At 67.3% G+C, this 57671-nt stretch carries 44 protein-coding genes and 1 pseudogene (1 of these 45 running past the window's edge); 12 read left to right on the top strand and 33 right to left on the bottom strand.

Features of this window, described 5'->3' with window-relative positions:
* Both ACZ5ZX_RS23745 and ACZ5ZX_RS23740 read left to right on the top strand, forming a co-directional pair.
* The gene (locus tag ACZ5ZX_RS23745; RefSeq protein WP_465504178.1) for an IS5 family transposase occupies window positions 1-184 on the top strand (it extends 646 nt beyond the left edge of the window). Within the gene, window positions 1-184 belong to an annotated coding region that runs on past the window's edge; the region does not span the whole gene.
* A 268-nt stretch (window positions 185-452) separates the two neighbouring features.
* The gene (locus ACZ5ZX_RS23740) at window positions 453-2174 is read left to right on the top strand and encodes an AIPR family protein (RefSeq protein ID WP_465504177.1); all 1722 of its coding nucleotides are present in this window, start codon (window positions 453-455) and stop codon (window positions 2172-2174) included.
* A 32-nt stretch (window positions 2175-2206) separates the two neighbouring features.
* On the opposite strand, the gene ACZ5ZX_RS23735 is transcribed toward ACZ5ZX_RS23740, so the two are convergent.
* Window positions 2207-2782 (bottom strand): hypothetical protein, encoded by a 576-nt coding sequence (locus ACZ5ZX_RS23735; protein WP_465504176.1) that lies wholly within the window; start codon window positions 2780-2782, stop codon window positions 2207-2209.
* A gap of 371 nt (window positions 2783-3153) precedes the next feature.
* Here ACZ5ZX_RS23735 and ACZ5ZX_RS23730 point away from each other — a divergent pair, with 371 nt between their 5' ends.
* Both ACZ5ZX_RS23730 and ACZ5ZX_RS23725 read left to right on the top strand, forming a co-directional pair.
* The gene (locus ACZ5ZX_RS23730; protein WP_465504175.1) at window positions 3154-3468 is read left to right on the top strand and encodes a DUF4365 domain-containing protein; all 315 of its coding nucleotides are present in this window, start codon (window positions 3154-3156) and stop codon (window positions 3466-3468) included.
* Window positions 3446-4189 (top strand): hypothetical protein, encoded by a 744-nt coding sequence (locus ACZ5ZX_RS23725; RefSeq protein ID WP_465504174.1) that lies wholly within the window; start codon window positions 3446-3448, stop codon window positions 4187-4189. The genes ACZ5ZX_RS23730 and ACZ5ZX_RS23725 overlap by 23 nt, the downstream gene beginning before the upstream one ends.
* 97 nt (window positions 4190-4286) lie before the next feature.
* On the opposite strand, the gene ACZ5ZX_RS23720 is transcribed toward ACZ5ZX_RS23725, so the two are convergent.
* Entirely contained in the window at window positions 4287-5540 is a 1254-nt protein-coding gene (locus tag ACZ5ZX_RS23720; RefSeq protein WP_465504173.1) for a hypothetical protein, read from the bottom strand.
* 721 nt (window positions 5541-6261) lie between these two features.
* On the opposite strand from ACZ5ZX_RS23720, the gene ACZ5ZX_RS23715 reads away from it, so the two are divergent.
* Window positions 6262-7575, top strand: coding sequence for an MFS transporter (locus tag ACZ5ZX_RS23715; RefSeq protein WP_465504172.1), 1314 nt, complete (start codon window positions 6262-6264; stop codon window positions 7573-7575).
* A 44-nt stretch (window positions 7576-7619) separates the two neighbouring features.
* Here the strand turns inward: ACZ5ZX_RS23715 and ACZ5ZX_RS23710 are convergent, their stop codons facing one another.
* The 13 genes from ACZ5ZX_RS23710 to ACZ5ZX_RS23650 form a co-directional block, all read right to left on the bottom strand.
* Window positions 7620-8417, bottom strand: coding sequence for an SDR family NAD(P)-dependent oxidoreductase (locus tag ACZ5ZX_RS23710; protein WP_465504171.1), 798 nt, complete (start codon window positions 8415-8417; stop codon window positions 7620-7622).
* A 25-nt stretch (window positions 8418-8442) separates the two neighbouring features.
* Window positions 8443-9909, bottom strand: coding sequence for an aldehyde dehydrogenase family protein (locus ACZ5ZX_RS23705; protein ID WP_465504170.1), 1467 nt, complete (start codon window positions 9907-9909; stop codon window positions 8443-8445).
* Window positions 9906-10631, bottom strand: a complete 726-nt coding sequence (locus ACZ5ZX_RS23700) for a hypothetical protein (RefSeq protein WP_465504169.1) — start codon at window positions 10629-10631, stop codon at window positions 9906-9908. Before ACZ5ZX_RS23700 ends, ACZ5ZX_RS23705 begins: the two co-directional genes overlap by 4 nt.
* 39 nt (window positions 10632-10670) lie before the next feature.
* On the bottom strand, window positions 10671-12239 hold the full coding sequence (locus tag ACZ5ZX_RS23695; protein ID WP_465504168.1) for a class I adenylate-forming enzyme family protein: 1569 nt from the start codon (window positions 12237-12239) through the stop codon (window positions 10671-10673).
* A 5-nt stretch (window positions 12240-12244) separates the two neighbouring features.
* On the bottom strand, window positions 12245-12505 hold the full coding sequence (locus tag ACZ5ZX_RS23690) for a hypothetical protein (protein WP_465504167.1): 261 nt from the start codon (window positions 12503-12505) through the stop codon (window positions 12245-12247).
* Between the two features lie 12 nt (window positions 12506-12517).
* Window positions 12518-14434, bottom strand: coding sequence for a hydantoinase B/oxoprolinase family protein (locus tag ACZ5ZX_RS23685; RefSeq protein ID WP_465504166.1), 1917 nt, complete (start codon window positions 14432-14434; stop codon window positions 12518-12520).
* 12 nt (window positions 14435-14446) lie between these two features.
* The gene (locus tag ACZ5ZX_RS23680) at window positions 14447-16513 is read right to left on the bottom strand and encodes a hydantoinase/oxoprolinase family protein (protein WP_465504165.1); all 2067 of its coding nucleotides are present in this window, start codon (window positions 16511-16513) and stop codon (window positions 14447-14449) included.
* A gap of 96 nt (window positions 16514-16609) precedes the next feature.
* Window positions 16610-17665 carry a LuxR C-terminal-related transcriptional regulator gene (locus ACZ5ZX_RS23675; protein ID WP_465504164.1) on the bottom strand — a complete coding sequence of 352 codons (1056 nt, stop codon included), beginning with the start codon at window positions 17663-17665 and terminating at the stop codon, window positions 16610-16612.
* Window positions 17666-17707: 42 nt separating this feature from the next.
* Entirely contained in the window at window positions 17708-18667 is a 960-nt protein-coding gene (locus ACZ5ZX_RS23670; protein ID WP_465504163.1) for an alpha/beta hydrolase, read from the bottom strand.
* The gene (locus ACZ5ZX_RS23665; RefSeq protein WP_465504195.1) at window positions 18664-19332 is read right to left on the bottom strand and encodes a thioesterase domain-containing protein; all 669 of its coding nucleotides are present in this window, start codon (window positions 19330-19332) and stop codon (window positions 18664-18666) included. Before ACZ5ZX_RS23665 ends, ACZ5ZX_RS23670 begins: the two co-directional genes overlap by 4 nt.
* Entirely contained in the window at window positions 19281-24812 is a 5532-nt protein-coding gene (locus ACZ5ZX_RS23660) for an SDR family NAD(P)-dependent oxidoreductase (RefSeq protein ID WP_465504162.1), read from the bottom strand. The genes ACZ5ZX_RS23665 and ACZ5ZX_RS23660 overlap by 52 nt, the downstream gene beginning before the upstream one ends.
* On the bottom strand, window positions 24809-26527 hold the full coding sequence (locus tag ACZ5ZX_RS23655) for a fatty acyl-AMP ligase (protein ID WP_465504161.1): 1719 nt from the start codon (window positions 26525-26527) through the stop codon (window positions 24809-24811). Before ACZ5ZX_RS23655 ends, ACZ5ZX_RS23660 begins: the two co-directional genes overlap by 4 nt.
* Window positions 26524-27696 (bottom strand): MFS transporter, encoded by a 1173-nt coding sequence (locus tag ACZ5ZX_RS23650; RefSeq protein ID WP_465504160.1) that lies wholly within the window; start codon window positions 27694-27696, stop codon window positions 26524-26526. The genes ACZ5ZX_RS23655 and ACZ5ZX_RS23650 overlap by 4 nt, the downstream gene beginning before the upstream one ends.
* 242 nt (window positions 27697-27938) lie before the next feature.
* Between ACZ5ZX_RS23650 and ACZ5ZX_RS23645 the strand changes: the two genes are divergently transcribed.
* Both ACZ5ZX_RS23645 and ACZ5ZX_RS23640 read left to right on the top strand, forming a co-directional pair.
* Window positions 27939-29369, top strand: coding sequence for a beta-propeller fold lactonase family protein (locus tag ACZ5ZX_RS23645; protein WP_465504159.1), 1431 nt, complete (start codon window positions 27939-27941; stop codon window positions 29367-29369).
* A 328-nt stretch (window positions 29370-29697) separates the two neighbouring features.
* Entirely contained in the window at window positions 29698-31203 is a 1506-nt protein-coding gene (locus ACZ5ZX_RS23640; protein WP_465504158.1) for a helix-turn-helix domain-containing protein, read from the top strand.
* Window positions 31204-31800: 597 nt separating this feature from the next.
* Here ACZ5ZX_RS23640 and ACZ5ZX_RS23635 read toward each other — a convergent pair.
* The 3 genes from ACZ5ZX_RS23635 to ACZ5ZX_RS23625 all read right to left on the bottom strand — a co-directional run bounded on the left by ACZ5ZX_RS23635 (window position 31801) and on the right by ACZ5ZX_RS23625 (window position 34216).
* On the bottom strand, window positions 31801-32559 hold the full coding sequence (locus ACZ5ZX_RS23635) for an SDR family NAD(P)-dependent oxidoreductase (RefSeq protein ID WP_465504157.1): 759 nt from the start codon (window positions 32557-32559) through the stop codon (window positions 31801-31803).
* 32 nt (window positions 32560-32591) lie between these two features.
* Window positions 32592-32954, bottom strand: a complete 363-nt coding sequence (locus tag ACZ5ZX_RS23630; RefSeq protein WP_091597035.1) for a nuclear transport factor 2-like protein — start codon at window positions 32952-32954, stop codon at window positions 32592-32594.
* A gap of 86 nt (window positions 32955-33040) precedes the next feature.
* On the bottom strand, window positions 33041-34216 hold the full coding sequence (locus ACZ5ZX_RS23625) for a CaiB/BaiF CoA transferase family protein (RefSeq protein WP_465504156.1): 1176 nt from the start codon (window positions 34214-34216) through the stop codon (window positions 33041-33043).
* 88 nt (window positions 34217-34304) lie between these two features.
* Between ACZ5ZX_RS23625 and ACZ5ZX_RS23620 the strand changes: the two genes are divergently transcribed.
* Both ACZ5ZX_RS23620 and ACZ5ZX_RS23615 read left to right on the top strand, forming a co-directional pair.
* A complete protein-coding gene (locus ACZ5ZX_RS23620; protein ID WP_465504155.1) occupies window positions 34305-35759 on the top strand; it encodes an aldehyde dehydrogenase in 1455 nt (484 codons plus the stop codon).
* A gap of 12 nt (window positions 35760-35771) precedes the next feature.
* On the top strand, window positions 35772-37151 hold the full coding sequence (locus ACZ5ZX_RS23615; protein WP_465504154.1) for an MmgE/PrpD family protein: 1380 nt from the start codon (window positions 35772-35774) through the stop codon (window positions 37149-37151).
* Window positions 37152-37234: 83 nt separating this feature from the next.
* Here the strand turns inward: ACZ5ZX_RS23615 and ACZ5ZX_RS23610 are convergent, their stop codons facing one another.
* From ACZ5ZX_RS23610 to ACZ5ZX_RS23550, 13 genes are all read right to left on the bottom strand, one after another.
* A complete protein-coding gene (locus ACZ5ZX_RS23610; protein ID WP_465504153.1) occupies window positions 37235-38659 on the bottom strand; it encodes an aldehyde dehydrogenase in 1425 nt (474 codons plus the stop codon).
* A 17-nt stretch (window positions 38660-38676) separates the two neighbouring features.
* Complete coding sequence (locus ACZ5ZX_RS23605) at window positions 38677-39726, bottom strand: zinc-dependent alcohol dehydrogenase family protein (RefSeq protein WP_465504152.1); 1050 nt, start codon at window positions 39724-39726, stop codon at window positions 38677-38679.
* Between the two features lie 25 nt (window positions 39727-39751).
* Window positions 39752-41239, bottom strand: coding sequence for a sugar ABC transporter ATP-binding protein (locus tag ACZ5ZX_RS23600; RefSeq protein WP_465504151.1), 1488 nt, complete (start codon window positions 41237-41239; stop codon window positions 39752-39754).
* On the bottom strand, window positions 41236-42276 hold the full coding sequence (locus ACZ5ZX_RS23595; protein WP_465504150.1) for a hypothetical protein: 1041 nt from the start codon (window positions 42274-42276) through the stop codon (window positions 41236-41238). The genes ACZ5ZX_RS23600 and ACZ5ZX_RS23595 overlap by 4 nt, the downstream gene beginning before the upstream one ends.
* Window positions 42273-44453, bottom strand: coding sequence for an ABC transporter permease (locus tag ACZ5ZX_RS23590; RefSeq protein ID WP_465504149.1), 2181 nt, complete (start codon window positions 44451-44453; stop codon window positions 42273-42275). Before ACZ5ZX_RS23590 ends, ACZ5ZX_RS23595 begins: the two co-directional genes overlap by 4 nt.
* Before the next feature lie 12 nt (window positions 44454-44465).
* Window positions 44466-45539: a sugar ABC transporter substrate-binding protein gene (locus ACZ5ZX_RS23585; RefSeq protein ID WP_465504148.1), complete on the bottom strand. Its 1074-nt coding sequence runs from the start codon at window positions 45537-45539 to the stop codon at window positions 44466-44468.
* A gap of 14 nt (window positions 45540-45553) precedes the next feature.
* Window positions 45554-46564, bottom strand: a complete 1011-nt coding sequence (locus tag ACZ5ZX_RS23580) for an ABC transporter permease (protein WP_465504147.1) — start codon at window positions 46562-46564, stop codon at window positions 45554-45556.
* Between the two features lie 17 nt (window positions 46565-46581).
* Window positions 46582-48009, bottom strand: coding sequence for an MmgE/PrpD family protein (locus ACZ5ZX_RS23575; protein ID WP_465504146.1), 1428 nt, complete (start codon window positions 48007-48009; stop codon window positions 46582-46584).
* Window positions 48010-48175: 166 nt separating this feature from the next.
* Entirely contained in the window at window positions 48176-49279 is a 1104-nt protein-coding gene (locus ACZ5ZX_RS23570) for a response regulator transcription factor (RefSeq protein ID WP_465504145.1), read from the bottom strand.
* A gap of 264 nt (window positions 49280-49543) precedes the next feature.
* Window positions 49544-50704: an acyl-CoA dehydrogenase family protein gene (locus tag ACZ5ZX_RS23565; RefSeq protein WP_034307086.1), complete on the bottom strand. Its 1161-nt coding sequence runs from the start codon at window positions 50702-50704 to the stop codon at window positions 49544-49546.
* 10 nt (window positions 50705-50714) lie between these two features.
* Complete coding sequence (locus tag ACZ5ZX_RS23560) at window positions 50715-52625, bottom strand: AMP-binding protein (RefSeq protein WP_465504144.1); 1911 nt, start codon at window positions 52623-52625, stop codon at window positions 50715-50717.
* A gap of 2 nt (window positions 52626-52627) precedes the next feature.
* The gene (locus ACZ5ZX_RS23555; RefSeq protein WP_465504143.1) at window positions 52628-53089 is read right to left on the bottom strand and encodes a MaoC family dehydratase; all 462 of its coding nucleotides are present in this window, start codon (window positions 53087-53089) and stop codon (window positions 52628-52630) included.
* Between the two features lie 37 nt (window positions 53090-53126).
* Complete coding sequence (locus tag ACZ5ZX_RS23550; protein ID WP_465504142.1) at window positions 53127-54020, bottom strand: HpcH/HpaI aldolase/citrate lyase family protein; 894 nt, start codon at window positions 54018-54020, stop codon at window positions 53127-53129.
* 67 nt (window positions 54021-54087) lie between these two features.
* Between ACZ5ZX_RS23550 and ACZ5ZX_RS23545 the strand changes: the two genes are divergently transcribed.
* On the top strand, window positions 54088-54957 hold the full coding sequence (locus ACZ5ZX_RS23545; RefSeq protein ID WP_465504141.1) for an alpha/beta fold hydrolase: 870 nt from the start codon (window positions 54088-54090) through the stop codon (window positions 54955-54957).
* A 38-nt stretch (window positions 54958-54995) separates the two neighbouring features.
* Window positions 54996-55115, top strand: a pseudogene (locus tag ACZ5ZX_RS23540) (hypothetical protein); the annotation flags it as partial.
* Here ACZ5ZX_RS23540 and ACZ5ZX_RS23535 read toward each other — a convergent pair.
* Window positions 55072-56292: a CaiB/BaiF CoA transferase family protein gene (locus ACZ5ZX_RS23535; RefSeq protein WP_465504140.1), complete on the bottom strand. Its 1221-nt coding sequence runs from the start codon at window positions 56290-56292 to the stop codon at window positions 55072-55074. The pseudogene ACZ5ZX_RS23540 and the gene ACZ5ZX_RS23535 sit on opposite strands and share 44 nt — an antisense overlap.
* Window positions 56293-56406: 114 nt before the next feature.
* Here ACZ5ZX_RS23535 and ACZ5ZX_RS23530 point away from each other — a divergent pair, with 114 nt between their 5' ends.
* A complete protein-coding gene (locus tag ACZ5ZX_RS23530; protein WP_076167327.1) occupies window positions 56407-57099 on the top strand; it encodes a GntR family transcriptional regulator in 693 nt (230 codons plus the stop codon).
* A 68-nt stretch (window positions 57100-57167) separates the two neighbouring features.
* On the opposite strand, the gene ACZ5ZX_RS23525 is transcribed toward ACZ5ZX_RS23530, so the two are convergent.
* On the bottom strand, window positions 57168-57428 hold the full coding sequence (locus ACZ5ZX_RS23525) for a hypothetical protein (protein ID WP_465504139.1): 261 nt from the start codon (window positions 57426-57428) through the stop codon (window positions 57168-57170).
* Window positions 57429-57671 lie beyond the last annotated feature (243 nt).

Genomic DNA, 57671 nt, shown 5'->3' with positions numbered 1-57671 from the left:
AGGCATCGAATCCAAGAACAAGCTTGGCAAGCACCGCTGGGTGATCGAACGAACCATGGCCTGGCTTACCGGATGCCGTCGCCTCACCTTGCGCTACGAACGCAAAGCTGAGCACTTTCTCGCCTTCCTCATTCTCGGCGCCAGCCTCACCTGCTACAAGAGACTCCGCAAACTCACCACATGAGACACGCTCTAAGTAGACTGCAATCCGCTATACATACCGGAGCACCTGGCGCAAATAGGCTGATTTTGACAGCAATGTTTCGCATTTCCAAGCCAAGGAGCACGGCATGTTTTCATCACGCAGACATGCTGCCAGCTGCATCTACGTGCCACGACTTGAGAGTCACCGGCACGCCTTAGGTAACGATTTGATACATGCGTAACATTCGCCCTCAAATCTGCGATATCACCCCTGATTTAGTGATCAATGTGACCGATACGGAGACACTGTGGACAGGATTCTCGAAGGGCTTAACGCGCAATTTCGTCGAGAACACGACCTCGACAATCTTAAGCCGGACGAACTCTTCGAAGCATTTTGTACATTTTGCATACTCCGCTCTATTTATGAAGACGAGTTCGACCCAGAGGAATTCCGCACTGGGGGCGGAGGTGATCTTGCGATCGATTCTGCGGCTGTGCTAATAAACGGCGATCTATTGATTGATCACGCTGACATTGAGTCATCATTAGAAAATAGTCGTGTCGCCGACGTGCACTTTATTTTCGTGCAGGCAAAGACGTCGTCCAGCTTCGACGGGCGTGTGATTACAGACCTCGCCGATAACCTGCATACGCTCTTCGAATCCGGGAAGTCTCGTTATCCCATGTCGCAAGAAATTATGAGCTTCAAGAGGTCGGTGGAGCTCATCTATAAGGACATTGGAAAATTAAAGCAGCTTCCTCAGCTGACGATTTATTACACGACGAGCGGGCGTCTGACCGACGATACTTATCTTGAGAGCAAGCGCAAATCTGCAATTTCGCGCCTAGATGAGACAAACTTGTTCCGAAACGTCGCGTTTCAATTACTTGGCGCTCGCGAATTGCGTGACCTGTATCAGCGAGCCACTACAGCAGTTTCCGTCGACTTCTCCATGCAGAAGCGAATCTCGTTGCCAAAGATAGCTGGCGTCGAACAAGCGTTTCTCGGACTCCTCCCTGCGGCTGATCTTGTGAAAGTGCTGACAGATAAAGCGGGCGGCATCCGAAAGTCAGTCTTTTTCGAGAACGTGCGCGACTTTCAAGACTACAACACCGTTAATCAGGAGATTCAAGGCACGCTTCGAGACGCAGAGCGACGGGAACGTTTTGCTGTTCTAAATAACGGAATTACCATCGTGGCGCGTGAGATAAAGACGGCAGGCGACGACGTCAAGATAGCGGATTTTCAAGTCGTTAACGGATGTCAAACTTGCCACGTGCTTTTCGACGAAAAGGAAACACTTGGCAACTCAGTCTGGGTCTCCTTGAAGCTCATTGAATCCAAAGATGAGGATGTTATTTCTGGAATTATTGCCGCAACTAATCGCCAGACGGCTGTGACCGACGAAGATCTTGAAGCGAAGGAGAGATTTCATAAAGAACTTGAGGATCTCTTCAAGTCTTTTGACGAGTCGGAACGACTGTATTACGAGCGTCGATCAGCTCAATATGCACCACAGGTTGGACTAGAAAAGACAAGAATTGTTTCCCGAGGTCAGTTAACTCGCGCGTACTCCTCGGTATTTCTAGGTGAAGCAGCAAGGGCTGGACGATTTTATCGCGTGCTTCGCGAGTCGCGAAAAGACGAGCTATTTACTGAAGGTCAGTCGACAATGGCCTACTATACGAGCGCAGCCGTCTCATATCGCGTCGAATGGATGATTCGCAACAAGAAGATCGACCGCAAATATGGGCCTGCGAAGTATCATCTCATGGGCGCATTCAAAACGCTTATTCTTGGAAATGTTGAACTAGACCGCTCTCCCCGAAAAGCCGACCGGCAGTGCAAGGAGATTCTTGCAGTCGCGTGGGATGCACAAAGATCGACTGAACTGATGAAAACAATTATAGATGCGGTAGAAGAAGCCATTTCAAGTGCCCATACTACCGAGCTGATTCGTGACTTTCTGCGTTCCCAACGCTTCACTACTTCACTCAATCAAGCCCTGGAAGCGCGAGTCAAATAGCTCATTTTGTCAGCACGAATATGCGCTTAGACTTACTGACTTCTCATCTCCGCTTCTCCGTCGATGCAAACTTGAGCATAGTCAGCAATGGACACGACAATCTCGATTGCCACAGCCAAACGCTTTCCCAGTTCGACTACGTCAACGTGTCCATAGTCAGGACGAGCCGGACGCAGAACTCCTTCTGCGTCTCGAACCTCGCTATACCTGAAAGTTTGCCCATTTGGGTCAGTAGCGTCAATTTTTTTGATTACTTCTTCAACCTCCGGAGGAAGTTGTTCCTGGCCGCAATCACGAAGAAGCTCTTGCAGCCAAATGCCAAGCTGGCTAAGGCTGTGCGTGTTCGTGAGCTTTCTAGGTTCAGCTTTTCCTGCATATTGAGACATTCGCTTAACTGCATCTTTTAATGCCAGCTCTAAACCATGCCGGAAGGTGAGTGCAATCGGAACGTAGAGCCCATCGGGCGCCACTCCGCTGAGCACGGCTTGAACAAGTATCTTTCCGGCAGCTTGAAAACCCATCGCCAAAAACATGTCGTCTTCGATACCGTACCCATAGGTCGCATTGTGCGACCAGTTACTTTCGGATGGCCCAAGCAACTCTGACATGACCAGTATTGTCCGCCGACCACCTCAGGAGCACAACCAATTATCCGATACGCCAACCGCGACAGCTACAAAAAGTGCACGAGCGACCACGTTTCGCGACAAGACACTCTTGCGTCGTTCCATATTTCCGACAGGGACCTCAGCCGCTTTCAAGCCAGCAGACCCCCAGCTTCTGCTCGCGCGAAGCGCCATGCCGGACGAGGATCGCAGGGGCCTACTGATCTCGACATGTCGGGCGCCAGGAGAGCGTTCGTCTGCACGCGCGCGACGTTCCCATGTACTTCGAGCCCAGTGTTCGGATGGCCGGTCGCAGTCAGGATCTCCACCCCCAGGCTAATGCGTCTACCGAACGAGCTGGAAGGATGGGGCGCATGATGCGTCGGAAGCCGTCAGCCAGGTCGGCAAGTATCGGTGTGGCTCGGACCAGGCTGGCGGTCGAAGAGGAACTCGGCTGGCTGTTCCGGGAGCAGGTCATGGAAGACTTCGGCATCGACGCCCACCTGGAGGTAGTCGACGACGAGGTCGTCACAGGAAAGCTGGTGGCCCTTCAGATCAAGAGCGGCCTGAGTTTTTTTCCAGGAAAAAGGTCCAGACGGTTGGTGGTTCCGACCAGCGAAAGACCATCTGCGCTACTGGACGAATCACGTACTACCGGTTCTCCTTGTGATGTATCACCCGGAGACTAAGCAATGCCATTGGCAACTTATAGACGGTAGCACGTTAATCGAGACTTCCACCGGCGGTTCTAAGGTGCTGGTGCCGGAACGGCAAGTCTTGAGCAAGAGTGCCCGGGAGAAACTTCGTTCAATCGCCAATAGTCGTAACAATGCGGTAAGAGTGGAGACGTCGCCTAGCTCGAACAGTCCGAGCCCTATGAGGTCGGTTAGTTGGTACGGCCAGCGCATGCCGGAAAAAGTTCGCGCCGCGGTAGTCTCCTCGGCCTACCGTGCAGCCGACCAGGTGGGGTGGGACCAGCTTCCCAACGTCGAGCGATCGAGGCTATATTCTGCATGGGTCGACGATCCGGCCATAGGTGGCATTATGGCTCCATACTTCTCCAAGCAGAGTACTCGAATCTGGCTAAAAGACTCGCTAATGAAGGAGTATACGCGGGCCAAAGAGGGAGAAGGCCCCTATGCTCAATTCGTGAAAAAGCGATACCAGACACCGAATGAGATCGTGTCAGCAGTATTCGGGAATGGATGGTTCGTCGAGTCAGGATCGGTAACCATCAAGCCCTCTCACTGTTCCGCAACAGATGGAATCAATCGACGAGATATTTTTGGGGCGAAGCCAGCAGCTTCGCAAATCTACTTGTTTCAGCGCTCCTTGTGGCAGAGAAAGAACTTCTTAAGCCGACTATTGTTATCCTGCATCGCGAGAATATTTCCATGGAACGTCGACTAACTCTCAGGGAACTTGCCGACAGAGCGCAGATTGAACTAACATTCTTAACACGCGTCGAAATAGCAGTTTAAAGATATCGATCCCGAAGTCGCTCCCTCTAGTGCGGCATGAAGTCTCTGGAAGAATCACCCAAAATGAACACGTTCGTTCGATGCCAGGCAAAGTAGCGATCCGATTTGACACTGTGAGCTACACAGAATCGGTCCTGCAAATGAGAGAGACGGGCCCGAAGGTGGCCTTCAAACAGATCATCCGTTGGTTTTGTCTGCACAAAGCCATGATGATCGACGGTTATCCAGCCTGATTCGTATAGCATGTCACAACCGAAGGAGCAGGCCAGCATAGCCACGTTGGTCAGATCGCGGCGTTCTTGGTCTGAGCAGACCGCGCGCTTCTTGATGTGCGCAGCTACGAGAAAGTTGATCGGGTATCGGTCGCCGCAGAGTGCGCACTCCGCGGATGTCGCACCTCCGGCCAGGAGCTTGCGTAGCTTCCTCTGCTCGGTGCGAACTTTGACACTAGTGACCGCGTCGAGCTCACCGAAGTGAAGATCGTTTGCCACCTCGTCATCGGTCGGCTCGTGCAGGAATACCTCCGCGGGTGAGCCGGCAAACTGCGCTCCAGGAAGAGTCGCCAGTACTGCGCCGACGAACGAGCTCCTGTGCCCCAGTTCGCTGACCGTCACCCGCACAGATCCGCGCTCGGCGAGCTTGTCCAAGCCTTTCTGCACCTCACTTGCCCCGACGGGCTGGCCGTCCGGAGAGCGTTCGGTCCGCACGAGAGCGACATCACCACGAACCTCCAGCACGGTGTTCGGGCTACCGGTCGCGGTCTGAATCTCAATACCGGTCAGGGCATCGAGCAGCTCTTTCGCCTTCGGCAGTTCCCTCGACGTGGCAAGCTGGTGAACCGGATCGGTAAGCGGGTTGACGAGATCCGCGGCAAGCTGAGCTGCGTCTTTGAGGTGGTATCCCGGAACTTCGAGCCGAAGCCGGATGCGTTTACGGTTGTTGCCTTCCTTCCGCGCGCCCGCGGGCAGCCCAACACGTCCCTGGGCACTGGTGATATCTAGCCTCAACTGCTCGACATCGGTCACGTCGGAGAGCTTCAATGGCCCTTTGAGCAGGGTTCGTTCGTCCTCGGGCAACCTGGAAACCCTCGCAGAGGCAACCAGGGCGGTCAGCAGAACTGCGTCCCGCTCACGCAGGCGCTCCAGCAGCAGCCTCAGCGCGGGAACGTACTGATCGTTGCGCGGACGGTCCGCTCCAGCCGTCCGCCCTCCAGCACTCTCCAGAACAAGGCTCAAGCATCCCTCATCGACCTCCACGCCGAAGTCCGCATTCAGTTCCACACCACGAGCATCACGAAGTCGCACAAGGCCAGCCTTGCATGACCCACCGACACTTTCCCGAGCAAACGGCTGGCGTGGGCTTGCCGTCCTGCTGGTGGAGCCCTGTGATGACGTCTAGGCTGACGATCCAGTCCTACACGCTCTGAGCCTCATTTGGGCAGGTGGAGGCGTGTGGATAGTGAGCAACACCCCCCTCGGACACCGCTTTAGGTGAGATCCCACCAGTTGCGAGAACCTTCACTCAACTTTACCGAGTGAAGGTTTCTTTTTTTCAGCGGTGGGCGACCCGGCAGCACGACGCGGGCGAGCAGCCCGACAACGGCTGCGATCCGCGGCGACCGGCCACGCGAGGCCAGGCCAGGTAGACAGCCCCGTCGAAGTATCCAGCCAGCCCGAAGCTGATCGACCGAGTAGGTACGCACCCTCGTAAACGGTGAACCCGGCACGCCGATCAATAGCGGCTGTCGAACTGACGCGTCGACTGTCGCGGCTCCCCCTGCGCGAGCACGTTCACACGAGTGGGCCAGATCGCGTTCATCCGGCCCGACGAGTGCGTTCGTGCCCATCCGGGCCCCGAGGTCGAACGGGTCGGCCACGGACGCCCGGTTGCCACACCGCCAGACGGGGCCAGCCTCTTGATCAGGCACAACAGTCTTGACACATCACATTTTGTGCATAATGCTTCCGAGTCGCCCCTCCCTGCCGAGCGAAAGAGGTGTCCATGGCGGCCACCGAGCCCGACGTGACGAACCGGACGATGCGGCGCATCGCGATAGCGAGCGGAACCGGCACCGTCATCGAGTACTACGACTTCTTCATCTTCGCGACGGCCGCGGCCCTCGTGTTCCCCAAGGTGTTCTTCCCCGCGCTGGGCTCCGCTGCCGGAGTGGTCGCCTCGTTCGCGACGCTCGGCGTGGCGTTCGTGGCGAGGCCGGTCGGATCGGTTCTGTTCGGGCACTTCGGTGACCGGCTAGGCCGAAAACGGACTCTGGTCACGACGCTGCTGATCATGGGCTTGGCCACCGCGCTGGTGGGTCTGATGCCGACGGCGGGGCAAATCGGCGTCATCGCACCGATTCTCATCGTCATCCTGCGGTTCCTGCAGGGCCTCGCGGTCGGCGGCGAATGGACCGGGGCGACGCTGATGGCCGCGGAGAACGCGCCCAAGGCCAAGCGCGGCTTCTGGTCGATGTTCGGCGCGCTGGGTGGATCGATCGGCTTCGTACTGGCGAGCGTCACCTTCCTGATCATCGGCGAGACGATGTCCGACGAGACCTTCCACAACTACGGCTGGCGGATTCCCTTCATCGCCAGCCTCCTGCTGATCGCGATCGGGCTGTTCGTCCGGCTGAAGATCGACGAGACACCGGTGTTCAAGGGCGAGGTGTCGCAGCGGGGCACCTCGCGGGCGCCGTTCGTCGAGGCGCTCAAGAGCCAGCCGCGCGAGATCGCCTTCGCCTCTGGCGTGCTCGTGATGACCTTCGCCTTCTACTATCTCGCCGTCGGGTACCTGATCAACTACGGCACCGCCGTGCTCAAGCTGCCCCGGACCACCGTGCTACTGATTGGCATCGCGGCGGGCTTGATGTTCGGGCTGGCGATCGTGCTGGGAGCCGCGTACTCGGATCGCGTGGGACGCAAGAAGGTCATCCTCGCTGGGAACGCGGTGGCGGTGGTGTGGGCACTGGCGCTGTTCCCGATCCTCGACTCGGCCTCGGCTGTCACCTTCGCGATCGGCTCCTGCGCGACGACGCTTATCGCCGGCTTCGCGTACGGGCCGGTCGGCGCCTTCATGCCGGAGTTGTTCCAGACGCGCTATCGGTACACCGCCACCGGGTTCAGTTACAACGTGGCAGGTGTCCTCGGCGGCGCGGTTCCGCCGCTCGTCGCGGCGGCGATCACCGCGGCGTACGGGGGTTTCGCGTTCGGGATCTTCCTCGCCGTGCTCTGCTTGATCAGTCTTGGCTGCACGCTCGCCCTCCGCGAAACCAGGAACGCGGAAATGAGCGAACCCGTGAAGGCTCCGGTCCACTGACGGCGTTCCTTGTGGTGCCGCTCCGGCAGCGGCACCACAAGGGGTCAGCTGTCGAAGACCACGGTCGAGGCGTCGACAGCGGCACCGCCACCGTCGGCGACCAGCACGTGCCCGGTCACCATCGAGGCGTCGCCGGACGCCAGGAACGCGCAGCACGCGGCGATCTCTTCAGGCTCCGCCACCCGACGCAACGGAACGTGGGCCGCGCTCGCCGCATAGGACTCGTCGAGTGTGATGCCCTCTCGCTGGGCGAGGTGGGCCATGCTCCCCTCCGCGAGCGGCGTCCGTATGAAGCCGGGGCAAACGGCATTCACCCGTACTCCCTTGGGGCCGAAGTCGCGGGCGAGCCATTTCGTGAGGCCGATGATCGCCGCCTTGGCCGCGGTGTACCCCGCCGCACCGGGAGGTCCGGCGATCAGTCCCGCGGTCGAGGCGAACAGGACCAGTGACCCGCGGCTCTGCACGAGATGCGGCAGGACCTCACCCGCGAGGTAGAAGGAGCCGTGCAGGTTCACGTCGAGTGCGCGGTGGTACGAGTCGACGTGCTTCGGGCTCGCGCCGCCGCCGATCGCGGCACCTTGGGTGGCGATGACGGCGTCCAGGCCGCCGAGTTCCGCCGCGGCCCGCGCGACGACGTTCCTGACGGCCTCGCGATCGGTGCCGTCGGCGGGCAGGGCGAGTCCTCCGGTCTCCTCGGCGAGCTTGGCCAGCCGGGTTTCGTCGATGTCGGTGATCGCGATCTTCGCGCCGTCTTCGACGAGGCGGCGCGCGGTCGCGGATCCGACGCCGCCTGCCGCTCCGGTGATCAGCGCCCGTTCAGGCCTGCGCGGTGAGTGGACCATGTGTCAGCTCCGTGTCGATGAGGGCTCAGAGGCCAGGTCCGAAGAGGATCTGCTTGAGCTCGGTGAATTCCTGGATGCCTTCCGGGCCGGATTCCCGGCCCCAGCCGGAGCCCTTCCGTCCGCCGAACGGGGCGGTGACGGTGGGGCCGTACGTGTTGATCGCGACGGAGCCGGTGGTGATCCGGGCCGCCGCGGCCATCGCGGCGTCGCGGTCGGTCGTGTAGACCGTCGCCGCGAGGCCGAACCCGGTGTCGTCGGCCAGCGCCAGCGCGTCGTCGAAGTCGCGGTAGGTCAGTATGGCCGTGACCGGGCCGAAGACTTCCTCTCGCGCCAGTTCCGTGCCCCGTCCTACGTCGGTGAGCAACGTCGGCTCGTGGAAGAAGCCGGCCTCCAGCCCTGGAGGCCGGTGCCCGCCCGCGACGACCCGTGCGCCGTTGGCTTTCGCTCGCTCGACGAACCCCTCGGTCCGCTTCAGGGCCGCGTCGTTCACCACTGGTCCGACGCGCGTCGCCGGGTCGAGGGGATCGCCGATCTTCAAGTTCTGCCAAGCGATGCGTAGCGCGTCGACGACCTCGTCGTGACGCTGTTCGGACACCAGGATCCGGGAAAGCAGGGCACACACCTGCCCCGCTCCCCCGGTGGCGCCGGGCACCAGCGACTTCAGCACGCGATCGAGCGGCGCGTCGTCCAGGATGAGCGCGGGCGATTTCCCGCCGAGTTCGAAATGAGTCCGGGCGAATCGGCCGCGGGTGGTGTCCAGGATGCGCTGTGCCGCGACCTGGCCACCGGTGAGGGAGACCAGGTCCACGCGCGGGTCCGCGGTCAATCGCTCGGCTACGTCGACCTCGCCGCACAGGATGCTCAACGCGCCGTCGGGGACCTCGGCCGCGATCGCGCATTCGGCCACCAGCCGCATGATCAGCTGTGATTCCGGCGCGGCTTTGACGATCACCGGGCAGCCTGCCAGGAGCGCCGGGATCACCTTGGTCGCCAAGGTGACCAGCGGACCGTTGTACGCCATGATCGCCACGACCACCCCGACGGGCTCCCGCCGAACGAGGACGTCTCCGAGCGGGGAGTGGCGAACGTCTTCGCGCAGTGCGGCTTCCGCACTGTCCAATGCGGACTTCCACGCACCGGCCGCACCGAACTTGTGCAGGATCGCGCTGTAGGCGACCGGCATCCCGGCCTCGACGGCCCAAACGACGCCGAGCTCCGGGATCCTTTCCTCGATGGCCGTGCAGAAACGGCGGCACACCTTGACCCGTTCCGCCACCGAGGAGCGCGCCCAGGTGTCCCGACCTGGCCCGTCCGCGCTTTCGAGTGCCAGCCTCGCCTCGGCCTCCCCAGGGAGGCCGACCTCCAGGACGACCTCGCCGGTCGACGGAGAGACCACCCGCCGCGTCGGACCGGTGGCCGTCACCCAGTCACCGCCGACGAAGACCGACCCGGAGCCCGGCACCCGGACCCCGGCGACGTCCACGTACCTCATCGGCCGGCGAGGAAGAACGGGCTGACGGGCTTCAGGAACATCGTCGAGAACGGCGGGATCATGAAGTCCGGCAGCACCATCTCCCCGGAGATCAGCTGCCGCTTGACCTCGGCACGGAAACCCTCCAGGTCCCCGGCGGTCTCGTAGATCGCGAGATGCCCGAGGTCCGGTGTCACGACCCCTGGCAGCGGTTTGACGTCGGAGACCTCGAACCGCTGGGCCCGCAGCATTCCCGGTGCCGCCATGATCTGCGGGATGTGCTCCTCGTCGTACCACTTCGCGAAGGTCGCGTCGTCGCCGGTGTGGCGGCTCCAGGCGAAGAACAGATGCCGGTCGTCGAGGTCATCCGCGTCGGTGAAACCTTCGGCGTGGAACGGTTCGCTGACCGCGGTCAGGAAGAGCGCCTTGAACGGCCTGTCCATGAAGTCCGGAAGCACCATCTCTTCCGACATCAGCTTCCGCTTGACCTCGGCACGGAACGGCTCGGCGGAGCCGTCCATCTCGTAGATCGCCAGATGGCCGAAGTCGAGTGAGGTCACGCCCGGCAGCGGCTTGGTGTCGGAGATGAGGAAACGCTGTGCTCCCACCATTCCCGGCACGTCCATCACCTGCGGGATGTGCTCCTCGTCGTACCACCGCGCGTAGGTGTCGTAGTCGGTGCTGTAGGTGCTCCACGCGAAGAACAGGTTGCGGTTCTCCGGGGTCGGCACGCCTGACGTCATGTCACTGATTCCTTTTCTTTACTGGGTAATGGAAATCGTTCAGACGCGACGCTGCAGTCCGTTCCACAGCTTTTCGCGCAGGAGTTGTTTCTGGATCTTTCCCGTGCCGGTCTTGGGTAGTTCGTCGACGAAGACGACCCTTTTCGGGACCTTGTAGCCGCCCAGATGAGCCCGGCAGTGCGCGAGCACACCCTCCGGAGACAGCCTCGGGCCGGGCTCGGTCGACACGAAAGCGGTGATCGCCTCGCCCCACCGGTCGTCGGGTGCGCCGACGACCGCCACTTCGCGCACCCCGTGCAGCTCGGAGATGACGTTTTCTATCTCGCGCGGATAGACGTTGAACCCGCCGGTGATGATCATGTCCTTTCGCCGGTCGAGCAGGAACAGGAAGCCGTTCTCGTCGAGGTAGCCGACGTCGCCGGTGTGTGCCCACCCGTCGGCGAAGGTCTCGGCCGTCGCTTCCGGCTGACGCCAGTACCCGGCGCTGACGTGGTCACCCCGCGTCCGGATCTCCCCGGCCGTCCCTGGCGCGACCGGCCGCCGGTCGGCGTCGACGATCTCGACCTCGACGTGCGGGGTCACCTTCCCCGCGGACGCCAGTCTGGGCAGTCCGCGTTCGTTGGGGGTCTCGACGTGGTCTCCGGGCAGCAGGGTGGTGATCGGTAGCTGGGCCTCACTGGCGCCGTAAAGCTGCTGCATCGCTTCGCCGAAGTAGGCTCGCGCCTTCGCCGCGCGATCGGGCTGGATCGCCGATCCCGCGTAGGGCAGGACACGGACGTTCCCGATCCGCCCGGCGGGCTTCCCCCGGGTGGCGAGTTCCTCCAGCAGCATCGTGATCATGGTCGGGACCAGCGGCAGGACGGAGATCTCCCCGCCCTGCGCCGCGTCGGCCACCCGTGCCGCGTCGAAGGCCCGTTCGTAGACGTTCAGCCCACCGCTCGCGGTGATCACGTCCGCGATACCGCCACTGAAATGGCTGATCGGCGCGGTGTGCAGGGCGGCGTCCCCAGGTCCGAGGGCGGGAAGCACCTCGCGGGCGTTGCGGATCAGGGCGCCGACCGTCCGGTGCGTCACCCGGACCCCTTTCGGCCGCCCGGTCGAACCCGAGGTGTAGAGCAGCCAGGCGTCGTCCTCCGCGTCCGGAAGCGGCAGCTCGTCGTCCGTTCCGGAGGCCACGAACTCCTCGTAGGGAATCCGGCCGTGCGGCTCGCCGCCGCCCAGCACGACGATTTCCTTGACCTGCGGCGGTATCCACGCCGTACCGTGCTCGGCGAGCCAGGCACCGTCCACGAGCGCGAACGCCGGGTCCGCGTCCGCGGCGATCTGGGCGAGCTCGGCCGGATGCAGCCGGGGCAGGAGCCCGACGCGGACGTGGCCGCCCAGCGCGAGTCCTTGGTAGGCCTCGGCCCATTCGCAGCTGTTCGGGGACAGGATCACCACCCGGTCCCCCGGTTCAGCGCCGAGGGACCGGAACGCCCGCGCGACCCGGCGAGCGCGGGTGCCCAGCTCGCCGTAGTTCAACTGCCGGGTGCCGTCCCTGATGGCTGGGCGGCTCGCGTGGTCCTGGTGTGCACGCGCGTAGACGTGCGCCAGTGGAACTGGATGCATCCGGATCACCCGAGCCGGGACGGTGCCCAGTCGCGCGTCGGCGACCGCCACGCGGGCCAGTGATCCTCGGGTTCGGGCCGGGTCACCGACAGGTGGGTGAAGCAGTCCTGGCATTTCACGACCATGCGCGGGCCGAGGTGATTGGCCACCGGGTAGCGGGCGATGTTCGTTCCCTGGCACGACGGGCAGGTGGCCTCGACAGGCCGCCGCTCCACGGAGACACGCGCGGTCTCCGGACGCGGGAAGAGAAGGCGGTCGACGGACATGGAGTGCTCCTCTCAGAGAATCCAGTTCAGGGGTGTCGCGACGGGAACCGACCAGGTCCCCGCATCGCGGCGTGCGGCCAGTTGCTTACGGAGGGAGGCGGTCGCTTCGTGGTCGATCCGGCCTTCGGTCACGACGACACCGAACGCCAGTGCCACGAATTCCTCGCTGTAAAGGCCGTCGTCGAGGTCTCGCTGAAGCCGGCCCAGATCGCGTTCGAGCGGGTCGCCCCAGCCGCCTCCGCCACCGATGACGAAGCGGATCGCGTCGCCTGCCTTGAGCACCAGGCCGGAGAACTTGCCGGTCGAGTACCGCGCGCCTCGGCAGAAACCGCCACCGTTGGGGTCCGGCCTGCCGTCGTCGTCGAACATGCCGAACAGCGGCTCGGCGGCGCGAAGGTCGAGTGGATCTGCGTGCCGTGCCAGGTCGAAGTCCTCGATGTACCAGCCGAAAGCGGGTGCGCCCGCGCCTCCGCCCGCCGCGCCGGGGGCGCCGATCCGGATGCGGTCGCAGGTGACCGTGACCATCGTGTCGGACTGGGCGGTGAGCGTGTACACCGAGCCGAGGCCGCCGCGGTACTGCCCGGCGCCTGCGGTGTCGAGGACCATCTCGTGCTGCGCGACGATCAGCGGACTTTCGATCTCGACGTGTTCCTGCACCGAGGTACGGCAGTTGCCGATCGGGGTGACGCAGAAGGAGATCCCGTCCTCCTTCCAGGTGCCGCCCCAGCCGCCGCCGGTGAGCGCGAAGGCGCCCCAGGGCATTCCCTCGTGTCCGGTGCGGGTGTCGATACCGCCGAGGCTGATGACGAGCGCGGTCCCGGTGTCGCAGGCGATCGACCGGTCGCCGACCGCCTCACTGAGCGCGCTCGCGACCGCGTTGATCCCCCGTGCGCCGATGTCGGCGTGGTTGGAACAGCTCGACGGCGGGAGGACGCACACCACGCTGCCTTGGGGCAGCAGGGTTTCGATGGGACGGAGGGTGCCGCTGTTCACCGGTGTGCCCGGATCGACCATGAGCTTCACCGCTTCGATGCAGCGGGTGGCCTCGCACCAGGCTGTGCCGCAGTTGCCGAGCGGCTGCCGCCCCGAACCGGAGAAGTCGATCTCCATGCTGTCGCCGCGGACCTTCACCGTGACCCGGACGGGGATCGGCTCGTCGGTGACGCCGTCCTCGTCGAGGAAGTCTTCGACGGTGTAGTCGCCGTCCGGGATGCCGGCGATGCCGCGGCGCATGCTTGCCTCGGTGGCTTCGATCGCGTAGTGACCGGCGGCTTTGACCTTCTCCAGCCCGCCGCGCGCGACGAGCGCCTGCAACTGCCGCTCCCCCACGACGAGGCAGCCGTGCAGTGCCCGCAGGTCGCCGAGCACCAGCTGCGGCACCCGGTTGTTCTCGAGGATGTAGTTGAACAGCGGCCGCACGGGGACGTCGTTGGCGTACAGCAGCGACGGCGGCAGCTTGATCTGCTCCTCGAACGAGGTCTGCGTGCCGTTGGAGAAGCCGCCGGGGATCGGGCCGCCGAGATCGACCAGATGCGAGGTCGAGTGCAGGATGAACTCGACGCGGCCGTCCACGAACACCGGCCGCAGCAGGTTCACGTCGGACTGGTGGATGGTGCCGCGCCAGGGATCGTTGACGAAGATGACGTCGCCAGGCTGCAGGGTGTCGAGGTCGAACTCGTCCATCACGAAGTTGACGATGTGCGGCGAGGTGAAAGCGTGCTGCATGCAGCCTTCCCATTGGGCCGCGGTCTCCCAGGCGTCGCCGCTGCGGATGTGGATCGCCGTCGTGCAGTCGAGGATGTCCCGGCAGACCGGGGAGAACGCGCTGCGCATCAGCGCCTCGTTCATCTCGCGCGCGACCTCGATCAGGCCGTACCGCAGGATGTCGAGTTCGGACTCGGCCGTCGTGTGTTCAGCGGACAGGGTCATGATCGCTGCTCCTCAGCCGTTGTTCTCGATGATCAGGAGACGGTCTTCGCCGAGCCGGGCGCGACGGCCCGGCAGGACGACCGTCGTGGCGAACTTCTCCGAGACGATCGCCGGGCCTTCGACCACGGCTCCGGCTTCGAGGCGTTCGCGGACGTGCACGGGGACCGAGACCGTCCGGTCGGCGCTCGGCACCCGCAGTTCGCGGTGTCCTAGCAGCGAGACGCCGTCCTCCGCGGCCGCGCTCGGGACCTTGTGCGGGCGCGGGATCACCGCGGTCACCTCCAGCGTGGAGGCGACGACCGGGATCTCGGCGGCGGAGAAGCCGTAGGACTCCTGGTAGAAGGCGTGGAAGTCGGCGACTGTCTCCGGCACGCTGTCGGCGGTCACCCGGTCTCCCCGGATCGGCAGCCGGTTGTCCCAGGTCTGCCCGCGATACATCGCGAAGATCGCGCGGTCGAAGGTCAGGCCGTCGACATCGACCCCCTGCGAGGTCAGCTCCTCGAGGAGGTTGCGTTCCATGGCCGCGAATCCGTCTTCGATCGCGGTGGCGTTGTCCGGCGACAGCGGGACCATCAGCGACCGGGCGCGGGTGGTGCGCAGGTCGCTTTGCAGCAGCCCCAACGCGGAGAACTGGCCGGGAGTGGTGGGGACGACGACGGTGTCGACCCCGAGGATCCGGGCGACGCGGTCCGCGAGCATCGGCCCGGCGGAGCCGAACGGGAGCAGCGCGAACTCGCGGACGTCGAGTCCCCGGTAGACCGAGATGGTGCGGATCTTGGCGGCGATGTCCTCGCATGCGACCTGGTAGGCGGTCTCGGCCAGTTCGTCGGCCGTGAGGTTCCAGCGCTCGCCGGCGCGGGTGAGGGCGGCACGGGCGGCCTCGACGTCGAGAGTGATCCGGCCGTCGGCGAACAGATCCGGCTGCAGGACGCCCAATACGAGGCAGGCGTCGGTCAGGGTGGCCTCGACCCCGCCGCGGCCGTAGCAGGCGGGCCCCGGATCCGAGCCTGCCGACGCCGGCCCGACCGCGATCTGTCCCAGCGCGTTCGGCCCGATGATGCTGCCCGCACCGGAGCCGACGCTCTCGACGTCGACAAGGGGCAGGGTGAGGGTCAGCCCCGTCTCCAGGGTCCAGAGGTCGGTCAGCGGGGTCTTGGCGTCCACGATCGCGGCGACGTCGGTGCTGGTCCCGCCGACGTCCATGGTCAGCAGGTTCCGCCTGCCGGCGTCGCGGGCGAGGGCGATACTGCCGGTGACCCCGCCGACCGGGCCGGAGACCAGCTGGAACACCGGGGCGCGGCCCGCGTCCTGCACGGTGGCGACGCCACCGTTGGTCATCATGATCCAGAGCGTGCCGCCGAACGAGCGTTCGGCCAGCGCGGCGGTCAGCCGTTCGAGGTAGCCGACCACGGCCGGTCCGACATAGGCGTCGAGTGCGACGGTGGTGGTGCGCTCGTGTTCCTTGCTGACCGGGTACAGCGCGGACGTCTGGATGTAGGCGTTCGGCAGCTCCTCGGCGAGGATCTCCGCGGCTCGCTGCTCGTGCCCCCGGTTCTGATAGGAGTTCATGAAACAGACGCCGACCGCTTCGACGCCCTGCTCGGCGAAGGCGCGTCCCGCCACCCGGACCGCCTCTTCGTCCAGCGGGAGCAGTTCCGAACCGTCGTAGGCGATCCGCTCCGGGATCCCGACCCGGTTCCGCCGCTCCACGATGGGCCGCTCCTGGTGCGGGCGCAGCCAGGTCGGGTCGTAGAACCGGTCGCCGAACTCCCGGTGCATCCGGCCGATGTCGAGCAGGTCGCGATGCCCCTGCGTCGCCAGCAGCCCGGTCCTCGCGCCCGCCCTGCTCAGGAGGGCGTTGATGCCGACGGTGTGTCCGTGCACGATCTCCGCGACCTCGGGAACGGTGACGTCAATGGCGCCGAGGGCCTGCAGCACCCCCGTCTCCTGTTCCCTGGTCGAGAGCACTTTCCCGTCGCGGATCTCCCCCGTCGTCCGGTTGAGTCCGATGATGTCGGTGAAGGTTCCCCCGACGTCGATGCCGACCAGCCAGTCGGCTGAGCCACGCTGCTCAGTCACTTTCCCGCCTCCACGGTCGTCCGTGTATGAGGCGTTCATTCTGGGAACGAGGCACCTGCGGCGGCATCGGCCAAGGGTCAGGGATTTCGTGCGACCTTAGGGCAGGTTCCGACGCAGCCAGTAGGCCATCGCCTCGGTCCGGCTGCTGACCCCGAGCTTGCGCAGGATGCTGGTGATGTGCGATTTCGCCGTACGCTCGGAGATCACGAGCCGCTGGGCGATGTGCCGGTTGGAGTGTCCGGCCGCGAGCAGATCCATCACCTGGCTCTCGCGCGCCGTGAGGCGGGGGTCCACTGTGGGCGGGGCCGGGGGCGCCTGCCGCGGGACAGCCGACGGGTTCGTCAGCAGCCGGTCCGCCGCGCCCCGCAGGAAGGCGACCCCTTCGAGCACCGTCAGCCTGCCGAGTGAATGGCTCAGTGCCTCGGCCAGCACAGACAGCAAAGCCTGGTCGGCGTCGTCGACATCGCGGCGCTGGTGGTAGCAGTCGCCGTGCAGCAATCCGGCGACCTCACCGTGCAGGGTCAGTGGCGCGACACCGTACGAAGTGGACTTGGTGACGTGGATGAGGTCCTTGTCGACACGAGTGCTCCGCTGCGCGTCGAAGATCAACCTCGGCCTGCCGGATCGGACGACCTCACCCTCGACGAGGTCTGCGCCGAGCTGAGGCGGCGAGGCCTTGCCGACAGCCACGATCTCGTCGGCCCACCGGGGCTCCTTGGTCACACACATGGTGTGCAGCCGCCAGATCGAATCCTCCACTGTGGACACGAGAACCCGGTCGAAGCCGAGACGGCAGCCCGCCTCCGGAACCCGGCTCAGGAACTCGTCGACGGTGTTCGCGTCGCGGAGGGACGCCAGGGATTCCGCGACACTGCGGAGCAGGACGTGCCTGTCGGCCAGCCTGGCTTCGGCGAGTTCACCCTCGAAGGCGCGGATTCGGCCGAGCAGTTCAACCAGTGCCGGTGGCGCGGTTTCGCTCGTGCGTCGCAGGGTTTCGCCCATGACGGCGTTCCAGAGCCTGCCCAGTACTGTTTTGGCTTCGTCCGCCCACGGGCCGGCCGGCCGGGGAATCGGGATGTCGAGGCCCAGGGCGGACCGCACGTCGGCGCACAGGTCGCGATACCGCCGCGCGAGGGCCTCGTCCGCTTCCATCGTCCACCTCGACAATCCACGCTTCTATCGACAATATATGATCTATTGCCTCTCGGCCAGCTTCAGCGCGGCTGCGAGGAACGGCCATGAGGTGTGCAGCTCTCGCTCCCAGTAAGGCCAGGTGTGCGTACCGTCGCCGTAGTAGTCGACGGTCACCGGGATCCCATGAAGCCGGAGCCGGTCGGTGAAAGTGCGAGACGAGGCTGACGCGGCGGCCTCGATGGGATCGGTCGACCATGGATTTCCCGCTTGGCGTCCGTCACCCGAAGAGACGTAGAGGGCGGTGCCCCGCAGGTCGTCGACGTGATCGAAGGGGTTGCGCGCGCTCCAGGCGGCGTGATCCCACCATTGCGAACCCCACAGGTCCTCGGGCCCGTGGCCCTGGCGGACCAGGATCAGCTGGATCAACTGGGCCGCGGTGGGCAGCAGCGTGTTGGGAAGGCCGCTGTAGGAGGCGGCCGCGGTGAACATTCCCTTGTGGCGGAAGGCGTAGGCCATCGCGCCGTAGCCGCCGGTGGACAGTCCAGCCACCGCCCGGGTCTGGTTGACCCGGAATCTGCTTTCGATCACTTGCCGCGCTTCGGTCGTGTGGAACGTTTCCCAGTCCGGTTTCCCGGAGCGCCACGCGGAGTAGAACGCCGCGTACCCACCGGCGGGCATCACCACCACGACGTCCTTGTCCGCGGTGAACTCTTCGACGTCGGTGTGCGCGGCCCAGCCGAGATAGTCCGGTGTCGGCACGGTGTCCTGATCGGCGCAACAGCCGTGCAGCAACCACAGTTGCGGGAACGAGCGTTCGGGCCGGACGGTGTAGTTCGACGGGACCAGCACCCTGACCATGGCGGTGGTGCCCAGCGCGGGCGAGTCGATCGCGAGATCCGTCGTCCGCTCGTCGATCCGGACCTCGCCGACGACGCGGGCATCTTCGGCCGCCGCGGGCGGGATCGTCACGCCCGCGGCGATGACGAGCAGAACGGTCGCGATCCTGAACAGCCGTCTCATCGGGAATCCTCCGGGAAGTCGAGTGCGGCGGACAAGGCGGCCGCGAGCGCCGTGACGTGCGGTGGGTCGATCATCGAGACGTGGTCGCCGGGCACCCGCGCGACCCGCAGCCGCGGACACAGCGCGTCCCAGCCGAGAGCCTCGTCGGTCCGCAGATACCGCGGATCCAGCATCGTGGTCAGCGGATGCGGCTGATCCGCCCGGAGCAGCACAACCGGTCCGTGCCACGGACGCGGGGTGTACCGCTCGGCCACCAGTGCGTCCACAGAGGACGTTCGCTGATGAAGCAGGACGCCCTCGCCGATCCCGGGCACCGCCATGCGGACCCGGTCGAGCACGAGCCCGATCCGGTCGTCCTCCCCGACGGCGGCGAGTTCGTCATGGGACAGTCCGAGCGGGACGCCGTAGGTGCGCTCGATGTGTTCGGTGAAGCGGATGAACCGGTCGAGCGGCGCGGTGTCCGGCCCGGGCAGCGGGAGGATCGAGTCGATGAGCACCACCGGCCCGGCCAGCCTGCCTCGTTCGGTGAGCACCCGGGCGACTTCGTAGGCGAGGTAACCCCCGAAGGACCAGCCCGCCAGCGCGCAGGTTCCCTCTGGTTGGCGGTCGGCGATCAGATCGGCGTAGTGCGCGGCTTTCTCTTCGACGGAGTCGAGGTGGTCGATCCGCTCGTAGCCGAGGCACGGACGATCGAGCGCGTCACGAGGGGCTGGTACACGCTCGTGGCCCCGCCCGCCGGATGGAACAGGTGCAGCGGCGGGCCGTCCCCGTCGCGCAGAGTGCGGACGGTGCCTTCAGGAGAGGCGTCGAGCAGGTCGCGGACGACGTCGGCCATGGCGGCCACGGTGGGGATGTCGAACAGGCCGGACGGTTCGGCGCCAAGGCGCCGGGTGACGGCCTCGCGCAGCCGCCCGGCGGCCACGGCTGTGCCCGCGAAGTCGTCGTGCACGCCGACCTCGGGTACCTCCAGGACGTCACGCCACAGCGACGAGATCCAGCGTTCCGCGTGGTCGCGGGCTCCGACGACGACAGGAGCGGCGCCGGCCTCGATGCCGAGGTCCGCGGCGATGGCGGCAGCGATCTCGGACGTTCCCGCCCCGCGTAGGAGCAGGGCGGTGGACGGCTGGGTGCCGAACTCCCGCAGCACCGCCGTGCGCAACCGCAAGGCAGTCAATGAGTCCAGGCCCAGTTCGAGCAGCGGTGTCCGCGGATCCGGTGGAGAGATCCCCAAGACGTCGGTGACGCAGGCGAGCAGGCGTTCTTGAACTGTGCCACTTCTCCTTGCCTGCGTGGCGCGGGTGACGAGGCCGGCCAGGAACGGCCGGTCCGCCAAGGCAGGGAAGGCCTCGACGGCAGCGTTCAGGTCGCTGTCCAACAGGCCGAATGCCGGACGGCCGTCGGCGAGGACCGCGCCGAGCGTGTCCAGAGCGGAGGCGGGATCGATCGACGCCAGCCCCGCGTTGAGCCGCTCTTCGGCACCGTCACGGGTCCACGCGGCCCAGTTGACGGTGGTCGCGGGCAGTCCGGCGGCCCGCCGGGCGGCCACCAGTGCGTCCAACCAGGCGTTGGCGGTGGCGTGCGCGGCCTGGCCAGGCGAACCGACCAGTCCGGCCAGCGAGGACTGCGCGAGCCACCAGTCCAGTTCGACGTCCTTCGTGGCTTCGTGCAGCCGCAGGCCACCGAGGACCTTGGGTCGCCAGGCGCGGGCCAGGTCGTCCGCGTCCAGCTCGGTCAGGACCCGATCCGCGAGCACGCCGGCACCGTGCACGACTCCCCGCAGCCGAACGCCGCCCTCCTGCGCACGTTCGACGAGCCGCTCGGCCACCCCGAATTCGGCCAGGTCACCGAGCACGACGTCGACGTGCGCCCCTCGAGCACGCAGGCCGTCGAGCACACCGGGGGCGGGTCCGGTCCTGCTGTTGAGGACCAGCCGGGTCGCGCCGTGATCCGCCAGCCACCGGGCGGTCAGCAGGCCGAGTTCGCCCAGGCCGCCGGTGATCACGTAGGCGCCCGGCCCGACCGGGACCGGGCCTGACGCCAGGATGGTTCGGGTCAGTTTCGCGGCGAAGCGGCGGCCTTCGCGCCAGGCGACCTCGTCCTCCGGCTGATCCGCGCGGAGTTCGGCGACCAGCGAATCCCTCCGGTCCAGGTCCACCTGTGTCGCGCGCAGCCCGGGATGTTCGAAGGCGAGCACCCGGATGACCGCGCGGAGCGAAGCGAGACCGGGGCGACCGCTCTCCCCCGGCAGCACGGCGTGCGCTCCTCTCGTGACGAGCCACAGGCGTGGTGATTCGGGCCGATCGGTCAGTTCCCGCACCAGAGTGGCCACCCGGAGCACCTGTCGCTGGGCGGCGTCGGGGTCGGTGGCCTCTCCGGCGACCAGTACCACCGCGTCGGCCGGGCGGGAGGGGTCGGTGTGCACTCTGTCCCCCGCTTCGGCGAGAGCGGCGGCCAGCTCAGGTTCGTCCACTTCGGACACCAGCGCCCAGGTTTTCGGACCGGATTCCCTCTGCGGCAACGGAACGGGCTCCCAGCGCGGTTCCAGCGCGGTGACCGGCGTCTTCAATCGCGAAGCACGGACTCGCGCGAATTCGACCAGCACGGTGTCGTCGTCGGCCAGCAACTGGACGGTGCCGGTGATGCCGTCCGGGGCGGATCCGGTGACCTCGGCCGCGCACCAAGTGCCGCGCGAGGGGTCGCCGAGCAGTCGGACCGAGCCGAGGACGGTGGGCACGTACCGTCCGGGAGCGGTCCCGGAACTCGCCGCGGCCGCCGCGAGGACGTGGAGGCAGGCGTCGGCGAGCGCGGGATGCAGTGCGTACGCCGGATGGTGTGTCGCCTCCTCAGGCAGCGTCAGGCGGGCGGACGCTGCTCCGTTCGCCGCGTGCACCCCGTGGAGTGCGCGGAAAGCCGGTCCGTACGCGTGGCCGGCGTCGGCGAAACGGCTGTACAGGTCGATGTCCGGCCCCTCGACCCGTGACAGTGGTGGCGGGGCGGCCGAGTCGTCGTCCACGACCGTGGCCCGGGCGTGGGTGACCCATTCGCCCGCCGAACGTGCCAGCACCGTGAACTCGTCACCGGTCAGGCTCGAGGTGATCGTGACCGGGGCCGACAGGTGCAGGAGGGCCTCCAGGGTCAGCTCGCGGACGGCCTTGCCGCCTGCGGCCAGTGCCAATTCCAGGTAGCCGGTGGCCGGGAAGACGGGGATGTCCTCCAGGGCGTGGTCGGCGAGCCACGGGAGACGTTCGGTCGAGATCTCCGCCTGCCACAGGTGACGACCGTCCTCCGGCACCTCGACGTGTTCGCCGAGCAGCGGATGCCTGGCCGGAAACGCCGTCGTGGCTCGCCAGTACCGGGTGTGCCGCCAGCGTGGCCCCGGTAGGTCCACGACCGGTGCCTCCGGATAGTGCCCGCGCAGCACGCCGGGATGCCCGGCGGCGTGCAATCCCGCGAGCGCCGGCATGAAGCCGTCGGCGTCGCGGCTCGTGCTCGCCAACGCCAGAGTGTCCGGGCCGCAGGTGTCCTCGATGGCGGTCAAGGTCACCGGATGCGGCGCGATCTCCAGGAAGACCGAGTGCCCCCGTTCTCTGGCGGCTTGCAAAGCCTGTGCGAAGCGCACCGGGCGCCGCAGGTTGGCCGTCCAGTGGTCGAGGTCGAATTTCGGCTCCGTCAGCGGGTCTTCGGGCACGCTCGAGAACACCCGGACCGAGGGCGCCGACGACGTCACCGTCCCGACAGCGTCGCGGAATCGCCGTAACCCCGGCTCGACGGCCGCGGTGTGCGCGGCCGCACCGATGGGCAGGAGACGGACGAACCGTCCTTCAGCCGACGCCCAGGCCACGACGCGGTCGACAACCGGCGCGGGCCCGGCGACAGTGCACTGGCCGGGCGACGCGTACACCGCGACCTCCAGGCCGGGAAACCGAGTGTCCACTTCGGACGCCGGCAGTTCGACCACCGCCATCGCGCCCGCGTTCGCGATGTCCAGCGCGGCGAGAAGCCGCGCACGCTCCAGGACCACCAGCAGCCCCTGCCGGACCTCCAGCGCTCCCGCGACGACCGCGGCGGCGACCTCCCCCACCGAATGCCCCACCACGGCGGCCGGACGTACCCCACGGCTTTCCCAGTACCGCGCGAGAGCGACCTGCACACCGAACAACGCCGGTTGCACCACCCGGAGATCGCCGTCGTCACCTTCCAGCGCGTCGCGCAACGAGAAACCGCATACCTCGGCGAACACGGGGTCCAGATCGGCCACGGCGGCGGCGAAATCGGGTTCGGCGGCAGCCAGCCGTGTCCCCACGCCGGTCCAGGACGCCCCGAACCCGGAGAAGACGAACACGGGCGCGGCCGCTTCGGCACGGACGAGACCCGTGGTCACCTCCGCCACGGCGTCACCGCGCGCGATCGCCCGCAGCCCGGCGACGGCGGCGGCACGGTCGGCCGCGCGCACGACGCCACGGACCCGGCCGTGGTCACGCCGCCGCACCAAGGCCGCGGCCACCGACGGCAGCGGTATGTCGGATCGTTCTTCGAGCCAGTCCGCGAGATCGGTGGCCTGGGTGGCGAGCCGGTCGGAATCCGCACCAGACACGGCGAAGAGTTCGGTCCGGTGCTCGCCGGCAGGCGCGGGAGCCGGTGCCTTGGGCCATTCCTCGACCACGACGTGGGCATTGGTGCCCCCGAAGCCGAACGCCGAGACCCCGGCGCGCGCACGGCCTGAATAGCGCGGCCACGGCATGGGGGTGCGTACCACACTCAGGCCGTCGAAAGCGATGTGCGGATTGGGTTCCCGGAAGTGCAGGCTGCGCGGAACGACGCCGTGGTCGAGGGCGAGGACGACCTTGATCAGCCCCGCGATCCCCGCCGCCCCTTCCAGATGGCCCAGGTTGGTCTTCACCGATCCCAGCAGCAGCGGGTTTTCCGACGTCCTCCCGGAGCCGAGTGCCGTCCGGAGCGCACCCGCTTCGATCGGGTCGCCCAGCAGGGTTCCGGTGCCGTGTGCCTCCACGTAGTCCACAGTGGACGCGTCGACTCTGGCGACGTCGTAGGCTTCGCACAAGAGATCGGCCTGCGCCGCGGGATTGGGGGCCATCAATCCGTTGGACCGGCCGTCGGAGTTGACCGCGCTGCCCCGCAGGACCGCGAGGATCCGGTCGCCCGCCGACCGGGCGTCCGCGAGCCGCCGCAGGACGACTACCCCGCATCCTTCGCCGCGCACGATCCCGTCGGCCGAGGCGTCGAAGGCCTTGCAGCGCGCGTCGGCGGCGAGCAGCCCGGCACGCCGGAAAGTGGTGAAGGGACCTGCGCTGAGCAAGAGGTTCACTCCCCCGGCCAGCGCGAGGTCGCACTCTCCGCGTTGCAAGCTCGCCAAAGCGTGGTGCACCGCGACCAGCGACGAGGAGCACGCCGTGTCCACGACCACCGAGGGGCCTCTCAGGTCCAGCAAGTACGAGAGCCGGTTGGCCACGATCGCGGCCGATGCCCCGGTGCCCGACCAGGCGTCGACCCGTCCGGGGTCGGCCATGCTCAGCGCGCCGTACTCGGCGGCCGAGACACCCGCGAAGACCCCCGTCCGGCTGCCCCGAAGCCCACCCGGGGCGATACCCGCGTGCTCCAGAGCCGCCCAGGCGACCTCCGCCATGATCCGCTGCTGCGGATCCATCGCCTCTGCCTCGTGGGCGGTGACACCGAAGAATTCCGCGTCGAATCCGGCGACGTCGTCGAGATAGCCGCCCGATTCGTCGGGTCCTTCACGGCCGGGAGGCCGAGGACCGATGACGTCTCGTCCGTCGGTCAGCAACTCCCAGAACCCGGCGGGAGAGTCGATCCCGCCCGGCAGCCGGCAGCCGAGCCCGATCACCGCGATCGGCTCCGCCTCGACGGCGGGACCGGTCCTGGTGCCTTGGGGATCGGGTGCGAGCAGCGCGGAGACCAGTTCGGTGACACTCGGGTGCCGGTAGACCAGATCCGGGGCGACAGGCCTGCCCAGGACGTCACCGAGTTCGCCTGCGACGCCGATGGCGTCACGCGAAGAGACGCCCAGGTCGCGCAGCGGCCGGTCCACCTCGATCAGGCCGGGCGACAGCGATGTCAGTTCCGACAGCCTGGTGACCAGCCACGCGGTGAGCTCGGCGGGGGTCACGCGAACTCCGCCAGGTACCGGTCACGGCAAGCCGACCGGGCGATCTTCCCGCTGGAGGTGCGGGGCAACGTGTCCGGTTCGACGAGCCGCACGTCCTGCAAGGCGAGCCCGTGCCGCCGGGCGACCGCGGCACGCACGGTCGCGGCGAACCGCAGAGTGTCCACGGCACCCGGCCCGATCCGGCGGTTGCGCTCGGCGAGGACGACCGCGCGTTCACCGGCCGGGGTGTTCACGGCGAACGCGACACTGTTGCGCGGCCGGACGGCGTCGTGTGCGCTTTCGACGGTGTCCTCGACGTCCTGCGGGTAATGGTTGCGTCCGTCCACGATGATCAGATCCTTGATCCGCCCGGTCACGTACAACTCCCCCTCATGCCGTGCGCCCAGATCGCCGGTGCGCAGCCAGCGGCCGAGGCCGGGCCGGTCGGCCAGCCGAGCACCGAACACGGCGGCGGTCTCCACTGGCCGGTTCCAGTAGCCACGCCCGACGTTGGGCCCGTTCACCCAGATCTCGCCCACCGTCCCGTCGGGTACCTCCCGCTCGGTGCCCGGATCGACCACCAGCACCCGCTGGTCTATCGACCGTCCACAGGAGACGAGTTCGACGCCGTCGTCCGCCGCTTCGGCGAGTCGTCCGTCCGCGAGCGCCACCCGGTCGAATCGCCGTCCTCTCGCGACGGAACCCGCCGTGCTCGCCGAGACGTACACCGTGGCCTCGGCCAGCCCATAGGAAGGACGGTGTGCCTCGGGTCTGAGCCCGCACTCCGCGAACGCCTCCCGGAAGCGCTCGATCGCGGTGGGGCGTACGGGCTCGCTCCCATCGACCAGGGCGAGAACGGTGTCCAGCCGCAACAACGCTTTTTCCGGCCCGCGGACCCGCGCGGCGGCGTAGGCATAGGCGAAGCCGGGTGCCGCGGTCACCGCACCGGGGTTGTCCGACAGCGCCTGTAGCCATCGCAGCGGCTGTTCCAGGAACGCCAGTGGTCGCATCAGGACGGTGCGGACCCCGCTCACCAGCGGCCCGGCGATCGACAGCATCAGCCCCATGTCGTGGAAGAGCGGCAGCCAGCTCACCGTGACACCTTGCCCGCCGCTGACCCCGTAGGCCGCGCAGGCCTGCCGCGCGTTGGCGACGACGTTCCCGTGCGTGATGACCACGCCGCGCGGGGTGCCGGTGGAGCCCGAGGTGTATTGCAGGTACGCGACGTCGTCGGGGGTCAGGGCGACCGCCGCGGTTTCCCCACGCGCGTCCGGAATTTCCTCCACCACGTGGACGGCGACGTCGTTCATCCCCCGCTCGTCGAGAAAGGCCCGGACCTGCCCGCTCTCGTCCGCCCCGGTCAGCACCAGGCGGGACGCGCAATCGGCGAGCACGGCGGCGAGCCGGTCCCCGTGGCCCGGCAGGTCCGGGCCGAAGAGCGGCACCGCCACCGCGCCCGCGCGCAGGATTCCCAGGAACGCTGTGACGTACCCGGGACTCTGATCCGCCATGATCGCCACCGGTTCCCCGGCGTCCACCCTCGTACGCAGCCAGACCGCGATGTCGGTGGCCCGGGCGTCGAGCCGGCGCCAGGTCAGCGAGACCGCGCGCCCGGCGGGATGCCGCCGGTGGTCCAGGAACGTGAGGGCCACGGCGTCGCCGTCCAAAGCGGCACACGCCGCGAGCTGTCCTGGCAACGGGGCGATGGCCGTCGAAACGGCTGCGACCGAGATCATCGAATCTTCCTCACTTCGTCGGTGTGCAGGGGCAGGAGCAGGCGCGTGGCCAGCGACGCGGCCACGGCGGTCAGAACGGCAGCAACGGCGAGCGCACGGGTGTAGCCGTCGACGAGCGGGCCGAGCGCCACCAGCGCACCGGCCAAGCCGACACCCACGGCGCCCGACAGTTCACGCGACGCGGACAGCAGCCCTGCGGCGGTGCCCGCCAGCCGGGACGGGACGGCCTCCAATACCTGGGTGGCCAGCGGAGCGGTGAAAGCAGAGCCGAACCCGACCAGCGCGAGCGCGGCGAGTCTCGGAAGGATCGCGGGCTCGTTCCCGAAGATCGCGAGAGTTCCCAGGCCGCCGGCCACCGTGGCGAACCCACCGGCGACCGCCGCACCGACGCCCAGTCTGCTCACCGCTCGTCCGACGAGAGGTGTCGCAGCGATCACCGCCAGCGCCACGATCACCAGCGGCAGGGCGGCGGTCCAGGGCCCGACGCTGAACAGCTCCCCATACGCCAGCGGCGTGAAGAACGCGACGCCGGTGACGCCGATCCCCCAAAGTGCTTGCAGCAACAGGGACCCGACCAAAGACCGGTGTCGCATCAACTCCGGCAATGCCCGACGGAGCCGTGGAGTCCTCTCTCCCAGTTCGGCTGGCGCCGCTCCGGAGAGCAGCAGCACGACCACGGCGCAGGCCAGCACCGCCCAGAACACCCACCGCCAGTGCAGGTACTGACTCAATGCCCCGCCGAGGACCGGCCCACCGGCCAGACCGCAGGCCAGCGCCGCCAGCCATCCGGCCGCTCCGGTGGTCCGGCGAGCGGGTGGCAGGGCCGACCGGAGCAGGGTCAACGTGGCGGGCACGATCGCCGCGGCCGCCACACCCTGCACCACCCGGCCCGCCATCAGCGGGGCGCTCGCCCAAGCCGTCGCGGCGAGAAAGGCCCCGAGCGTGAATCCGGCGCCACCCCACCGCAATACCATCCGCGCGCCGAACCGATCGATCACCGGTCCGGCGAACACCAGCAGCGTGGCGAAGGGCAGCGCGTAGCCCAGTCCCAGCCACGGCACCAACCCGATTCCGGTGCCGAGATCCGCGACGATGGAACCGGCAGCCGCCGCGACGATCGTGTTGTCCACCGCGACCAGGAAAGCGACCGTGACGATCAGCGCGAGCACGGACGTCGTCCGTCCACAGTGGATTGTCTGGTCATCCTGGCGGCAGATTCCCATTTCCACTCCACTCTCCGTCGAGTCGGGCGGCGCTTTCCCGCTACGACGGTAAGGAGCAGACCCGTTACCGGCTGTCCAACTTCTTGGACAGTCACCAGCGGGCAAAGCTCCTTTACTTCGAACCGAGCCCCGCTCCGCTGATCTGGCTCAACGTCGAGAAGTTCACAACACGGAGGTTTCACGCGCTCATGTCCAGAAACCCTCTTCTCCGCCCCCGTCGCGCGGCGGCCGGTCTCACGGCCGTCCTGTCGCTCCTCGCCGGAGGCCTCCTGGCGTCGTCACCGGCGTACGCCGCCACCGCCACCCCGGGCAGGTTCCTGCTCGTGGGCGGTCTGCTTTCCCAGAACGTCGCGGTACATGGTGTCGCCAAGGACGGCACGCTTTCGAAGGTCTCCGGATCGCCGTTCTCCGCGTCCGCCGGCTTTTCGATCGTCGTCACCCCCGACGGCAAGAAGGCCTACGTCGCCAGCCTGACCGGCTCGTCGATCACCGGGTACCGGATCGGCGCCGACGGCAAGCTCACCGCGATTCCCGGCGGCAAGGTCGGTACCGGCGCCGCCGTCGTCGGCCTCGCCCTCACCCCCGACGGCTCGCGACTGTTCGCGACCATGGGCGGCGGCGAGAACGAGGTCCGCTCCTACGACGTCGGCGCGTCCGGCACCCTCACGAAGACGACCGCGCCCCCGGCGGCGGTTCCCGGCGACAGCGCGCTCAGCCTGCCCGCCCTCACACCGGACGGCAGGTTCCTGTTCGTCACCAGCACCACACTGTCCAAAGTGACCAGTTTCGCGGTCGCGCCGGACGGCCGCCTCACCCTGATCGGCCAGTACGCCACGGGGAACGTCCCTGCGCTGCCCGCGGTCACTCCCGACGGCCGATTCCTGTACATCAGCAACGAACAGGGCGCCAGCATGATCGGGTACGCCATCGGCGGGGACGGCACGCTCACCCCGACCCCGGGTGGCCCGTACCCGACCGGGGATCTTCCGCACGGTGCGGCGATCACCGCCGACAGCGGCCGTCTGTACGTGCCCACAGCGGGCAGTGGCGCCGTCGAGGGATTCCGGATCGGCGCGGACGGCGCGCTCACCTCGCTGCCGGGATCGCCCTACGACGCTCCGGACGGCATGCCGGGCCGCACGATCCTGAGCCCGGACGAGAAGGTGCTGTTCCTGGCCGACGTCTTCTCCCCCGGGGTGACTTCGCGGGTGCACAGCTACAACGTCGGCGAGAACGGCGGCCTGGCACCGACCGGGCTGCCCGCCACGAACACGGGCGTGCTGATGAACGACGGCCCGTCCGCCGTGCTCACCCCGGATCAAGGGCCGACCGCGTCCGTGCGCGTGGTCTCCGCTCAGGGCGGCACCGGCTTCTTCTCCGCCGCGACGTCGTCCGACCCGGACGGAAGGATCGTGCGGTACGACTGGGACTTCGGTGACGGACAGATCTTGACCACGTCGGAGCCCGAGGTCGCGCACGCGTTCACCGGCGCCGGTCCGCGGACGGTGAAGGTCACCGTGACCGACGACGAAGGCTGCTCGACGAAGGCGGTCTTCACCGGACAGACCGTCAGCTGCAACGGCGGACCACGGGCGACCGCGAGCGTCACCGCTCCTTAGCCCTTCCGGCAGACGAATGCGGCCCATCGTCCACTTCGGACGGTGGGCCGCCTTTCCTCGTGGGAGACCAGGTGGCAAAGATCGTGAAACAGACAAGGAGCAGCCGCGAGCGTTTGAGCGGGCGCGGCGGCCGCAAGTCCGTCCAGCGGGCACTCATGAGCCCACCACGTTCGTTCGGGTGCGCCTTCCCGCCATCCACCCAGTGTGACAAGGTGCGACCTCGCCGGGGAGGGACGGAGTTGTCCCTCCCTCGATCGTGATTACTCCCGTAACTTAGAGGCATTATATATTTAACGCTTTCCCTGTCGACCGTGCCGAAGGAGTCGCGATGGCAGACCGGATCACACCGGAGCCGCGTGACGCCACTCCGTTGAGCCGAGCGGCGAATCCGGTGCTCGAACGGTTCGCCGCCGAACTCGACGGATCCCCTGTCGCGTTGGTCCTCGCCGATCAGACAGCGAGGGTCGTCGACGTCCGCTCCGCGAACAGTTCGTTCCATCGGACCATCGAGGAACTCGGTATCGCTCCGGGCGTCTCGTTCGGCGAGGACGAAATCGGGGTCAACGCCGTGGGAACACCGGCGGAAACGAGGCAAGGACTGCTCGTCCGCGGCCCCGAACACTCGCTGGCACCCTTTCACGCGTTCACCTGTTATGGGCACCCGATCGTCAATCCGGTCACCCGCAGACTCGAAGGAGTGCTCGGTATCGGCAGGCCCTCCGGTGAGGACGACCGGCTGTTCCCGCCCCTCGTCCAGCGGATGGTCCGTGACATCGAAGACCGCCTGCAACTGGCTTCCCCCAACGCCCAGCACCGGCTGCTGACCGCGTTCCAGCAGGCTGCCCGACGCCGCGACCGTCCGGTGATCGTGCTCGGCGAAGGACTGGTGCTGGCCACACCCGCGGCACTGGACCTGCTCCAACCCGCCGACCACGCCGCCGTCCGGGCCTGTGCCGAACAGATTCCATCTCGTCTTGGCGAGACACAGCGTCTGGACCTGGCTTCCGGCCGCACCGTTGCGGTGCGCTGTGTCCCGATCGACGGAGTGCAGGGTGTACTGGTGGACATCCTCGCGGATGCGCCGGCACACCGGCACGACCGGTTCGACAGCGAACCGGGTTGGCCGCTCCTCGTCGTCGGCGAGCCGGGCAGCGGACGCACCACCGCGGCGAAGGAGGCCGCCGGAGGTGATCCGGTCACGCTCGACGCCGCCGAGATAGTGCGGCAGGGCGAGCAGTCGTGGGCAGTCACCATGGACGAGGTACTCGGAAGCCAGGGCGCGGCCGTGATCGTGGAGAACACCCAGCTTCTCTCCGAGCGGATGACCGCGCTCCTGGTCCAGCGTTTGCGCGCCACCCGGCGCGAGGTCGTGGTGGTTTCGACGCCCGGGGACCATCTGGACGGGGTGCACGCGCCACTGGCCGCGCTGTGCACCGCACGACGGAACCTGCTTCCCCTGCGGCGGCGACGGCACGAGATCCCCCAGCTCGCGCAACGCGTGCTGGACGAGGTCGCGGGCCCGGGGCGCACCCGGCTCACCGCCGATGCCTTGAGTGTGCTGACCGCACAGCCTTGGCCGGGCAACTTCTCCGAACTGCGGCGAGTCATGCACGCCGTCGCCGATACGCGCTCCGCGGGGGACATCGTCCCGGCGGATCTCCCCGAGTCTCATCGCGGGAGACCGTCGCCGGGTTCACCGCTGCGTCAAGCCGAACGCGAGGTCATCGTGGCCGCCATCGAAGCGGCGGGCGGGAACAAGCAGAAAGCGGCGACCGCGCTGGGCGTCAGCCGCTCGACGCTCTACAACCGGATACGCGCGCTGCGCATCGGCTGAAGGCGAAGGCGTACTCACTCGCGACCCTGCGCCACAAAGAGAGCCACTGCACCCAATGCCACATCGGAGACGCTCAGTGTCCCCAATGTGGCATTGGGGTACCTACGCCTGACCTGCACGAGGGTGGTTCCGCGAGCATCGTCGCCCGGTCTCACCTCTTGATCAACGGAAGATCCGGGACACTCAACGTCCCAGATCTTCCGTTGATCAAGCTCGCGCTCGCTCACGACCGGTGGATCGGAGGCCGAGCGGGGAAGATTCCGGACGCTCAACGTCCGAAATCTTCCCCACCCGGACCGCCCTGGCAACCCGCACAAGCTCCACACCAGTAGGTAGACAAATACGAGTTCCCCAATGCCGCATTGGGGACACTGAGCCCAGGACGTTTCCCTGGTCCTGAAGGCCACCGTTGCGACGTGGCCTTCAGGACAGCTCTGCGGCGATAGCCGGGTACGAAGTCGGGTCGTGAAGTTGACGTCACGTCCGTCCCAGCGTCCCCAGGGATCACAGCGGCGGGTACGGCCAGGCGAACGCGCGCACGCGACGGCTACCCGCCGCGTTTGCCTTACCGTCCTTACCACTCACGAGCCACTTCGCTCAGTAGAGCGTGTAGCCGCCGTCCACCGCGAGCGTCACCCCGGTGACGTAGGACGCCGCGTCGGAGAGCAGCCACATCGCGGCCTGCGCCTGCTCGACCGGCTCGCTGCCTCGGCGCAGCGCGTGCGTCGCCTCGACCGTCTTCACGTAGTCCGGGTTGAGCTTGATGTACTCCAGGTACATCGGCGTCTTGGCGGTCGAGGGGCCGATCGCGTTGACCCGGATGCCCTTCTCGCCGTACTCGGCCGCGGCCGCCTTGGTGAGCCCCATGAGCGCATGCTTCGACGCGGTGTACTCCGCGGCCTTCGGGATGTAGATGAACGCCCCGACGGAAGCGGTGTTGACGATCGAACCCCCGCCGGTTTCGAGCATCGCCGGGATCTCGTGCTTCATGCACAGGAACGGTCCGGTGACGTTGATGGCGAAGATCCGGTCGAAGTCCGCGCGGTCGATGTCGGTGAGCAGGTTGCCCGTGTTCGGGACACCCGCGTTGTTGAACGCGCCGTCGAGCCTGCCGTACGCCGACACCGCCGCGTCGACCATCGCTTTAACCTGGTCCTCGTCGGTCACGTCCGTCGCGACGAACTGGACCTCGCGTCCCTGGCCCTTCAATTCCTTCGCCAGGGTTTCCCCCGCGTCCTCCGTGCGGTCGGCGATGGTGACCTTGGCACCGTTCTCCGCGAAGAGCCGCACGGCGGCCTCCCCGATGCCACTGGCCCCGCCGGTGACGATGACGGATCTGCCCGCGATTCCGGACATGTCGTGCTCCTTCTGCCTTACCGGGCGGGATTTCAGACCGCGAGGTCCGTCTCGGGGCCGATGTACTCCTCGGCCTGGACGACCTTGCCGCCTTCGACGGTCGCGATCTGGATGAGGTGGACCTTGACCTCGGGCCCGTCCTCCCCCTGCGGTTTGAGCACACCCGAGGTCTGGGCGAAGAAACCCTTCTCGGTGATCGTCACGCGCGAGTTCGTGAACTCGGGAAGGCCGCCGCGGTCGTGCACCGCGTCGATGGCCGCCTTGAGCGACATCCACTTGTCGTCGGCGCTGTGCCACACCCGGCAGTCCGGTGCGCAGATCTCGTAGAAGTGATCGACATCGGTCAGGGCCTTGAGCCAGCCCTGCGCGAGTTCTTCCTTGGTGGCTTCGGACATCGTCGTCCTCACTTTCCTGGGGTCACGGGGATCTGCTCCGACGATAGGGAGCCAAGACGGCGCTTACTGTCCAAGAATCTGGACACTCAGGACTCGTCCGCGTACAGCACTCCGGCCGTGATCAATTCTTCGATCTCTTCCGCGGTCAGCACTTCACCGGCCACCGCGCGGGTGTCGGCACCGACCTTCGGCGCGCGACCGGGGCGGTCCGGGCGTTCGCCGTCGAACGTCCACGGTGGACGGAGAAGCGCGAGACCGTCGTCCTGGCGCTCCACGAGATCCAGATGCTTGACCTGTTCGTGCTCGAGGTAGCCGTTCATCGACAGCACCGGGGCGAACGGGACGTCGTGGTCGGTGAGGACCTGTTCCCAGTGCTTCTTCGGTTTGGCCGCGAACTCCGCTTCGACGATGGGCACCAGCTCGAAGTAGTTCGCCTCGCGGGCCCGGTATTCGGCGAAGCGCGGGTCCTCCGTGAGATCCATCCGGTCCATCGCCCGGCAGAGCGAGGTCCAGAACTTCTGCGACGACGACAGGTGCACGGCCAGATACTCACCGGTGGACGTCGGCACACAGAAGTTCTGCGCCTGTGGGTGACGGCTCGTGCGGCTGGGATCGTGCCCGAGCTCGAAGGCCTGGGTGACGCCGTCGGTGATGAGGACGCTCACCGCCTCCATGATGGAGGTCTCCATCCGCTGCGGCTGCCCGGTTTTGAGCCTGCCCACCAGCGCGGCCAGCACACCGGTCGCCGTGCTGAGCCCGGTGACCAGGTCCGCGCTCAGACCGCCGGCGAGTTGCGGATGGTCGCCGTCGCTGAACAACGAGTAGAGACCGCCGAAGGCATGGCCGATCGTGTCGTAGGCCGGCCGGTTCGCCAGCGGCCCGGAGGTGCCGAAACCCGTGACGGAGCCGTAGATGACGTCCGGACGCAGGGCCCGGCAGTCGTCGGGCCCCAGGCCCATCGCGGCGACCTTGCCGGGCCGGAGGTTCTCAAGCACGACGTCGAAACGCGGAACGAGCGCTTTCACCACGGCGACGCCGTCGGCGGATTTGAGATCGACCGCCAGACTGCGTTTGCCGGTGTTGTACTGACGGAAATACGGGCTGCGGTCGTTCTGGTGACGGCGGAAGTCCTCGCCGGAGCCGGGGCGTTCCACCTTGACCACCTCGGCGCCGAGCGCGCAGAGCATCGAGGTCCCGAACGGGAGCGCGATGTAGCCGCCGATTTCGAGGATCCGGATGCCGTCGAGCGGCTTGTGCTGCATGCTTCCTGCCTTCCGGAGAATTCTACATATTTTATATAATCTACGGTAGGGTCGGTCAAGGCAGCGAACGACAAAGGAGCCGAACGCGATGAGTGCGCCGACCGAACTTTGGCAAGGCCAGTACGACAAGTTGTTCATCGGCGGCCAGTGGGTGGCGCCCGTGTCCGACCGGGTCATCGAGGTGGTCTCCCCCGCGACCGAGCAGACGGTGGCGCAGGTTCCGGAGGGCGTCGAGGCGGACGTCGACGCCGCCGTGGCGGCAGCACGCGAGGCTTTCGACAACGGTCCTTGGCCCCGGCTGCCGCTCGACGAGCGCATCGCCGTTCTCCGCAAGCTCAGTGCGGAACTCGCCGCCCATGAGACAGAGGCCGCTCACCTGGTGAGCACAGAAATGGGCTGCCCGATCACGCTGTCGACCAAGATGCAGGCGATGGGCCCGCGTCTGCTGCTGGATTCCTTCCTCGACCTGGCTCCCACGTACCCCTGGTCGGACACCCGGCGGTCCGCCACCGGGCACGCCCTCGTCACCCGCGAACCCGTCGGCGTCGTCGCGGCGATCGTGCCGTGGAACGCGCCGCTGCTGATCACCATGATCAAACTCGCCCCGGCCCTCCTCGCCGGCTGCACCATGGTCGTCAAACCGTCGCCGGAGACACCGCTCGACGCGTATCTGCTCGGCCACCTCCTGGAACGGGCGGGACTGCCCGCAGGCGTGGTGAACATCGTCCCGGCACAGCGGGAAGTCAGTGAACATCTCGTTCGTCATCGCGGCGTGGACAAGGTGTCCTTCACCGGGTCCACGGCGGCGGGCCGCCGGATCGCCGCTTTGTGCGGGCAGGACCTGCGGCGCGTGACGCTCGAACTGGGCGGCAAATCGGCCGCCGTCCTGCTGGAGGACGCCGATCTCGACGCCGCGATCGCCGCCGTCCGCGCGGTTTCGCTGCGCAACAGCGGCCAGGTGTGCAGCAACAAGACACGCATCGTGGTAGCCAGGTCGCGGCGGGACGAACTGCACGACCGGCTCGTCAAGCTGATCCGGTCGATGCCCGTGGGCGACCCGCTCGACCCGGCCACCGAGGTGGGCCCCATGGTGAGCGCTGCCCAACGGACCCGCGTCGAGGGTTACATCGCCGAGGGCAAGGCTTCGGGTGCGCCCGTCCTCGTCAGCGGGGACCGTCCCGAAGGCCGTGGCTGGTACGTCGCGCCCACCGTGTTCGCCGACGTCGACCCGGACGCGAAGATCGCGCAGGAAGAGATCTTCGGGCCGGTGCTCACGGTGCACACCTTCGACACCGAGGCCGAAGCGGTCGCCATCGCCAACAACTCGGAGTACGGCCTCAACGGCTCGGTGTTCGCCGCCGACCCCGAACGCGCGCTGTCGGTCGCGCGGCGGATCCGGACCGGGACCGTGGAAGTCAACGGCAATCCGGTGGGCTTCACCGCGCCGATCGGCGGCTTCAAGAACAGCGGCATCGGCCGCGAGGCGGGCCTCGAAGGATTCGACGCGTACGTCGAGCTGAAGTCCTACGGCCTCCCCCACTGAAAGGCGGCAAGCATGGGAAAACTCGAAACAGCGGCGGCGCGGCTCGTCACCGGGCTCACCTACGACCGGATCCCGGCGGACGCGCTCGCCGGTGCCCGTCGCCTCCTGCAGGACCAGCTCGGACTGCAGGTCGGCAGTGCGGCTCTGCCGTGGAGCCAAGCGATCCTCGACGTCACCCGCGCCGCGCACGTGCCGGGCACCGCGCACGTCGTCGCGACCGGGGAAGCGATGGGCGCCACCGACGCCGCCTTTGTCAACGCGACGTTCGGGCACGGCTTCGAATACGACGACGCGCACCGCGCGAGCTCGTCCCATCCCGGGAGTTGTGTCGTCTCCGCGGCGCTCGCCGTCGGTGAAGAACTGGGCGCCACTCTGGGCGACGTGGTCACCGCCGTCGTCGCCGGATACGAGGTGTACACCCGCATCGGCATCCTTGCCGCACCGGAACTGCTGGAGCGCGGCTTCCACCCGCACGGCTTGCTGTCGAACTTCGGTGCCGCCGCGGTGGCAGCCAAACTGCGCGGGTTCGACGTCGAGACCACGGTGCACGCGCTCTCGATCGCGCTGAGCCACGCCTCGGGCACGACGGAGTACACGTCGTCCGGCGGCTCGATCAAACGCGCGCATTCCGGTATCGGGACCCGCAACGGCATCCGTGCCGCGGAGCTGGCCGCGGCCGGCATCACCGGCCCTACGACCTTCCTCAGCGGCCGCAAGGGTTTCTTCCAGACTTTCGCCGGACGCTCGGTGTCCGACACCGTCACCTTCGACTTGGACCAGCCCTTCGAGATCACGCGAGTGTGGATCAAGCCGTACTGCTGCTGCGGGATCAACCACGCCTACATCGACGGAGCACGTCGGATCGCCTCGCGCGCCTCGGAGATCGAGTCGGTGCTGTTGGGCATTCAGACCGGCGGCGACGTCATCATCGGCAATCAGAACGCGAACGCGTACGCACCGAAGATCATCGAACATCTGCAATACAGCCTGCCGTTCCAGTTCGCGTTGTCGGTTCTTGGCCACGGCAACGGCTTCACGACTCATCACGACTATCTGGCGGGGCGGCTCGACCTCGGTGAGGACAGCGACATCGCCGCGATGGCACGTCGGGTCAAGATCGAGGTCAAGCCGGAGCTGGACCGGGCGTATCCGGGCCGCTGGGTCGGCGACATCGCCGTCACCTATCGGGACGGCGCCACCGAGCACGTGTTCGTCGACAATCCCGCCGGCACGGCGGAGAACCCGATGTCGCAAGAGGATCTGGACGCGAAGTTCCGCGACGTGACCGTGTCCGTTATGGGCACCGAGCGGAGCGAAACGCTGCTGAAGGCGATCCAGACGCTGGACCCCGACCAACCGGTCGCCGAGTTCGCCGCACTGCTGCGGGTGTGACGCCAGCAAGTCCGTGAAGGCCTCCTTCCCTACTCTCAAGGTAGGGAAGGAGGCCTTCACGGACTCAGGACGCATCGAGAGGACTAAACGCGCGGAGCACGGAAGATCGTCTTGTACTCCAGGTAGGCGTCCACACTCTGGGGACCCAGTTCGCGACCGATCCCGCTCTGCTTCACCCCGCCGAACGGCGTCTCGATGGGCAGTGTCGACGTGTTCACGCCGACGCTGCCACTCACGATCCGGCGCGCCACCTCCGTCGCCCGGTCGACATCCGGCGAGAACACACCGCCACCCAGCCCGTAGTCCGAGTCGTTCGCGATGGCGACGGCCTCGTCGACACTCTCGTAGGGCATCACCACCAGCACCGGCCCGAAGATCTCCTCCCGCGCGATCCGCATGTCGTTCGTGACGCCGCGGAAGATCGTCGGCTCCACGTAGTACCCGCGGTCGAGCCCGGAAGGCCGTCCACCGCCGAGGACGAGCTCGGCGCCTTCGGAAAGCCCGAGGGCGATGTAGGACTCGACGCGGTCACGTTGCGCCGCGTTCACCAGCGGTCCGAAGAAGTTCCCGGGGTCCGTCGGATCCCCCTGCGGGATGGCGCTCATCGTCGCGCTGAGCATGTCGACGATCTCCTCGTACCGTGACGCGGGTGCGAGCACCCTGGTCAGCGCCCGGCACGTCTGCCCGGTGTTCGGTGCGCAGGCGGACATCACCAGCGGCCGGAAGGCGTCGAGATCGGTGTCGTCGAGCAGGATGCCGGCGGACTTGCCGCCGAGTTCGAGGGTGACGTGCTTCAGCTGCTTCGCACATTCGACCGCGATCGCCTTGCCCGCGACCGTCGAGCCGGTGAACGCGACCTTGTGCACGCCGGGATGCGCGACCAGGGCGGCACCGGTTTCGCGTCCGCCGGTGACGATGTTGACGACGCCGTCCGGGATCCCCGCGGCGGTCAGGATCTCGGCGAAGACGAACGCGTCGAGCGAGGTCTCCGGCGCGGGTTTGATCACCGCGGTGCAGCCCGCGGCCAGCGCGGGGCCGAGTTTCCACGCGATCAGCGGCTGCGGGCCGTTCCAGGGAGTGATCGCGCCGACCACTCCGACGGGTTCCCGGCGGACGACGGCGTCCCCGCTGGCGGTCTCGACGTGGCTCTCCGTCTCGAGTTTCTCCGCCAGCGAAGCGAAATACCGATAGGTCACGGGGACTTGGCTCTGCATCGCGCGGGTGATGCTGATCGGCGTGCCGTTCTGCCGGGTGACCAGCTCCGAGATCTCCTCGGACCGGGTTTCGAAGACGTCCGCGATCGCGCGGAGATATCCGGCCCGCTCGGCGGGCGTACGGGCGACCCACTGCTCCCCCGCCGCCGTCGCCGCTCCGACTGCGGCATCGACGTCGGTGGCATCTCCGTCCACAATGGACGCGAACGCTTCTTCGGTTGCCGGGTTCGTGACCTGGATGCGATCAGCGGAGTGCGCGGGGGTCAGTCTGCCGTCGATGAAATGGTTCGTCATGGGGACTCCAGGGATTTTCAGAACTCGATGACGGCTTTGCCGCCGGTTTGCCGGTCGAAGGACTCGTAGGCCTTGACCGCGTCGTCGAGCCGCCAGCGGTCGGTGAAAACGCGGTCGACCTCGACTCCGTGCGCCGCGATGAACCGGGCGCAGTCGGCCTGCCCGACCAGGGAGAACGTGTACGAGCCGAGCACGGTCAGCTGTTTGCGGATCAGATCCGGGCTGACGTCGAGGGTGACGTTCGAGCCCTCGCCGACGAAGGCGACCGTGCCCCACTTGGCCGCCGACTTCACGGCGGCGGCCCGTGCGGGCGGCGCTCCGGAGCAGTCGAGGGCCTTCGTCACGCCCTTGCCACCGGTGAGGTCCCGGATGGCTTCGACTGGATCGGTGGCGCTTGAGTCGACGGTGTCCGCGGCTCCGAACTCTGTCGCCCGCTCGACCCGTGCCCGCTCGATGTCGACCGCGATCACCCGGGCGCCCATCGCGGCCGCGAGCTGCACCGCCGACTGGCCGACCGGGCCCTGGCCGAACACGGCGATCGAGTCGCCGGCACCGACGCTCAGCCGGGTGAGCGCGCCGAAGGCCGTGCCGGTCCCGCAGGAGATCGCCGCCCCGGCGGCGAAACTCAGTTCGTCCGGCAGCGGGACGAGGGTCCGGGCGGGCACGGTGAGGAAGTCGGCGTGTCCGCCGTGCGCGGTCGCGCCGTAGATGACGTTCCCGCGGTCGCACAGTTGCGGCCAGCCGGTGCGGCACTGGTCGCAGAACCCGCAGCCGTCGTAGTGGTGGACCATCATCCGGTCGCCCACGCGGACCGCGCGGGGGTCGACGTCCGCGCCCACGGCGGCGACCACGCCGCAGGGTTCGTGTCCGCCGATGATGCCGGCGTCGTCGCCGGTCAGGCCGAACGCGGCGAGTGCCTGTCCGGCCGGGGCCCGGTAGAAGTGCAGGTCGCTGCCACACATCCCGGACGCCTTCATCTCCAGCACCACTTCGTCGCGGCCCGGAGCGGGGTCGTCGAAATCCTGGATCTCGACGACCCGGTCGCCCTTGAAAACAACTCCACGCATGGTCTCGTCCTTGAGGTAGTGGGGGTCAGTGCACGGCGGCGAACATCAGGCTCTCCTCGTCCGCTTCCTCCGGGGAGAACTCGGCGGCGATGCTGCCCGCCCGCGCCACGAGCACGCGGTCGGACAGCGCCTGGATCTCCGGGAGGTAGGACGAGATGACCACGACCGCGACGCCGTCGTCGGCGAGTGCGCGGATCATCGCGTGGATCTCGGGAATGGTGCCGAGGTCCACGCCACGCGTGGGTTCGTCGATGATCGCGACGAGCGGTTTGCGGGTCAGCCCCTTGGCCAGTACGACCTTCTGCTGGTTGCCACCGCTCAGTTCTTCGACGGTCGCCTTGCCGGGTTGCAGGGTGCGCACCTGGAAGCGTTCGACGAACCGTTTCGCGACCGACTTGCGGTCGCCGGGCCGGTAGAGGAACGGCAGGCGCAGCGCGCTGCACAGGTGCCCGAGGTAGATGTTGTCCGCGATCGTGAGATGGCTGAAGAACCCCGAAGCCTTGCGGTCTTCGGTGATGTACACGATCCCGGCCTTGCGGGCGTGGCGAGGTGTGCGGAAGCGGACCGGTTTCCCGTTCAGCCGTACCGTTCCGCCGCGCAGCCGTCGCCGTTTCATGACACCGCTGACGATCATCGCGGTCTCGCTGCGGCCGGCGCCGACCAGCCCGTAGATGCCGACGATCTCGCCCGCGTACGCCGAGAACGCCATGTTGCGCACCACGGGCAGCAGCGTGACGTCCTCCACCTGAAGCGCCGGGACGGGTTCCGGTGCGCGGCTGGGCGCCACGCGGCCCATCTCGACGGTGCGGCCGACCATCATCTTGACCACGCGTTCCCGGGTGAATTCGGGACGTGCGAGGGTTCCCTGTGCGACGCCGTCCCGCAGCACCGTGATGCGGTCCGCCTGCTCGAACGCCTCGTCGAGCATGTGCGTGATGAAGATGACGCCGATCCCGCGACGTTTGAGACTCTGCATCGAGAGGAACAACTGGAGCCGTTCCTCGGGCGTGACCGAGGACGTCGGCTCGTCGAGGATGACGAGTTTCGCGTTCCGGTGCACCGCCCGCGCGATCTCGACCATCTGCTTCTGGCCGATGCCGAGCGCCCCGGCGGGGACGTCGGGCCGGATGTGGAAGTTGTGCGATTCCAGCAGTTCACGGGCGACGACGTTGAGCCGCCCGAGGTTGTTGAACACCTTCTCGTCGCCCATGAACAGGTTCTGCGCCACCGTCATCGACTCGACGAGCGAGCCCTCTTGGTAGACCATCGCCACCCCGGCCTCGACCGAGTCGCGCGGGGTGGTGAAGGACCGCCTGTGCCCCTCGATCTCCAGCGTCCCGGAGTCGTGCGCGACCGCGCCGGAGATGATCTTGACCATCGTGGACTTGCCGGCACCGTTCTCCCCCAGCAGCGCGTGGATCTCTCCCGGCTCCACGTCGAAGTCGACGCCATCGAGGGCGTAGGTCCCGCCATAACGCTTGCTGACGTCGGTCAGCCGGATCACCGGTGTCACGCTCGCACCTCCAGGAGATTGCCGTAGCCACGCGCCGCCGCGAGCACGCGGCCGTCGCGCACGGCCACGCCGGTGACGCCGTGTCGCGCGCTGTCGACGCGGGCGTGGGCGCTTTCGGCCACCCGGCCCGCACCGTCCACCCGGAACACGAGGCCGCAGGATCTGGCGGGCGCCCAGCTCTTCACCACGCCGAGTACGCGCAGCTGGCCCATCTGCATGGTTTCCGTGAACGGGCTCCCGCCGCGCAGGCGGGGCACGAACCACTCCGCCGGACTGATCGTCCCGGTCATCTCGGCGAGCACTTCGGGCTCGTCGAGGAGCATCTCGGTGACCCGGTTGCGGATGTACGGCGCGGCGAACCACCGACCGGACACCCGCCCGGGATAGACGGGCAGATTCGCGATCAGCGCCCGCCCCGGCCTGCCCAGCGCGTCCGGCGATCGCGTCTCGACGCGGTGCTCGAGACTGAGCGACACGAGCACCTCTTCGTCCGATGCCTCGATCCCCGACGGCCAGGCCAAACCCTCGGCCACCACCTCGGCGCTCGGACCGTCCACCCGCACGATCGCCCCGGACCGGTCGCCGGTGACCAGCGCGCGAGCCCAGTCCCGCTCACTCGTCGATCCGACGGTCGCGAGCAGCAAGCCGTACGGCGCCACGGTCAGATCGGTCACGCAGGACGTGACCGGAGCAGCCGTGCACACCTCCGCCGACGAGGCAGCCGAGACGATCCCGACGCCGTCCACCGCGGCGAGGATCTCGTCGCCGCGGACTGCGAGTGCCGTCACGCGGCCTCCCAGCTCGGCGACGCGCACCACGTCGCTCCCGCGCAGAGCGAGAACCAGGTTTCCGCTGCTGAACACCGCCTCACCGACGCTGGTGACCACGACGTCGTCGGGTTCGAACTCACCGGAGGGCAGTAGCTCGGAGGCTTCGTCGAGCCGGAGATTCGGCCGCAGCCCGGTGTCCATCGGCGGCACACCGCGGCGCCTGGCCCAGTTCGGATTGATCAGTTCCTTGAGCGTGGAAAGACTCATCGGGTCACCTCCGCGACCTGGCGCGCTCCTGCCGTACCGGGTACGGCCGACGGATCGATGTCGCCGATCTCGGCCGGATCCAGCGGCAGCCGTCCGATCCGGTTGTTGCTGACCCCGCACAGGTACAGATGACCGTCGCGTTCCTTGACCGCGGTGACCATCGGGTAGTTCTCCATCGTCTCGTCCCACAGCACCGAGAGGATCTCCCCGCTGTCGCTGAACTTGATCGCGCACGACACGTTCAGCTGCGGCACCACCCAGTTGTCGACGGACACCTCGCGGGTCATCCGCCGCCGGACCGACGGGTACCGGCCGAGCAGGTCCGACATCTGGGTCCGCATGGCGCACAGCGGCATCCAGTAGTTGCCGTCCGAGGAGCGGTTGATGTTGTCCGGGTAACCGGGCAGGTTCTCCAGCACCGGTTCGAGCCGTCCCTCCTTGGGGCCGGAGATCCACAGCCGGTCGACGCGGCACAGGCCGGTGCTGGCGACGAGGATCGACTCGCCGTCGTGAGAGGTGCAGACCCCGTTGGGGAACACGTAGTTCGACACGACCACCTCGGTGGTCCCGTCCGGTTTCACCCGCACGATCCGTCCGTTGGGCCGGAACTCGACCAGTTCGAGCAGGAAGTCCGCGGTGTTGGTCCGGGTGGAGAAGTCCGAAGCGTAGATCGACCCGTCGGGCGCGATGTCGAGGTCGTCGATCGCGCGCAGACCCGAATCGTCGATCAGCGACAGCGGGCTGCGTTTGACCTGGTTGGCGACCAGTTCCGGTTCGCCGTCCGGACCGATGCGGTAGATCCCCATGCCGCCGACGGCGACGACGAGCCTGCCCTCGGCGTCCCAGACGTGCCCGCAGGGGAAGCCGCCAGTGCGGGAAAAGACCTCGCCTTCGGTGTCCTCCGGCCCTCGGAAGCGCCACACCCAGCCACGCTGGTCGCCGCAGTACACGTTGCCCTCGGCGTCGACGGCGCAGTCCTCCGCGCCGCGGATCTTCCCGAGACCCACGGGTGGCGCATCGGTGAGCCGCCGGTTCGGGGACCAGACGGTGCCCGGTTCGGTGACGTCGAGGAGCGGACCGAGCGTGAGCCGGGCGGGGTCGATCTTCAGCTTCTCGACCGCGCGCTGCCGGTACTTGCCCCATTTCAGGTCCAGGATGGTGAACACGGCGAGCACAGCCGCGAGGACGACGGTGTAGAAGGAGCCCTGAGCGCCGTCGGAGACGGTCGCCTGCTGGATGATCGCCACCACCGCGACCCCGACGGTCGCCCGCAGGACCGAACCACGGCCGCCCTGGATGCTCACCCCGCCGAGGACGACGGCGGTGAGCACGATGATCTCCCACCCGTGTCCCACGTTCGGGTCGGTCCGGGCCAGCCGCGCCGAGGTCAGGATCGCCGCTGTGCCGGCCAGCGCGCCGGAAAGCACGTAGGTCCAGAACGTTACCGCGGTGACCGGGATGCCGTTGCGCCGTGCCGAACGCCGGTCCGAGCCGGTCGCGGTGACCCACCAGCCCCAGCGGGAGCGGGTCAGCGCGAGATGCACGACGAGCAGCACCACCGCGAAGAGGAACCAGGCGGCCGGGACACCGATGATCCGGCCGTTGCTCAGGAAGTCCCACACCAGGGAGTCCTTGGCGATCCCGATCCTGGTGCTGTTCGCGTTCTGCAGGACCGAAGCGGCGCCGCCGAAGGCGATGAGCGTGACCAGGGTGGTGATGAACGGGCGCATCCGCAGGATCGCGATGAAGAACCCGTTGACCGCCCCGAGCAGGGCGCCGGTCACGATCGCCGCCGGGACGACCACGGCCGTCGGCCACAGCCACACCCGGTCGGCGACCAGCGCGCCGAGCGCGCAGACCCCGACCATGGAGCCGACCGACAGATCGATGCCGCCGCCGACCAGGACGACCGTCAGGCCGATCGCCGGCAGGCCGAACTCGGCCATTTCGTCCAGCACCAGCGACGCGTTGTCGGCGCCGACGTTCGTGGTCATCAGGACGTACAGGCACAGTGCGAGCGCCAGTACCAGCGGGACGGCGCCTTCCATCCACCGTTTCTCGAACAGATCGGAGATCGTGCGGAACCGCGCGATCCTTTCGGTGGGCCTGCCGCCGGTCATGCCGAAGGCGTCGAGCCCGCGCCGCAGCGGGGAGAACCCGCGAGACGAAGTCGTCATCGGTGCTCGTCCCTACTGGCTCTCGTAGCAGGCGATGGTGGTCTTGTCGATGTTGGTCTTGTCGACGATCGTGTCCGACACGTACGCGACCGAGTGCGTGCTGCCCGGCTGCGCGCCGTTCATGACGAGGTTCTGCGCGGCGACCGCGCCCGCCGCACCGATTCCCTGGACGTCATAGGCGGCCGAGGCCGTCACCAGGCCCTGCTTCAGGGCGGCGCACCAGTTGCTGTCCGCGTCGAGGGTGTAGACGCCGACCGAGCCGGGCTGTACCTGGCCGCGCGATTCGGCGGCCTTGACCGTCTGCCCGACGGTGATCGAGTTGAGGTCGAAGGTGACCATGAAGCCGCAGAGCTTGCCCTGTTGCTGCTGGAGCACCGATTCGGCGGCCGCCTGCGCCTGGGCGTTCTGGAACTGCGAGTGGGCGACGAGGACCTTGTAGCCCGCCGGCTCCACGACGTCCTTGATCCCCTGGTTCCACAGAATCGACGCCGGGTCGTTGCCGGGGCCGTCGATGATCGAGATCGTCTTGGGCGCGTTGCGACTGTCGCAATCGGACATCGCACGCTTGGCGATCGACTGCGCCGCGCCGTAGACGTCGACACCGACGAAGGCGTCACCGAGGCGGGCGGACATCATGTTGAGCACCACCGTGTAGATACCGGCCTTCTGCGCGCGGTCGATGGCGTTGTCGAGCAGGCCCAGATCCTGGTTCTGCAGCACCAGCACATCGGCGGCCTTGCGGGCGATCAGGTCGTTGATGGTGCTGATCATCCGGTCGCTGCTGAAGTTCGAGTCGTACACCTTGAACTCGGTGCCGACCTTGTCGAAGGTGCGCTGCATCGTCGTGCCCCAGTTCTCCGTGAGCTGGTAGCCCTTGAAGAGAATCGGCACGAAGGCGATCTTCTTGCCCTTCATAGTGTCGAGCGCCTTCTGCCGCGCGGGCATCAGCTCCACAGTGGACCCGAACGCCTGATTTCCTTTGCCGGATTGGGCTTCCGACGAACCGCTGTCGACGGAGCAGCTCGCGACGGCGGTGGCCGTCACCGCGGCCAGCGTGAGGGCGAGGATCTTCTTGGTGAGTTTCATGGTTCCGTTCCCGTTCACAGTTCGCCGGATTTCTCGGTTTCGTCGTTGCGCGGATGCAGCCACGCGTCGAACGCGATCGCGGCGGCGAGCACGCCGCCTCGGATCAGGTCCTGCACCGCGGTGCTCAAGCCGTGCAGTACCAACAGGTTGTTGAGCACACCGACGAAGAGGGCGCCCGCGAGGACGCCGAGGATGGTTCCGCGTCCGCCGGACAGCGACACCCCGCCGATCACGACCACCGTCAGCGCGGTGAACAGGATCGGGGCGAAGGACGTGACCGTGGTCTGCACGCTTCCCTGCAGGGAGACCGTGACATAGCCGGCGAGCGCGGCGAGCAACGCGGAAAGCACGTAGGTGAGGATCTGCAGGGGCCGGACCGGGGCGCCGGTCGACCGTGCGGTCGCGAAGTTGTCCCCCATCGCGCGGATCAGCCGACCCGATGAGGTGTAGGCGACGAACAACCACGCGAGCAGGAACACCGCACCGGCGATCAACACCGGACGGGGCAACCCCGAGACCGAGCCGCCGCTGAGCTCGGCCAGGAACGACGCGGGCGGCACGCCGTAGACGTTCTCGGTGAGGAACAGGATGTCGATCCCGCCGATGGCGAGCATGCCGGTCGCGAGCGTCACGAACAGCGCGGGCACCTCGAAGAGGGCGACGAGGATGCCGTTGACCAGGCCGATCGCCAGCGCCAGCGCGGTCATCAGGGCGATCGCCTGCCATTCGGGCATGCCGCGGTCGATGAACGCCAGCGTCGCCTGGGCACAGCCGAGTCCGATGCCCGCCACGGACAGATCGAGTCCCTTGCCGAGGATCACGATCGCCTGGCCGATGGCGAGGATGCCGAACGCCGCCGACAGGTTCAGGATGCTGGCGAAGTTCCCGGCGCTCAGGAAGTTCGCCGTGGTCAGGCCGCCGGCCAGCGCCAGCAAGACGGTGATCGCGAGGACCGGATAGGTCTGGTCGTAGCCACCCAGGCGCGCGCGAAGCGACCCGCGTGGCTTCGTTGCCACAGTAGTCATGGAAATCCCGTATTCGGTCAGGAGGGAAGGACCGGGCGGAGCCGTTTCGTGAACTCGGTGACGTCCTCGACGTTCCGCAGGTCGAAGACGGCTTCGACGACGGCGTCCGCGTCGGCCTCGGTGAGGACGTCCTCGACGTTGTGCCGGAACTTGGCGATCAGTTCGCCGTCGGTCATGAACGTCGCCGGGTCGGGCGACGGACTGCCCTTCGGATAGGCGCGTTCGCCGGTGAAGGTGGTGCCGCGGGCTTGCACCTCGACGCGGGATCGCCGCGCCGCCGGGTCGCCGCGCAACGCGGCGGTGTAGTCCGGGTGTTCCCGGAAGGTGGCCTTCTTGGTCAGGTCGAGCACGGACGGGTCGAGCACCGCTTCCGGTGTCTGCCAGTCCTTGCCCGGCGGGATCCGGTGCGCGGCCATCGCCAAGCCGTGGGTCATACCGAACTGGGCGTCACGCGGATTGCGGATGTCCTCGTTGACCCACACCGGCTGCAGCACGAAGCTCTCGCCCCACGCGTCGATGGCGTCGATCTCGTCCGGGCGGATGTCGTGGGTCTCGACGATCTCGGTGAGCGCGTCGAACAACGCGTGCATCACGCGGCAATGCGGGTACGGCTTGAAGGACTGGAACTGGGTGAAAGTCCAGTCCGTACCCAGGCCTGCCGTGATGGGCGCCGGTTCCCACCGGGAGGTCCCAATGAAGCGCGGGAAGCCGTACTCGCGGTCGTCGAGCATCTCCCGGTCGCCGGTGTGCCCGAGTTCGGCGAGGTTCGCCGCGGTGACCGCCGACAGCGCCATCCCGCCGGCGAGCTGGTACTTGATCGTCGTCGACGGCGCGTGCATCATCCACGCCCGCTGGGTGTTCGTAGGGACCGTGGACCCCATGATCCCGAGCGCGTCGGCCAGGGTCTCGCGGGAGAATCCCTTGACCACGCCGATCGCGGCGGCCGAGCCGAACAGGGTGCTGCTGTAGCCGATGACGTCGGGGATGGTGACGACACCGTCCTTGATGTCGCGCAGGTAGTCGGTCGCCTTGCCGATGCGGAAGGACATCTCGTGCGCGACCGCGAGCGCGGTCAGGAGCTTCTCCCCGCTGCCCTGCAAGGATTCCGCCGTCGCCAGGGCTCCGGGCAAGACGTACGGCGTCACATGGCCGGGCGGGAGAACGGCGTCCTGGTCGAGGGCGTTGATCAGTTCCGCGTTGGCGAAGGCCGCACCAGGCACCGAGGTCGTGGTCCCCGTGCCCAAGATCGACGCGGGCCCCTCGGTACCACCGAGGTACCGGCCATAGCCGACGCCGCGTCGAGCGCCTTCGTCGTCGAGGGAGGCGACAGCGCAGCCGAGTGAGTCGAGCAGGATGCGCTGGGACTCGCTCACCACCTCGTCCGGCAAGTTCCGGATTTCGGTATCTGCCGCGAATTCCGCGAGTTGCTCGATGATCGTCGGCATCTTCTGCGCGCTCCCTCGGTGATCTGTGCCACGTTGCGGGAGTCAGTGTGGCCGCCGAACGGACCAGGTCACATCTGTCGCCGGTCGGAGTTCTTTTACTACCGGCGGCAGATTTCCCGGTTTCGCCTGGACAGCTGCTCGCGTGTTTCTTAAGATGCGCCGCCGCTCAGTTCGCGCTGGTCCGGCGAAGCCAGCGGGAGACCGCCTCGGCCCGGTTGGCGGCGCCGAGCTTGCGCAGAATATGGGTGACGTGGGATTTCACGGTCCCCTCGGAAATGAAGAGCCGCCCGGAGATCTGCTGATTCGACGCACCCGCCGCGAGCAACCGGACGATCTCGGTCTCGCGCTGAGTGAGCCCGAAGTCCTCGCTCGCGACCTCGGGCGTCCGCACAGGTGGACGGCAACCCGGCGCGACGAGCCGTTCTATCCCGGCGGCCACTGTGGACAGTCCATCCAGGATGGTCACCCGCGCGAGGATCTGGCTGAGTCCCTCGGCGAAGAGGTTAAGCATCGCGCGGTCGGTCGCGTCGACGTCGCGGCGCTGGTGATAGCAGTCTCCGTGGACCAGACCGACCACCTGCCCCTGGACGGTCAGCGGCGCAATGCCGTAGGAGCTGCAGCCGGAGATCCGGACCAGGTTCCGCGCGACGCGGGGATTGTTCTGAACGTCGTACACCAGCCCCGGCTTTGCCTGCGAGACGACGTCGGTCTCGACGAGGGTGCCGTCGAGCCGGGGCGGATCCGCCTGCCCTGCCGCGACCATCTCTTCGGCCATCCGCGGATCACGGATGATGCACATGGTGTGCAGCTTCCAGACCGAATCCTCCACACGCGACACCAGAGCGCGGTCGAAACCCAGACCACAGCATGCCTCGGGAGCACGGGCGAGCAACTCTTCCACCCCGGTGACGTCGCGGATCTCGGCCAATGCGACGCGCACGCGGTCTAGAAGACCAGCTCCGGCGGCGAGCCGAAAGTCCGTGACGGCCGCTTCAGCCGAACGAATGCGGGCGAGCAACTCGGTCAAGCGTCGCCGGCGCTCCGGCGATACCTCCGCCTCAGCCGAGTGCATCGTCTCGGCGAGCACGGCGTCCCACATGGCCGACAGCGAGCGCAGCGCGCCCGCCGCGTTGCCCACCGGACCGCGCGGCGGGGTGAACTCCCGGTCGAGCACGGCGCCGACCTCGGCAGACAGCTGTTCGAGCCGGGCACCGAGGCCGCCGTCGAGCACAGCACCGCCGGGCGACCTGCGAAGACGTTCGAGCGTCATTGCTCACTCCACGACAACCGGAAAATACACAATATAAATTGTGCCCGCCAGACGGTCAACCCGGAGGGTGGCTCAGTCCCCCACCACGAACACGGTGTCGTCCACCGCGGCGCGCTCCGTGGCCGCGATCGCCACATGCGGCGCAACGACGATCGCGGTAGACGCCACGGTAGCCACTCGGCATGTCGAGATCCGGTGTTTCCGCGTGGGTCTCGGCTTGCCCGATCAGACAAGTACCGCATCCAGAGGACTAAATGCGAGGTGTCAGTACGACCGCGGGAGGCCGAGCACCTGCTGCGAGATGTAGTTGCGCACCATTTCCTGCGAGAACGGCGCATTGCGCAGCAAGCGGACCTCCCGCCACAGCCGTTCGATGTGGTACTCCCTGGCGTACGCGTAACCGCCAAGGGTCGAGAACGCCCGGTCGCACGCCTCGAAACCGGCCTCCGCGCCGAGGTACTTCGCGGCGGCGGCCTCCGGTCCGCACGGCTTCCCCTCGTCGAACAACTCCGCCGCGCGCATCGCCATGCCCTCGGCCGCTTCCAGCCGGATCCACGAGTCGGCCAGCGGGTGGGCGACCGCCTGGTTCTGCCCGATCGGCCGGTCGAACACCACTCGGTTCTTCGCGTACTCCGACGCGAGCTCCAAGGCGGCCCGGCCGAGACCGATGCCCTCCATGCCCACCACGATGCGCTCGGGGTTCAAGCCGTCGAGCAGGTAGTAGAAACCCTTGTCGATCTCGCCGACCAGCCGGTCTTCGGGCACGAAGAGGTCGTCGATGAACAGCTCGTTGGTGTCGATGGCGGCACGGCCCAGCTTGTCGATCTCCCGCACCGCGATGTGTTCACGATCCATGTCGGCGAGGAACAGCGACATCCCCCAGAGCGGTTTGTCGTCGCGGCGGGGTGACGTCCGCGCCAGCAGGAGGATCTTCTGCGCGTTCTGCGCGTTGGTGATGAAGACCTTCTGGCCGTTGACCTTCCAGCCACCGTTCACCTTCACGGCCTTGGTCTTGATCCGCGAGGTGTCCACACCGGCGTCGGGCTCGGTGACGCCGAACGCCATCAGCAGTTCGCCGGAGGCCAGCCGGGGCAGGAACTCGCGCTTCATCTCCTCCGAGCCGTACTTCACGACCGGTGCGGGCGGGAAGACGTAGAAATGGATGGCCGAACCACCACTCATCCCCGCACCCGAGGACGAGATCTCGTTCATCATCACGGCGGCCTCACGGAGGCCGAGGCCGATGCCGCCGTACTCCTCCGGGATCATCGCGCCGAGCCAGCCGCCCGCGGCGAACGCCTTGATGAAGTCCCACGGATATTCGTGCTTGCGGTCCTTGTCCAGCCAGTAGTCGTTGTCGAACTTCCGGGCCAGTTCCCGGGTGGCCGTCCGGACGATTTCGACGGTGTTCTCGGCTTCCGCCATTGCTGCTCTCCTACTCTTCGTCCGCGAGGACGGGGATGTCTTCCAACGGCGTCGCAGGGTCCAAAGAGGACAGGTCGCCCACCGGTGTGCCAGTGAACCTCGACCGGATCGCGCGGCGCATGATCTTGCCGTTCTTTGTCTTGGGCAACGTCTTCACGACGTACACGGCCGGAGCGAACGACCTGCCCGCGTTCGCCAGTGCCGTGGCGCGCAGGTCGTCGAGGTCGACGTCCTGGCGCCGGAGCACGACGAAGGCCACCGCGCGCTGGCCGCGGCGTTCGTCCGGGGCGCCGATGACCGCCACCTCCGCGATCCTTCCGTCCTTCAGCAGTGCGGCCTCGATCTCGGCCGGTCCGACCCGGCGACCGGCGAGTTTGAGCGTGTCGTCCGAGCGGCCGTGGATGACCCACGAACCGTCCTCGTCCACACTCGCGAGGTCACCGTGGACCCACACGCCATCGAACCGGGCCCAGTAGGCGTCGAGGTAGCGCTCCCGGTCCTGCCAGAACGCGTGCGTCATCCCCGGGAAGGTGTTGCGGACCGCCAGTTCGCCGATCGCGTCCACGACCGGCTTCCCGTCGTCGTCGAGCACAGCCGCGTCGACGCCGGGCAAGGGGCCCGTGAACGCCGCCGGCGCGGCGGGCAGGAACGGATAGCCGATCAGGATGCCGCCGCCGACCTCGGTGCCGCCGCTGTAGTTGACGATCGGGATCCGCCGCTTGCCAACCTGGTCGAACAGCCACCACCAGGTCGGCTCGTCCCACGCTTCGCCGGTGGAGACGAAGGACCTCAACGTCGGAAGGGCGTGCGCGGGCCGCTCGTCCGCGGACCGCAGGGCACGAGCCGCCGTCGGGGCGATGCCCTGCACAGTCACACCGTTGCGCTCGACGACGTCCCACAGGCGATCCGCCGTCGGATAAGTGGGCAGCCCCTCGATCATGACGATCGTCGCCCCGAGTTGCAGCGGCCCGGCGATCAGCATGGGGCCGACCAGCCAGCCGAGGTCGGTGATCCAGCAGACCACGTCGTCGGCGTGCACATCGAAGCCATAAGCGAAGTCGGTGGCGGTCTTGACCGCGAACCCGCCGTGCGAGTGCACGATGCCTTTCGGCCGCCCGGTGGTCCCGGAGGTGTAGACGATGGTGAGCGGGTCGTTCGATCCCGTCGCCGCGGTCTCGACCGGCTCTGGATCGGCGTCGAGTTCGTCGTAGTAGACGTCGCGGCCGGCCTTCATCGGCACATCGGTGCCCAGGTGCCGGAGGACGACGACCGCGCGGACGGACGGCGCCTCCGCGACCGCGGCGTCGGCGGTGGCCTTGAGCCCGACCTCCTTGCCGCGCCGAGTGGTGCCGTCCGCGGTGATCAGCGCGACGGCTTCGGAGTCCTGTAGCCGGGTGGCCAGCGCGTCGGCGGCGTAGCCGCTAAAAGCCGGGACCGACACCGCGCCGAGCATCGCGATCGCCAGGAAGGCGACGACGGCCTCCGGGACCACGGGCATGAACAGCACGACCCGATCGCCCCGTGACACCCCGAGCGCGGCCAGGTTCGCGGCGAACCGGCGCACCTGCTCGTCCAGCTCGGCGAAGGTCAACGTCCGGCGCTGCCCCGAATCGCCTTCGTACACCACGGCGAGCTTCTCCGACCGCGAGTGACGGTGGGCGGCCAAGGTCGCGACGTTGATCCGGCCGCCGGGGAACCACCGCGGGAACGGTTTGCCCTCGGACTCGTCCAGCACCCGGGTGAACGGTTCGGTGAACTCGACGCCGAGGTCGTCGACGACTTCACGCCAGAACCATTCCGGGTCCGCGATGGCCCGGCGGTTCAAGTCGTCCACTCCGGCGAAGCCCCATCGGCGCAGCGTGGCCAGCAGGCGGCTGCGTTCCCGGACCGCGTCGTCCGGGACCCAAGCGATGTCAGGCATGGTCAGTCCTGCTTCGCGGGGCGCTTCATCATGAGCCCGGCGCGCAGCGCGTCACAGACGATCTCGTCACGCTGGTTGATCCCGAAGTGCCGGAACATCACGATGCCGGAGTCGTCCCGGCTCTTGGATTCCCGCTTGCTGACGATCTCGGTGCGCACGTGGATGGTGTCGCCGTGGAAGACCGGCTTGGGGAACTTGATCTGCTCGAACCCGAGGTTGCCGAGTGTGGTCCCCTGCGTCGTCTCCGGCACCGTCACCCCGGACACCAGTCCCAGGATGAACAGGCTGTTGACCAGACGCTGGCCGTAGATCGAGTTCTTGCTGTATTCGGCGTCCAGGTGCAGTGGCGCGAGGTTCAGTGTCATGACGCTGAACAGGGTGTTGTCCGCCTCGGTGACGGTGCGGCGGGTCGGGTGGTCGATGACCATCCCGGGTTCGAACTCCTCGAAGTACAGACCTGCCATCGGACGATCCTTTCAAAAATATTATATATTTGGTGGGTCACGCGTGAATCGACAAGGCGTCCGCCAGTTCGATGACGCCTTCGGCCGTCTTCACGTGCGCGATGTCGATGTGCTGCCCTTCGAAGTCGACCGCCGCACTGCCCGCGGCCTCCGCCTCGCGGAACGCGGCGATCATCCGGCGGGACTGCTCGACCTGCTCCGGCGACGGCGCGAACACCTCGTTCGCCACCGCGACATGGGACGGGTGGATCGCGACCAGGCCCCGGTACCCGAGGCCTCGGTTGTCCAGACAGAACCGGCGACAGCCGTCCAAGTCCTTGATGTCCTGCCACACCCCGGCCACCGGGTGATGGAGGCCGTTCGACCGGGCCGCGAGCACCAGCCGGCTGCGCAGGTAGAGCGTCTCCAGCCCGGCCGGCGTGAATTCGAACCCGAGTTCACGCCCGACATCGGCGTTCGGCCCCGTGGCACCCAGCAACGACGCCACCCGCGGGCTGGCGGCGGTGATCTCCTCGCAGTGCGCCATCGACGTCGCCGTCTCGAAGCTCAGGATCAGCTTCACCGAACCCGGTTCAAGCCCGTCCCGTTGCTCCAGGTGGGTCAGGACGCCGTCGAGGCGGACGATCTCCCACGCGGTGAACACCTTCGCGAGGAACAACCCCGCCAGACCGGGGCGGACGACCGCTTCGAGGTCGGCGCTCAGCAGGCCGCTCACCTCGGGATTGGCGCGTACCCACAGGTCGGGGCGCACTCCGTCCGCGGTCAGCCGGTCGATCGTGCCGGCGACGGTCTCGCGAGCCTGATCCTTCTCCGCGGCCGGGACCGAGTCCTCGAGGTCGAGGATCAAGGCGTCCGCCCCCGAAGCGATGCCCTTGTCCGCCCAGGCCGCCTTGTGGCCGGGAACGAAGAGCATCGAGCGATACGGTTTCATCGTGCGTCTCCCTTGACTTCCTCGAAGCTGTTCGCCGTCGTTAAATATAAAATATATACTACGGAGCGTGCCGAGGCGAGAGGCGACCGAAATGCTCCAAGAGACGACCACCTTCCGCGGGGCACACGGCCTCCGGCTCAGTGGCGACCGCTGGGAACGACCCGGCTCAGATCGCGGCACCGTGCTGTTGCTGCACGGCGGCGGCCAGACCCGTCACTCCTGGAACCGCACCGCGCGCGCTCTCGCCGCGGAAGGCTGGCAGGCCTGGGCGATCGACACTCGCGGCCACGGCGACAGCGAATGGTCACCGGACGGCCGGTACACCCTCGACGACTTCACCGCCGACCTCTACGCGATAGTGGCCCAGCTGGACACGAAGCCCGTGGTCGTAGGTGCGTCACTGGGCGGGCGCACCGCCCTCACCGCCGAAGGTGAGCGCCCCGGCACCCTGGCCGGACTCGTGCTGGTCGACATCACCCACCGCACCGAGCACTCCGGACAGTCCCGCGTCAAACGCTTCATGACCGGTGCGCCGCACGGGTTCGCCACCCTCGAAGAAGCCGCGGACGCCATTTCCGCCTATCGGCCGGAACGACCTCGTTCCCACAGCCTCGACGGCCTCAAGCGCAATCTGCGCCGAGGCGAGGACGGGCGCTGGTATTGGCATTGGGATCCCCGGTTCCTCGGCTCCACCGCCGACGCGGGGTACTACTCCCCCGAACGGCTCAGGCGCGCCGCGCGCGCGATCGCGATACCGACCCTGCTCGTGCGCGGCCTGCACTCGGACATCGTGACGGCCGAGTCAGCGGCGGAATTCCTTGACCTCGTCCCCACCGCACGCGAGGTCGCGGTCGCCGCCGGGCACATGATCACCGGCGACGACAACGACGTCTTCACCACGCATCTGCGGGATTTCCTCACCCACGACCTGGCCTGACCTTCCGGCTGGGTCCGTGAAGGCCTCCTTGAGGGACTCTGGGTCCCTCAAGGAGGCCTTCACGGACAAACATCAGGGCACGTCGAACACCGTGGTCGGACACGCGCTGGTCGGTCACCGAGATCGCGGCGCGATGGGGCCTCTTCCATCCTGGACGGTTCGCCCGCCAGTACCGCGAGCGCTTCGGGATGCTGCCCTCGGAGACGGCTCGGCTAACCAAGCGCTGATCAGCTGGTCCACGTCCAGCACGTCCGCCACCGGTGGCTGCGGCTCACGAGCGGGCGTCCGCCCCAGCCGAGGCGCCGGGTTCGGATGCAAGACACCACCGACCCGGCGGAAGACCTCACGCTCGGCGTTGTGCGGATGTTCCGCGGCTTCGTCGAACGTGAGCACCGGCGTGACGCAGGCATCGGTACCTTCATAGATCCGGGCCCATTCGTCGCGACCTTTCGCCGCGAACGCCTCGGCGATCAATTTCCGCAGGCGCGGCCATTCCGTGCGGTCGTCCTGTTCGGGCCATTCGGAAAGGTCGACGTCGAGCCGCGAGACGAATTCGCGGTAGAAGTCGGGTTCCAACGCCCCGACCGCGACGTATCGCCCGTCGGCGCAGGGGTAGGTGTCGTAGAACGGCGCGCCGGAATCGAGGTAGTTGGTGCCGGGCTCGTCGCTGTAGCGACCGGCGGCGCGCAGACCCTGAAGCTTGGCCGTCAGCAACGCGACGCCGTCGAGCATCGCCGCGTCGATCACCTGGCCGCGACCCGACCACCGGGCTTCCAGTACGGCACACACGATCCCGTAAGCCGCCGCCAGCGCGCCACCGGCGTAGTCGCCGAGCAGGTTGATCGGTGGCCGCGGGGCCTCCCCCGCCCTCGCCATCGCGTGCAGGGCACCGGACTGCGCGACGTAGTTGATGTCATGCCCCGCCTGCTGGGCCAACGGCCCGGTCTGTCCGTACCCGGTCAAACGGGCGTACACGAGCGCGGGATTGCACCGGAGAAGGTCGTCCGGCCCGAGACCGAGCCGCTCGGCCACCCCAGGCCGGTATCCCTCGATGAACACGTCGGCGGCCTCGGCGAGGCGAAGCACCGAATCGACCCCGGCGGAGCTTTTGAGATCGGCCTCGACCGTGCCCACCCCGCGATTGGCGAGGTCGTGCTCGGGCGCCATCCCCTCGGTCTGCCCCAGCGCGCGACCCCGGCGGTTCGCCGGACGGGCGACCCGCACGACCTCGGCCCCCATGTCCGCCAGCAGCATGCTCGCGAACGGCGTCGGCCCCATTCCGGCGAGCGCGATCACCCGTACCCCGGTCAACGGCCCGCTCACCTCGGTCGTCATCGCACTCCTTCCGAGAAATATTATGTTTCATCCTGCGTGATGAGCTGTCGATGCCATGCCATAATCGACAGAACGTTGTATATGATGTTCGCAACCGAATTGGGGAGGTGCCGGGTGGCCGACAACTCGATCAGGCTCCGGAGCAGTGAAGGCCGGCAGCAGCTGCCTGAGGAGGTCGCCACCTACGTGCGCGAGCTCATCATGTCCGGTCAGGTCAAACCGGGCGAGTTCCTGCGCACCGAGCCGATCGCGGAAGCCGTGGGCGTCAGCAACACGCCGGTCCGCGAAGGGCTGCTCTCCTTGCGCAGTGAGGGATTCGTCGAGCTGGTCCCCCGTCGCGGTTTCGTCGTCGCACCGGTTTCGCGGCAGGACATCCGGGACCTCTTCTGGGCGCAGGCCCAGTTCTCCTCCGAGCTGGCCGCCCGCGCCGCGAAGAAGATCACCCCCGACCAGATCGCCCGGCTCGAAGCGATCAACGAGGACTTCGAGAAGGCCGTCGAAGCCGGCGACCAGGAAACCCTCGCCCGGCTCGGACACGACTTCCACCGGCAGATCAACCTCGCCGCCGACTCCCACCGGCTGACGCTGCTGCTCAGCTCCGTGGTCAAGCATCTGCCGAACCGTTTCTACGCCTCGATCGAGGAGCACGTCACCGCCACCCGCAACGATCACGCGGAACTGGTCCAGGCGCTGCGCGGCCGGCACGTCCGCAAGGCGCGGACCATCGCGGAGCAGCACATCCTCGAAGGCGCCGACAGCGTCATCAAGGTGCTCGAGGAGCGCGGCCTCTGGGCCGACGAGGAGTAACGCTCGCTGGTCACGAGCGGGGCGACGACCTTTCCGGCCGCCGCCCCGCTCGCCGTCTTCCCCGGTGTTCACGCCGCTTCGCCGACGACTCCGGCGGCCGCCACGCCCGCCGCGGTCAGCCGGGCCCGGACGCGATGCCCGAGCGGCCCCGGCTGTGCTGGGACGATCAGGGCGCGATGAGCGAGTACGTGGGCGGTGTACTGGTCGCAGCACGGCAACCCGTCGACGAACAGGTCAGGCTCCCTGCTGCAGGTGATCTCCGCTCGCCCGGAGGCCACCGCGCGAAGGATCGCCAGCTCCCGGTGACTCAGTTCGTGATCCTGCGTCATGGCGGCCTCCCGCGTCAGCTACTTAATATTTTATATTATGCTTGCTGATGCTTCGAGGTCAAGGGGAGCACCGCCAACGGAATCAGGCTGAGCACGCAGGCCACGACGATGTGGCGCGTCCAGCCGTGGGTCGCCTGGGTCGTGTGTGGGGGGTTGGGGGTGTTTTGGAGCAGCCACCAGCCTCACCCCCTGAACGGCCCCCCCCCCGCGACCCCCCACCAGAAAACGGGGGCGGAAACAAGC

Source organism: Amycolatopsis sp. NPDC033938, assembly GCF_055575975.1.
This window is presented reverse-complemented; position numbering and strand designations above follow the sequence as displayed.

Excerpts from the sequence above, each read along its gene's own strand:
- ACZ5ZX_RS23735 (WP_465504176.1), bottom strand. The coding sequence starts at position 2,782 with ATGTCAGAGTTGCTTGGGCCATCCGAAAGTAACTGGTCGCACAATGCG.
- ACZ5ZX_RS23730 (WP_465504175.1), top strand. The coding sequence starts at position 3,154 with ATGATGCGTCGGAAGCCGTCAGCCAGGTCGGCAAGTATCGGTGTGGCT.
- ACZ5ZX_RS23715 (WP_465504172.1), top strand. The coding sequence starts at position 6,262 with ATGGCGGCCACCGAGCCCGACGTGACGAACCGGACGATGCGGCGCATC.
- ACZ5ZX_RS23710 (WP_465504171.1), bottom strand. The coding sequence starts at position 8,417 with ATGGTCCACTCACCGCGCAGGCCTGAACGGGCGCTGATCACCGGAGCG.
- ACZ5ZX_RS23705 (WP_465504170.1), bottom strand. The coding sequence starts at position 9,909 with ATGAGGTACGTGGACGTCGCCGGGGTCCGGGTGCCGGGCTCCGGGTCG.
- ACZ5ZX_RS23700 (WP_465504169.1), bottom strand. The coding sequence starts at position 10,631 with ATGACGTCAGGCGTGCCGACCCCGGAGAACCGCAACCTGTTCTTCGCG.
- ACZ5ZX_RS23695 (WP_465504168.1), bottom strand. The coding sequence starts at position 12,239 with ATGCATCCAGTTCCACTGGCGCACGTCTACGCGCGTGCACACCAGGAC.
- ACZ5ZX_RS23690 (WP_465504167.1), bottom strand. The coding sequence starts at position 12,505 with ATGTCCGTCGACCGCCTTCTCTTCCCGCGTCCGGAGACCGCGCGTGTC.
- ACZ5ZX_RS23685 (WP_465504166.1), bottom strand. The coding sequence starts at position 14,434 with ATGACCCTGTCCGCTGAACACACGACGGCCGAGTCCGAACTCGACATC.
- ACZ5ZX_RS23675 (WP_465504164.1), bottom strand. The coding sequence starts at position 17,665 with ATGGAAGCGGACGAGGCCCTCGCGCGGCGGTATCGCGACCTGTGCGCC.
- ACZ5ZX_RS23670 (WP_465504163.1), bottom strand. The coding sequence starts at position 18,667 with ATGAGACGGCTGTTCAGGATCGCGACCGTTCTGCTCGTCATCGCCGCG.
- ACZ5ZX_RS23655 (WP_465504161.1), bottom strand. The coding sequence starts at position 26,527 with ATGATCTCGGTCGCAGCCGTTTCGACGGCCATCGCCCCGTTGCCAGGA.
- ACZ5ZX_RS23645 (WP_465504159.1), top strand. The coding sequence starts at position 27,939 with ATGTCCAGAAACCCTCTTCTCCGCCCCCGTCGCGCGGCGGCCGGTCTC.
- ACZ5ZX_RS23640 (WP_465504158.1), top strand. The coding sequence starts at position 29,698 with ATGGCAGACCGGATCACACCGGAGCCGCGTGACGCCACTCCGTTGAGC.
- ACZ5ZX_RS23635 (WP_465504157.1), bottom strand. The coding sequence starts at position 32,559 with ATGTCCGGAATCGCGGGCAGATCCGTCATCGTCACCGGCGGGGCCAGT.
- ACZ5ZX_RS23630 (WP_091597035.1), bottom strand. The coding sequence starts at position 32,954 with ATGTCCGAAGCCACCAAGGAAGAACTCGCGCAGGGCTGGCTCAAGGCC.
- ACZ5ZX_RS23625 (WP_465504156.1), bottom strand. The coding sequence starts at position 34,216 with ATGCAGCACAAGCCGCTCGACGGCATCCGGATCCTCGAAATCGGCGGC.
- ACZ5ZX_RS23620 (WP_465504155.1), top strand. The coding sequence starts at position 34,305 with ATGAGTGCGCCGACCGAACTTTGGCAAGGCCAGTACGACAAGTTGTTC.
- ACZ5ZX_RS23615 (WP_465504154.1), top strand. The coding sequence starts at position 35,772 with ATGGGAAAACTCGAAACAGCGGCGGCGCGGCTCGTCACCGGGCTCACC.
- ACZ5ZX_RS23610 (WP_465504153.1), bottom strand. The coding sequence starts at position 38,659 with ATGACGAACCATTTCATCGACGGCAGACTGACCCCCGCGCACTCCGCT.
- ACZ5ZX_RS23605 (WP_465504152.1), bottom strand. The coding sequence starts at position 39,726 with ATGCGTGGAGTTGTTTTCAAGGGCGACCGGGTCGTCGAGATCCAGGAT.
- ACZ5ZX_RS23595 (WP_465504150.1), bottom strand. The coding sequence starts at position 42,276 with ATGAGTCTTTCCACGCTCAAGGAACTGATCAATCCGAACTGGGCCAGG.
- ACZ5ZX_RS23590 (WP_465504149.1), bottom strand. The coding sequence starts at position 44,453 with ATGACGACTTCGTCTCGCGGGTTCTCCCCGCTGCGGCGCGGGCTCGAC.
- ACZ5ZX_RS23585 (WP_465504148.1), bottom strand. The coding sequence starts at position 45,539 with ATGAAACTCACCAAGAAGATCCTCGCCCTCACGCTGGCCGCGGTGACG.
- ACZ5ZX_RS23580 (WP_465504147.1), bottom strand. The coding sequence starts at position 46,564 with ATGACTACTGTGGCAACGAAGCCACGCGGGTCGCTTCGCGCGCGCCTG.
- ACZ5ZX_RS23575 (WP_465504146.1), bottom strand. The coding sequence starts at position 48,009 with ATGCCGACGATCATCGAGCAACTCGCGGAATTCGCGGCAGATACCGAA.
- ACZ5ZX_RS23570 (WP_465504145.1), bottom strand. The coding sequence starts at position 49,279 with ATGACGCTCGAACGTCTTCGCAGGTCGCCCGGCGGTGCTGTGCTCGAC.
- ACZ5ZX_RS23565 (WP_034307086.1), bottom strand. The coding sequence starts at position 50,704 with ATGGCGGAAGCCGAGAACACCGTCGAAATCGTCCGGACGGCCACCCGG.
- ACZ5ZX_RS23560 (WP_465504144.1), bottom strand. The coding sequence starts at position 52,625 with ATGCCTGACATCGCTTGGGTCCCGGACGACGCGGTCCGGGAACGCAGC.
- ACZ5ZX_RS23555 (WP_465504143.1), bottom strand. The coding sequence starts at position 53,089 with ATGGCAGGTCTGTACTTCGAGGAGTTCGAACCCGGGATGGTCATCGAC.
- ACZ5ZX_RS23550 (WP_465504142.1), bottom strand. The coding sequence starts at position 54,020 with ATGAAACCGTATCGCTCGATGCTCTTCGTTCCCGGCCACAAGGCGGCC.
- ACZ5ZX_RS23535 (WP_465504140.1), bottom strand. The coding sequence starts at position 56,292 with ATGACGACCGAGGTGAGCGGGCCGTTGACCGGGGTACGGGTGATCGCG.
- ACZ5ZX_RS23525 (WP_465504139.1), bottom strand. The coding sequence starts at position 57,428 with ATGACGCAGGATCACGAACTGAGTCACCGGGAGCTGGCGATCCTTCGC.